We start from the raw sequence: 57,671 nt of genomic DNA on the forward strand, positions 1-57,671 counted from the left end.
ATCCTAGGGTCATCTGGTGATACAGACGGTTCACTCTTGTCGTAGTGAACAACGCTTCATACGACTTCAGGTCGCACGGGCACTTCTGTGTTACGAAGTACCAACTGTAAAGACTTTGGACATTTCCGAGTTACGACGCTCAGGACATTCTGGTTTTTCGGATAACTTCTAAAACCGAAAAGTATACCAACTATCTACATACCGCAGACCAAATTCGCGCACCCAGTACAGTAACAACATAAAGATCAGAACCGTGAACTTACAAATAGTTTAATCTGATTTGTTCAACAAAGACCATGTGATATTGTGTTTTGGGATTATGCGCATGTTTGCATCTACTCCCGTGGTGAAATTTCAATTTCAAGTGAAGGGTTTTATGGCGAAAACAATTAGATTTGCACCTAAAGATGATAACTTCAAAGATTACTTCACTAGAATCTTTCAGTCATCAAATGTCAATTTCATACTAGGGGCTGGTGCTTCTAATCCAGCCATAATCGTTGCGGGTAATATAGAAGATCAAATTCAAAACTTGTACAACGAAGGTAAGATAGAGGAAGCGAAACGCAAAGAATATGATTTTATACTTCAAGTGCAGACACCAACAAATTCACTGATTTATACTGGAGACATACCTCGCCCTCCACCGATCTCTAGTGTGCTCACCCACTATAAGAAGTTCTTTGAAAACATAGGGAAAATGCTAGATCGAAGAAGAAATAACCTTCTACCTAAGAAAGTGAACATCTTCACTACCAATTATGATCTGTTCATAGAGAAAGCAGCCCTAAGCTACAAGAACATTATTTTAAATGATGGCTTTAAAGTTAAGTCAACTCTTTCTGAGTATGAATATGACACACGTAGTTTCAGTCGCGTCAGTTATGAAACAAGCTCCCTATACGACTACAAGGTAGAGATACCTTCAATCAATTTGATTAAGATGCATGGCTCCATGTCATGGAAGATCTCAAATCCTAAGTCATCAAATGAAAAGCTTGTTTACGAGGTCGAACAAAAAAATCTTCCACAAGAAAAAGACTTATCTATAGCAGAGATTGAAAAGGAACTCGAAAAGTACCACCTTATCTTCCCTAAAAAAGAAAAGTTCAAAACAGTTCTACTTAACCACACATACTATGACTTGATGCGCATATACTCTAATGAGTTAGATAAAGAACAAACAACACTTATTGCATTCGGTTTTTCATTCCTTGATGAACATATTCAAGAGCTCACGAAGCGTGCATTAAGAAACTCTACTCTAAAGCTTGTTATCTTTGCATATAGTAATGAGGGTAAAATATCTCTAGAAAAGATATTTGATCGACACAATAACGTAGATATCGTCTATGGCTTGGGTGATGAAAGACTTGACTTCGCAAGGTTCAATGAGGCACTTGGGTGTTGCCTACCTCTAGAGGTTGCTCAATGACGATAAAAATGGAATTAGTACTAAAAGTTGGTGAGGTCTGCGAAGTTATTGGAAAGACCATTACAATTCGCGTGTATAAGAACAAGAACCTTTCCGATCTATTTTACAATGGAACCATAATTAGAAATGTCTCTGTTGGTAGCTTCATTGAGATTAAGAAAGGTTTCACCAGTTTAATTGGCAAAATTGAAGGTGAAAAACTCATTGAAGACAGGAATACAACTTTGACCTCAAACGAATCTACATCTCCTAAGTATCAAAGATTCCTTACTATTTCACTATCTGGGTACATCAATAGAAATAACAAATTTGTCGGTGGCACGGCTGAATTGCCATTGATTGGTAACGAAGCATATATTCTAACTGATGATAAAATCTCTACTGTTCATAACGTTGGCACTGCTACCAAAGAGCAATCAATTGAGATAGCCGAAACACATATTGACAAGATGCCAATATCATTACCAATTGATGGCTTGTTAAACACACATATGGCAATTTTTGGAAATACTGGTAGTGGTAAATCTAACACATTGACTGCAATTTATAAATCTGCCTACCAACGACTAGAAAACACTCTAGGAATCGAAAAGTTTAATCAGCGATGTAAGTTCATTCTTTTTGACTTCAATGGTGAATACATAGCGGAAAACTGCATCACCAATAAGAAGAAAGTTTATGACTTAACAACAAGAACGGGTGATGGCCCAAAGCTACCTTTACCAGGAGATGGCATCTTAGATATTGAAGTGATATCTATAATATGTGAAGCAACTGATAAGACTCAAAAGCCTCTACTTGAACGTGCATTGCGGATGTATAAATCAGCTAAAGATGCCTATAATCCAGATCAATATGTTAAAGGGATCTTGCAGAGTCAAGTCAAAAAGACATTATTACTAGCTGATAAGCCCAAAATTACAACCGTTATCGGCTACTTCCGTTCGATCTTCAATAATGCCGATGATCTTGAAAGTGACATCACCATTTATAACAATGATGGTAAAGTACAATTACTGTCTCCAAAACCGTTAGTCAATAGTGGGTTCATTGGCAATGAAGAGAGTCCCAATATTACCAACACAAATCTCTACTCAAAGACAAACACATTTCAATTAGAAGCCAATGAATTCAATAACTTCATTAATTTTGTTTATATACAACTAATTGAAGACTTATTATATGACAGAGTAACTAATGAACATGTAAAGCCAGTCCTTGGGAAGCTAAAACTAAAGAAGAAACACATCGAAAAAGTGCTCAATTTCAATGGTGGTAATATTTGGGATGGCAAGAATTTTGTTGTGATTTCGCTTGATAAAGTAAACATAGACATCAAAAAATTACTCCCACTCCTTGTTGCTAAGACCGTTTACGATGAAAAGAAAAAGTCTCGTGGTAATGAGTCGTTGAATATTATTATTGATGAGGCGCATAACATACTTTCTAATGAATCATTCAGGGAAACTGAAGCATGGAAAGACCACAGACTTGAAACATTCGAAGAGATAATTAAAGAAGGACGAAAGTTTGGTACGTTCTTAACGATATCGAGCCAAAGGCCAAATGATATCTCTCACACAATAACGTCTCAAGCACACAATTACTTCATACATCGGTTAGTTAATGAAAGAGATCTACATTCTATTTCTAGAGCAGTTTCATACATTGACAGTATCACAGAAGAATCAATTCCAACGCTTCCTACAGGGGTATGTATTTTTAGTGGGGTATCTACACAAATCCCACTAAAACTGAGGATTAATGAATTATCAAAAGATGAACAACCTCACAGTAGTACGTTCGAGTTTTTCAAAGAGCCACAAAATGAAGCTACAGCCCTTAAGCTTGAATCTGCTCAAAATACACTCGATATACCATTTTAGGTGTTGGCAATGAAATACTAGACTTCAGATAACATGTGGTATTGCAAAACCACTTGAATAAATTATGAAATAGCTTTTCTGCTAACGCAGAAAGGTGCAGAGTCGTGTTTGCCGAGATTGGCTTCAGAACGTCCTTGGACAACAACGCTGGTTAAGCTTTAGGTCACCACTCCATTCAGAATCTTAAAGGCAAAATGAACTTTACCGATTCGCGGTGCTCAAAAGGTGAAAATTTTAACTTTTATATTAATTTTAAGGGATTGAAATGGGCCTGATTCGGATAATTCTAGTAATACCGCTATTTATTGTTGGCGTCGCCAAAGCGTCTTCTACTATCCATAGTATCGAGCGGCAAGATGGCTCATCGTTAATTTATTACCTCACCAAAACGGCGGAAAATCCGAGTAATACCTTGTTGGTTATCATGCAAGGCTCTGATTGCAATAGCGTCTCCCACAGCACGACGATTAATGACCTATTTTCGCAAACGGCGCCAGAGGCTGATTTACTCACGGTAGAGAAATACGGGCTAAACCAAGCGATCAGGTGGAATCCCGATGGCGATAGCCCTGATTGCCCGACAGCGTACATTCAAAAGGATTCACCGACACAGCGCACGGCAGACTACCGACAAGTGATCGAAAGACTCGAGAGTAATTATGAGCACATTATTGTACTTGGCGGGAGTGAAGGGGCCGTAGTTGCCGCCATGGTCGCGTCACAAGTTCCATCGGTTGATAGCTTAGTGTCTTTGAACGCTGGTGGGCGCTTCTTCGTTGATGATGTTCTCTATAATATGGAGCAAACTATGCCATCGGAAGCCTTGATAGAAGCAAAAAATGGTTTCTTGGGTTTTCAGCAAGCCGTGGTAAGCGCTGAAACAATGGACATCAATATGAGCTCCCATGGTTTTGCTTGGTGGAAAGAGATGCTGACGTTAGACCAAAGGACGATACTTGAACGGGTCAGTGCCGACATTCTCATTTTGCAGTCGGAGCGAGACATTAACGTTTCACCTGATCAGGCGAAACGACAAGCAGAGCAACTGATGCAGTCGCGTTCGAACGTGTCGTTTGTGTTACTCGCTGGTTTAGATCACGCTTTTCAAAACCAGCGAGGAGAAAGTGAGATACCAGCCGTTATCAAACAGATTCGAGCATGGTTAGAACGAACTTAGTTAGTACAGGAAGAAAAAGAAATGGGGTAAGGTCTTGCGTTTTGCCACACATTACTTTTGCATATCAAAACTAGCTGACTATCGGAAACGTAACCGAAGTGCAACAAGCTTTGGTGCGAGTTGAACTAGCCAGAGGTAGCTAGCTCGAAGCTGGACAAAAGTGTTTTAGCTATTTTATTAACTTAGCGATTCATAGATTAGCTCAGGTATGCCAAATGGTCTGCAGTGTTAGTGCATAGCTTAGGTTCCTGACATTGTGTGTTAAAGCATGTGTTTAGTCGACGTTCTGGTGATTTCGCTTTCAGGATGGGAGGCGAAGAGTTTTAGTGGTCATATCTGGATCATCTAGTTTTGAAATCCTTGAGCTAGCGGAAAGAATTCGAAGGAATATTGAAACCATAGCTATCTCTTGTGAAATCATTGGCATCTCCCATCAAATCACAGCTTCTGTCGAAGTATACAGTTATGTTCCTCAACGTAGAGTACAATTGAGTTTTATTTAGAGCAGGTCGACTCTGCTCTGTACAAAGCAAAAAGTAGCGGTCGCAATGTTTCTGTATCACCAAGTAATTGTTTTCATTGATTTAAAAAACACTAATAACTTCAGGCACTGAACGGTCGCTCGATGATGTATCCAATCAAATTGGCACATGTCATATGCCAATTTGGTCTGATTTTAGGCGATTAAGATTAAGACTTAATCACACTCCAGCGTGTCGCTTGGTTCCTGCCATTTTCTTTCGAGTGATAAAGTGCTGTATCAGCTCTTTCTATGGCATCTTCTAGACTACTGTCATCTAATTGGAACTCAGAGATACCGATACTTACAGTTATGTTTTTAGGGCCTGAAAAAATATACTTTTCTATTAAACTTCGCAATTTTTCGGCAACTAGCATCGAGCTGTCTTCATCTGTGTTGGGAAGCAATAGAACAAACTCCTCACCGCCCCAACGAGCAAAAGAGTCACTAATTCTTATGTTTCTATGGATTAATTTACTAAACTCAACTAGATAATCATCGCCAACAGCATGACCAAACTCGTCATTGATGCTTTTAAAGTAGTCAATATCAAACATCATTACGGTATATATGGAATTATACCTTTTTGCTTTAACGTATTCCTGTGACAATAGTTCAACCATCTTATTTCTATTTAGCACTTGAGTTAGAAAGTCTATGGTTGACATTTTAAGTAGTTTATTTTGATTTCGATAACTTTGAAAAACAATTACAAAAAATGAGATTAACACTATGAATATCATAAAATTAAACAACAAATAGTTTCTTTTCATAAGCATTAATGTATCGTCTTCTGATATTGAAATTAAATAGGCCACGTGCTCTCTTTTGAAATTTTCAACTGATAAGAAAGATACAATCAGATATTTTCCATTCACATTGAACTCTTTTGAAAAAGTATTACCAGTTTTAATATGAGGATCAAGCTGTTTTTTAAATAGTTCAGTATCACCCTCAAGTTCAGTAAACTTCAGGTTTTTCAGGCTTTTATTTAGCACGTCTTTATCTACATAGTAATCACTGGCTATTTTGCTATGTATGTAGTTATTCTTCGTATCATCAAACACTTTGTAATTCACAACATCCTTATTCATCAAGAAGAAAAAATCTTGTTCAGGATATAGATTAAACAATAAATTGACGATACTACCCATTGATAGGGATACTTCTAAAGTGCCTATCTGAATGTCATTATATAATACTGGATAAACGAATCGATAACCGTTATATATTCTACCTTCTTCAACCCCCTGTACAAATCGCTTTTCTTTATTGGATATCCTTACCGATTCTCTTATAGAGAATAAATTATCACCAAATTTTTCAGGTTTATGGACACGTAAAAAACTATCACCATTTTCAAAGTGAAAATGTAACTGTCGAAAGTTAAAATCTGTAAGAGTTTTATACTTTTTTTTCCAGCATCGAGTATATTGAATTTCTATTAGATGTTCTTATGCTCTGATCACCAAAATAGGCTTCACTCATCAACCTAAAAATATCTTGGTCATCCTCAATTTCTTTAAATACGTAATTTGAAAAATCTTTATAAACGCCTAAGCTAGACTCAACTTTAGAACGTAGTTCATGAGAAGAACCAAGTAAAATTCGTTCTCTTTGAGTTTGATATTCATTAAATATGAATGTTATTGCCATCACGACTACAAAAGCTAGTAACAAGCATGAATAAAGCATCTTTTTTATATTTGATTCTCTTGTTTGAATTATCATTTTATCCACCAAGCCCACGTCTTCAACAAATCATAATTGCACAAATACTTATACGTTTACAGGATTGAATTGACTATTTATATCTCACAACCCTTTGTCTACTCACATCAAAATGATGACAAACACACAAAAAGAAATCCTAAAGCGCCAACAAGCCTGTAGACAGGGAATTGTTCATATTATGAGCTAGTCAGAACCAGATCGAATCATTAAAATTATTTGGTCAGACATTGATACCAAAAATTGTTATGAGTAAGAAATCTAAATGGGAAAGGGGCAGAAGTAAGCTTGCCACATACGGTTCTTAGTTTTAAACTAACTTAGAGAGCCTCGGACGTCCTTGCTTTTTCTTGGAGTTACGATTGACTATCTGGCCAGAAGTGATTGTATCGAATTGAACGTGGCTTAGTTGTAAAGTAGATCACCGAGGACATACAATTAGTCTAGGCGCTTTCCCTCCCATGTACTTTGGGGATTAAACACCCGACGCTGCACAAGAATGTGTTCCCTCTTCGATGTAAATCGATAAACCTTTTGTAGTTATTCACAATGAAATTTAGAATGATATATTTATATTGTATATATGGTTTAATCTTATCACTTTACAGTATAATATCATTAATAGAAACCTCAATATAACCCATCTTCTATTTCTAACTAGCGAACTTATTTTTTATTTCAACAGAGAATTAATCAAGATTATATATCACCACTAAAAACAACTCATTAAAATAAAATAGACCAAAAATAAAAACCACTTCATCGTCGCTTTTAATATCAACCCTACAGTCTATTTCAGGATTACTCGCGCTAACAATGAAAATCCATATGTTATATTAACGAGGCACTTGAAATCCTTTAATAGGAATAAAATTTATAACCGGAATAAAATATAAAAATCGATCACATCCAACTTTAAATGCAAACATATTAACAACTTAACACATGGAGATATGAAATATCGGAAGACAAGTAAGTTATAAGTTAAATATAATACTAGACGAAGAATGCACTATAGCAAATTGCACTACACTGAAACACAAATGGTGTGATCTCTTGAAGGGGCTGAAATAGAAAGAAGCTCACTTTGAACGTGAGCCAACACACCCATCTGCTCTCGTCACTTTAAGGCATTCATCTCTAGCCATGCTTGCGGTGAACAAGGCCTATGCAAGAAATACCCCTGAAGATACGATACGCCAACCTCTGTTAGTGTCTTAAACATTTCCGACGTCTCTATTCCCTCTGCGACAAGCGTTATGTTGTATGTATTCCCAAATTCGTACAAATGCGCAATAAGTTTTAAACATGCTTCACGCCTCATCGCTTCGTTAATTAATACTTTATCTAGTTTGACTTGATACAAAGGAAGTCGGAATAAACTAGTAATCGCGCTCATTCCTGCGCCAAAATCATCGAGCGATAACTTAAACCCATGAGTGTGAAGTACATCGAGAGTTTTTGTGATCATCGGATTTTCATCAAGCAAATAGGACTCGGTAACCTCGAGCACAATACGAGTTGAATCAATACCAAAGCGAGCAACAACCTCACAGACATCCTCGATAAAGCTAGTACTAAGCAATTGATGCGCCGACACATTTACATTGACTAAAGGTCTCGCATTGTGCTTGGCATCGAACATGACCAGATATTGGCAAGCGTGCTCTAGAACTAACAAACCCAATGCATGTATATGCCCTAACCGCTCGGCGATGGGTATAAATTCTGCGGGTGAAATCGAGCCCAACTCAGGATGCTCCCACCGAGCTAACGCCTCAAAACTTATCAGCTCTCCAGTCGATGCTTCGACAATAGGTTGCAGTGCTATAGTAATTTGGCGCATTTTAACAGCTGATTCTAACGCGTCATGAATTGCAAAGTATCTATCAATACTGCGCTGCGACTCTCCAGTGTAGGTAATAGGCGAACTGATAGCTCGGGAATACTCAGACAAGTCAAATATATGCTGCAAAGGAGCTGTGACGCTTAGGGCACAAACTGGGATCGCACCAAGACCCAATCTACTTGTAAGTATCGAGTCATTCTTACGAACTTGATGAAATACCGATTCAATTTTGTTCAACGCCTGAAGAGACTCCTCTGAGTTAATTTCTTGCTCCATCGTGACAACAAACACGTCCGCACTAATTCGATACAAACCGTACTTCATTTGCAGAACGTCATCTAATGTTGATACAAGTGCCGAGGAAAGGTGTTCAATTGCTTCATATCCAACTTGCCTTTGAAGCTGTTGCAGTTGAGCTAGACAACATACTAGGATCCAACTTTTTTCATTCAGACTTGGGAATTTTTCTAGGAACTTGTGCCGGTTAAACAATCCGGTTTCACTGTCGTGATTAGCCATATGAGTCAGATACTGGTTCAGCAATACCTCTTCAGATACATTTTTATGTGACCCCACCATGGCAAGTCCATCTTGGTATCTTACTCTCACACCAGTCGCTTCAACCCATAGGTAACGTCCAGATATATTTTTAACTCGATACCGCGTGGTCACTCGTGCAAACGACAGCTCTTGTTGATGACTGTCCACTTCTTGCTGTAACCTTTCCCTATCTTCAGGGTGAACCAACCCTAACCAATCATCTAACGTTGAATCTTCCATTAATAGTGGAAACTGCTGGTAGAATGAGTGGTTGTAAAACTGAACCACATTGTCATCACTCATAAACCAAAGCCCTTCGCCTGCAGTATCAAAAAGGCTGAGCAATACCTTTGGTAAAGTCTGCTTATTCATATCATTCCCTATATTGCAAAGTGTGCTCCTTCACGCCTCTAAAAAATATTCCCCAAAATTCGAGTCAACTAAGCTCAGTACTGCTTACGAACAAAAAGGAGATACAGTCTTTCTAACATCCCAAGAGCTATTTCTAATTCGCTTATATAGTTCTATTTAGATGAGGATAAAAATCAGCCACAACCGAATTTAAACATGACGTTCAATAAATTAAGTCTTCGAGTAATAATACCTTCTAATATTGAAGTAAACCCACTTAGACATATTCACAATTCAATAAATATAGAGAATTCCTAAACCTCGAACTCTCTATATTTAAAAAAACATAACAGAAAGAAATTTATATCATCTACTTTAATATATCATCACATACTGTTAGCTCTCTTAACACTGAAGAACTGATTAGGTATTTTTTCATTTCTAGCAATGTACTTGGCTGTAAGTCACGAAATAACTCTGTAGTCTCAGCCCAACGATCTCTATCAGGCCATTGAGCGTAAGCTACGTACGTATTCGCCACTCCAGTTGTATGTAGCCTTGAACCAAGGCTTCCCCTCGTTTGGTACACATACTCTGTATGCTCAATCCAAGCTTCCCTGAATTTTTTATCCGTACCTTCGTCGATCACGAACTCATAGACAACGGTAAACATACTACCTCCTAATATACTTTTTGATTCAAATAAGAAATCTAAAATTTTAAGGTTTTATTTAGTAGCATAGGAACATCACTTGTAAAGTCGATCCAAGGGTTTCCATTTAGCGTTCCCGGCCAACTGATGCTCGGTTCTTCATATCGCATGATAAACTGCTCTGGGCCATGCGCATGAGCCACTACAAGGCCATAATCAGCATCGAAAAAGCCACCATGTGATACCAGTCCAGGGTAAGAAATTCGCCAAGCTTTGCTATCCAAATCGACGTAGCCAAGGGTTAGCTTACCAACAACCCCATCATCAAGTACAAAGAACCAAGTCCAATGTCCTCCTGAAATAATTGTCATAACCTCATCAATACCCTCACCTTTCTCTGAACTATTTACATGAAGCTTTCCAAATTTATGCTGGAGATAATGCTTAATGTCTTCTGACATAGACATCATGTCGTATACTTTTGGGTAAGGGGCTACATCTGGCTCTGAGGTAGACAAGTATCCACCTCTATGAACAGCTGGTTTCCTGCCGGCCAATTCAATTTGTTCAAGTAATTGAGCTCGATTCAGTGAAAAAGCTTGAATTAGAAGTTTCTTTTCATCTGAATTGAGTTCCTTTCCCTTAGACTTTTCAATAATTGGTTGTACTTTTTTGGGAATACTCACTTGTGTGACTTTGACACCAACGCGCTCTAAGTAACTATTGACATTCTTTACTCCTTGAACAGACGGTCTCCCATCACTAAAAGATAGTTCCAGCATACCTTTTGTTTCGGGCGAGCTCGCTAGAGAACTAGTCGAAAGAATAACTAATGACAATGAAACAATGATTTTTCTAAATAGCATAATCAGCCTCCAATTTTATTTACATTTCTATCCTAACTCATCATTTCAAAAAGAATAATGACACTTTAGTAAACTATCAATTCACTATTTTTATATTGAAATAGATAAATAGCCATCAATAATAACTTGGTAAATTTTTGCTTTTAGAGGCTACCTATGTTTTCATTAATATTTACAACCGCTTTAGCTCCAATTATTTGGGGCACTACTTACTATTTAACTACCGAGTTCCTCCCACCAAACCAACCCTTTTTGGCATCGGCTATTAGGTGTTTACCTGCTGGGTTAGTGCTACTCATTTTATTTCGAGAAAAAGTCGATATGGTAACGCTAAAAAGACTATTCATACTATCAATGTTGAATATAGCTCTATTCCAGAGCATGCTTTTTATTTCAGCTTACACTCTGCCAGGAGGTGTCGCATCCCTAATTACGTCTCTACAACCTGCAATAATAATCTTTCTAGCATTTATATTTAAAGGCGAGACTCTCGAGAGCAGAAAAAAACTCATGCTCATAACTGCTTTTATAGGTATGTGCTGTATTTTCTTAACACCGCAAACGCAACTAAACACCATAGGTGTTTTAGCAGCCTTTATAGGTGCATTATCTATGTCATTTGGTACATTTTTCTCAAGAGAATGGTCAACTCAAATTAACATTTATGCATTTACAGGCTATCAGTTGACGTTTGGGGGTATTGTTCTACTTTTAGTTTCCCCATTCTTTGATATATACCCAGACAGCATTGAACTAAAAAATATATATGGGTATGGATATTTAGTAGTATTTGGGGCAATTATTTCTTATTCATTGTGGTTTAATGGAATAAAAAAACTACCCTTAGGAATTGTCACTCCATTAGGTTTGTTGAGTCCAATTACGGCAATAATTCTCGGTTGGTTGGCACTAGAACAGTCTATGAATTTAGTTCAAGGCTTTGGTATATTTTTAGTCTTAGTCTCACTTTATGGACTAGTCTCATCAGGTAAAAACAAAATCAAGATAAACGCTCAACAAGAAAATCAATAAAACTTCGAACTAATTTTGATTTTGCTCTACTACTCGGATAAACTGCATATAAATAATGTTCTTCAGGGTACCAATCAGGAAGCATCTCTATTAATTGACCATCTTTTAACATTGACCGAACATAGAGCTCTGGAGTTAGAATAATCCCTTTACCGAGCTGGCAAGCTTTTACTAAAGCTAAACTGTTGTTAACCATATAGTGTGAACTTTCCAGCTCAACTTCTTCCGTTTCATCTCCCCGACTGAATTTCCATTTGTTAACCGTAGCTAAGCTATATATTAGGCATTGGTGGCTCTTGACATCCAATGGGCTCAATATCGGTGCATGACTTTGAATATACTTAGGGGAGGCACATAAAACACGTTTCAACTTCAATAGCTTTCTTGACCTAAGTGTAGAGTCAGTTAGTGTACCACTACCTCTAATTGCAACATCTGCTCCTTGAGCGATTAGGTCTTGCTGTTGGTCATCCATGATAACCTCGATCGCCACCGATGGATAAAGCTCAGAGAACTCACATATAAGTTCATTCAACAGAACTAAACTTAAAGATAAAGGAGCGCCGATTTTTAACTTTCCTACAATGTGATCTCGATTAAAAAAAAGCGACTGTTCAGCATTAGAGATAGTGTCTAAAGCCAAACAGACCTCCTTGTAATACTCTAAGCCGGCCTCTGTAACAAACAGTTTTCTAGTCGTACGATTTATCAGTGGAGTATCTAGAAATACCTCTAACTCATTCATATTTTTCGTCACTGCTGCTTTCGAAAGCTTTAAGTCAGTAGCAGCGGCTTGAAAGCTACCAAGTTCAACTATGCGCCTAAAGACAGTAAGAGCTCTAACTTTATCCATACCCACCCCCTAAGTCATTTAATACTTATATACCAAGAACTCTCCTTTACCTACATTTAGAGTGAAAGAAAGTAACCTTTTATCTTCTTCCACCATGCAAGTAAATGGCTTAAGCTCCTCCTCATGAGATATCGCATTGTCACAAACCAACAATCCACCACACCTCAAACTCGCTATCAAGCTATCGTAGTAATCTAGATACTCCAATCTATTAGCGTCCAGAAATATCATGTCGAACAATTCATTATTGGACTCTAGATAGTTTTGGACAGTACCGACAACACTAGTTACTTTATTCTCAAATCCAACTTTTCTTATATGAGACATTGACTCTTTGGCTTTGCTAGACTGCTTTTCGATCGTTATCAACTTACCTTTTTCAGGTAAATTTTTGGCCAACCATAATGTAGAATATCCGTTAGATGTACCAATTTCTAAAACTTTACTAGGCTTAATAATACAAACCATCATATCGAGAAATACTCCTGTATCTTTAGTTATGTTAAGATACTTATTCTCTTTAACAGTTTCATAGCCATCATTCTCTAGACCTATACGCTCCAAAATTTCCATATAACTGTAGAAGTTCATAGCACCTCCAAGTCAGATAACATTTTCATTAATACAGGTAATTTAGTCGTCGATCGAATGACATGTTCATTATTTACAACCAATGTCGGGATAGACTTCACCCCGTAATTAAATGCCATTAAAGCATCTTTACTTAGTTCGTTATTTACTTGTTCAGAGTTCATCAACTCAATAAAAATTTTCTCGTCATAGCTTTGGATATTAATGGCTTCTTTTATAACATTGATATCACTTACGTTTATAGAATCTTGGAGGTGGAATTTTTGCAAGGTATCGAACATATCCCAATGGGCCGTTTGTCCACCTAATATTTCAGCAGTCTTAGTCGCTTTCGCGGCCAACATACCATTGGGATAATTGAAACTTGATTCACGCATACCATTAATATTAAACCTTTCTGGTTTTCCTTCAAATGCCATGCAGGATTCCCAATGTTGTAATACTTGTTCTTTTGCAGCTTCTAACGAACCCCATCTTGCGATCATTTCTTGATCGTTTTTTTGCAAGATAAAATTCCTATGAACCACTTCTACATTATATTTCAGGTTCAACTCTCTTAGAATTGGAGATTGTATATAACACCACCCACACACTACGTCATGGAAGAATTCAACTTTCATTTATGTTACCTCTCAAAGTTAAAACCAAAACACTATATAACAGAAATCTGTATTCATTTATGAATTGACAGTTAACTAACAGTGAACAATCTATTTGATATGCTTTAGATGCGGAATAAAGCAACTAACTTACAGGTGAAGAAAATGAAAGACGCACTAGAATTGATTGTTGAGCGTAAGACAACCGGAATATACGATCCAGATATTGTGATATCGAACTCAGACGTCAAAGAGATTGCCAACTATGCATTTCAAAGCCCATCAGCTTTCAACTTGCAAAATTGGTATATCCTTGCCGTACACTCTCAATCCGCTAAAGAGAAATTATGTGAAGCAGCATATGGGCAACCGCAAACTAAAGATGCTGCAGTAACATATGTCGTTTGTGGTGATAGCGAAGGGTATAAAAATTTAGAAAGAATTCTGCAAAGTGATGTCAATGAACAAATCATACCAGATTCTATCAAAGACGCATGGGTTGGCATGGCTGCACAAAGCCACGAAAACAGTGAAATACTACGTAGAGACGAAGCGATCCGCTCTGCATCTCTACTAGCAATGAGTTTGATTTATGCAGCTGAAGCCAAGGGGTACGATACGGGTAGTGTCGGAGGCTTCGATCCTGAAATGGTTAAGCGCTCATTCAATCTAAGTGATTCATTAATCCCAACCATTTTAATTACTGTAGGCAAAGCGGCAGAGGGTAACTGGCAGAAGAAGACCAGAAGACCCACTGAAGAAGTTCTTACAATTGCATAAACTTTGGGGGATGACTTTTCATCCCCGTTTTGGAAAAGGATATTTACATGAACACTAGGCAAAAGCAACAAACGAAGTTCGAAGCAAGTGGGGCCAACATCGAAGTAGGAACTCCTGAAAACTGTCCTCTAGCTCCTTCAGTCTTAACAAGCATTACCGAAACTTCAGCTTATGTCACAAAATCAATAGATTCAGGCCTGACCGCTGAAGTTTATCAACTCACCGTTAATGGTAAAAAATATACTTTAAAGAAAAAGAGAGCTTCGGCACTCGTTTCTAACTTGGATGGCAAATTCTCATTTTTGAATGAAGTTCAACGTAGAGCTGATTTTTACAAATTAAAATCCAACCACGATGATCATGAACTCTTACCCAATATTGTAGATACGATTTACGCTAACTATCGATTAGGTATAATATTATCCCCGTGGATCGAAGGCGAGCCGCTAGAAACTTTAAACAAAGATATTTTCAAGCAAATACTAGAAACCACGTCACTATGTGAGCAATATGGTCTAATGGAATGGGACCTTTGCGAGGGTAACATTTTAATTAATGAAGACGGTAAAGTTTTTCTATTCGACTTTGGTTATATGTATCCTTTTGACCCTCTAGTCGATATAAATAGTAATGGTATGTCTGACCCCATTTTTCATAGCGTTGAACGATTCGAAACCCGATTCTTCTTTGGATGGCTTTTAGGTAGAGATAATCTAAGTGAAGATGAAAAAATAGCTTTGTTTGCCGACCTAAAGTCTGTAGCGATAGGTGTCTTTAACAAAAAAATCTCATGGTTGAAAGCAAATAATGCATCACCTGAGGTTATTCAACACTTTCAAAATATTGTCAATAAATGGTCTGAAGCTTTGAAAAGCAGTAACGCATTAAAGAAGCTATATAGAGCTGAATCATTCAGGTCCCATGTTCTAGATATAGAAGACGACTTGCATGGAAAAAGTTGTACAAAAAAAACCTTAGCAAGAATTGATCATGTTTTGGACTCAATAGCCAATCACTACGAGTTCTTGAATTCAAACAACTGTCTTTTTTACGAAAACACTGGTAAGTCTCAGCAGAACCTGATCGAAACATACCAAAAAAAGTATCAGCTTGCACAACAGCATTTGATTATCTAGCCATATGAGTTTAAAAAACGAAACAATTAGTCAATCAGGGAGTATCAAGGATTGTAGCTCTTCAGCTAATCGCTCAAACACCCGGCGAACCCGCAAGTTTGTTCTAAGTGGCTTTGTTGCTTAAATCGATGGAACTAAATCAAGAAGCTACGATCTGATCGGCTACACCCATTAATCGTCGTAGCCTCATGCCTAAACCTCGTTACAAAACAACTAACTGGACGCAGTACAACAAAGCCTTAATAAACCGTGGTTCTCTGACCTTTTGGATTGATGAGGAAGCGATAGCCGAGTGGAAGCAAAACAAACAAGGCAAGCGCGGCAGACCTCGCCAATTCAGCGACTTAGCCATTACTACTGCACTGATGGTGAAACGCATATTCTCTATGCCGTTGAGAGCACTGTAAGGATTTCTAGACTCGGTATTTAAGCTGGCTAACATCCCGCTAGTTTGTCCCCACTACACCTGTATAAGCCGTCGAGCTAAGGAAGTTGAGGTTTCATTTAAAACTAAAACCAGAGGTGCGATACAACACCTAGCCATTGATGCCACTGGCCTCAAGGTTTATGGCGAAGGCGAATGGAAGGTCAAGAAGCATGGTACTGACGGGAAGCGTAGGGTTTGGCGTAAGCTGCATATCGCAGTAGATACTAGCACCCACGAAATAGTCGCAGCAGAGCTGAGCTTATCTAACGTAACCGATGCCGAAGTACTTCCCAACTTGCTTAAGCAGACACGCCGTAAAATCATTGAGATATCAGGCGATGGTGCTTATGACACAAGGAATTGCCATGATGCCATACGGCTCAAGCGAGCTGTTCCGCTCATTCCGCCACGAGAAGGGGCAGCCTTCTGGGAACGAGGACATCCTCGCAACTTAGCAGTGGGTTGCCAGAAGCTCTACGGCTCTAACAAGAAATGGAAAAAGCGGTATGGTTATCATAAGCGCTCGCTCTCAGAGACAGCAATGTATCGGGTAAAACAGTTGTTAGGTGGGAAATTAAGCCTGAGGGACTACAACGCTCAAGTTGGTGAGACTTACGCTATGATCAAAGCGCTGAACAAGCTTACAGGGCTAGGTATGCCTGAAACTCAGTATGTTGTTTAAGAACTGAACAACATGGGGCTACCATGTCTTCTCATCGAATTAAGCAACAAAGCCGTAAAAAGACAGCAACTATCGTGTGCACAGTTGGCTTGGCTTTATCAATGACCTTTGCAACTAACGGAGGCTTATTACTACTTGATCTGGTTGATCATTTCGTCAATAACGTGGGAATTCTATCTAGCTGTCTGGTAGAAATTATCTTGATGACCTGGTTGTGTAAGTTGGCAGATGTCCGAAGCTATGTGAACAAAATCTCCGATTTCTCGGTGGGAGTCTGGTTCGAGGTATGCCTGAGATTCATTACTCCGGTAGTACTGGCAATTATCGTTGCGACCAAGTTTATAAACCTGATTGTGGAAGGGTACGGAGGTTATGCACCGTTCGAGCTCATGGTATTAGGTTGGGGCCTTATCCTGGCTCTGCTTATTACAGGCATTTACATCAACCTGGTAGCTCCTACCAGACCATCGCTGATTGAGGAAAACTAATTATGACCACTAGCGCAACAATAATGCTACTAATTGGCTTGGGAGTAACATGGGGTGGTGCAGCTTTTTGCATTCGTTTAGCTATGAAGAGGTTAGGCTCGGCATCCTGAAGCATGTATGGCCTATCTGGTAGGCCATTTTAAATAGCGAAATTAAGGCCTGCCTGTAAAATATTTTCAGGCAGGTATGTTTGTAATTACGATGAAAGGCTCTTGGGGGGATGCTCTTTTGTGCATTTAGTACAATTACTCTGTAACGGACAACGCCGATGAATTTGTTATACCTGTAGTTATAGTAGGAACCAAAACAACGTTGCACAAAACTCCCATTTCCGCGTAAAAGAGACTTTATTCACCTGTGATTTTCGCCTGCATTGTTATGCCAGTTTGCTGACAGACATAACTCGCAACTGGACAAAAGCTACTCAGTCGCTTCAGATGAAATCTACCCTTCGGATAACTTTTGGTACTGCCAAACGCAGAACGGCACCGATACACAAGGTGCCGTCCGTGAAAGGTTTTGGACAGAAGCTATCACTTGTGAACTACATCGCTAGATTCACTGTATGCAAGATTCACCGCAAAGTATGCAGAATGTCACTCGGGTGTACATTTAAAGAACTTTTTCCATTCGAAGCAAGTCCCAGGTTTCGCCATTATAAGAAATGCTCCCGCTCTCTGTCGCAGTCACCTCAAATCCCAGTGATTTGTAACAGGCTATCGCAGCAGCATTATGAGCATATACAGCCAGGCTTAGCCTGGAACAATGAAACTCCTTTTTAGCTTTCGATATTAGGGTATTAAGCATCACCGTCGATAAGCCCCTTCCCCGAAATTCGTCAGCGATGAAAACGCGGCATATCCGAAAGTGACCTTCAGATATCCTATACAGTTCTACAAACCCTGCTTCTTTGCCATCAACAACGAGTATGTAAGGGTTGGTCTCAGGTTTAGCGCAGTGCTCAGAGATTTGTTCTCTCGTTAATGGGTAGTCAAATGTCGGCCCGCCCCATAAGTAGTTCAGCTCTTCAGAACTTATCCAACGGATGAGTAACTCGTATTCATTACGAGAAAAGGGGGTCAAGATCATGATTGAACTGAAGCTCCAATGGTTAGCCATGTTGTTTCCAGGCACTTATTCTATCTCTTCTACCACAAACAAGCTTAGTGTTAGGTGACACAGTGCTATCCATTGACGCCAGAATTTGAAGGTTAAAAAGCATAAAGCAAAACTATGGCGCCATTGGCTAGTGAACTGACGCATATTGCTTAGAATGTATTCGACGGTGGGTATAAATTTATACATTTACCCACAACAAAGCAAGGAAATAACAAATGCTAGCCAAAGACGCGTATAACCAATTAGAGCCAACTCAATGGGCAGAGACCCCGGTTGTTGAACGTTTATCACTAATCGAAGAGATTCAGGACAACCTCTTAAAGTTTATGGACGAGCTTGGCAATGTAGACTCCAGTATGAAGAACCAGTTAACAGCAGAGGGCGCAGTTTCATTTGGTGAAGGGGCCGGAACAACAGTAAACCCAATGGGAATGACGTTATTAGGTATTCGGCGACTGTATGAAAGCCTTGTTCACGGCGAACTTCCAAAGCCTGTAAATGTGACTCCTTTGGGAGATGATACTTTTGAAGTTGAAGTTTACCCTGTCCATAAAAAAGATAAGCTGATGGCTGCAAAAATGAAAGGCTATCTGCATATCAAAGGGACACCAGAACAAGTACACCCTCTGGATAAACCTGCCGGTATCATTGCTGTTTCAGGGGCTGGCAATTACAGTTCATCAATCGAAATGGTTATGGCTCTTTTCCTTGAAAACAAAGCCGTTATTCATAAACCGCATCAGCTAAACGAAGCAACTGACAAGGTTTGGGAGAAAGTTTTTGCACCATTGATAAAACGAAAAGCCCTTGTGTTTATTGATGCCGAACAGGGGCATGAAATGGCTGCTTTAAATGGGTTACATTCAATCTACTTTACTGGTTCTACTGGTGTTGCTCATGCCATTCAGGACGCTGCCAGTGCCCCTCTTGTTTCAGAGTGTGGAGGAAACAACCCATGCCTGATCGTTCCGGGTATCAAACCCTGGACTGAGAAAGAAATTGACAGATGGGCGATGCAGATCGTATCCGCAGGTAAACTTAATGGTGGCGCGGTTTGTGGTCGCCCCCAGACTATCATTACATCCAAATCCTGGCCTCAGAGAGAGCAATTTATTGCTGCCCTGCGCAATGCAATGACAAAAGTGACTTTTGCAGTAACCACCTATTATCCAGGTATCGATAAGACCAAAGCTGCATTTATTGAAAATCAACCAACAGCAGAGATATTAAAACCTGAAGACGGTAAGAATCCGTATGGCGATGTTATTTTTATTCCCGGTATTAGTAAGGATGATTTTGCTATTAAAAATGAAGCTTTCTGCCAACTGTTCAGTGAGTTGCCATTAGAGACTGAAAATGATGCTGACGACTTCCTGACTAAGGCCACAGAATTTTGTAATACCAAACTGCTTGGTTCTCTGGGCTGTATGGTTTTAGTCGATAACGACACACTGAAACAGAAAAAGGAACGTGTTCATCAGGCCGTTCAGGAGCTCAATTATGGCGGTATCGCCGTAAACAATATTCCACCTAACATCTGGTTGAACCCTTATCTGACTTGGGGTGGTTGTGGCGAGACTACCGAGAATTTTGTCTCTGGTGTGGGTAATTTTGGTAATGGCTTAAACTTTAATAATATTATTAAGTCCGTCATTATTGATGACTTTACTGCAATGACATTTGCTCTGACCAATAAAATACAATTTGAGCATCTGCTGGTGAATGCTTCCAAATTCTCTGTGCATCAGAGCTGGGGACATTTCGTTAAGCTGGCGGGACAGATGGTTATTGATGGAATATGTCCTAAGAACAACAAGAATTAAGCTCTAACCAGAATCAATTTATAAAGCCCGGTTTACTATTTACGGTGAGCCGGGCTTTTTTGGTTACTTGAAAACCGTGAAATTAATTTGGCATCAATTACTACTGTCTTGTCACCTTCTGACTATGTGCAGATTACCCTTTAGAGGTACGCTTACATGGTGGGAGATGGACAGCCCTTGTATTAAATTAACGTTTTAGATGAGTATGATGACTAATTTATCCCCCCTGTACCCAAAACAAGCCTCCTGGTTTGTCGCGTTCAGCGATATCGATCTTCAGATGAAAGATGTTCTGGACAGAGCGAACCTTTCATCCGGCTGGATGAATAAGCCCCCTGAAATGGTTTCTCTGCATGAATACTTGCAGTTCTGGAAAGGGTTGGAACTACTTGCCGGAGAAAGAGATTTGGCTCTGCTTCTGGCTGAATCTATGGCAATGGAAAGCACTGAATTTCCTTTAAATGGTGCTATATATCAAAAGAACGCTGGTGATGCATTGAAGTATATTGAAGAGGTATACCCTCGCTTGTATCCTATTTCTATCGAGTTAGAAGAGACTCCGGAACTAACCATTGTAACAATGGACTACGAATATTGCCCCCGGCGACCAAGCGCTGATTTTTCAATGAGCTTTCATATGATGCGATTGGTTCAGTTGCTACGAAAAGCAACAAGACGAAACATTACCCCTTTGTCGGTTGAGTTGAGTAAGCTATCAAACTTTACAGAAAAACATAGCGAGTTTTTAGGCGTCAATATTACCAAAGGTTCTGGTAATAAAATTACGTTCAGCTCCCACGATATAGAAGTACCTTTTTGTACCAACAACCCCAGTATGCGGGCACTATTTGATCAATGGCTACAACTGAATCTATGGTAGCATGACCCGTCCTGATATGGGTTGACACTTTTTAACTAAAACGCTCGATGTACTTCATCGGGCGTTTTGTATTTTAAAGCCGTATGAGGCCTCATTTGATTATAGATATCTACGGACTCTGCTACCATCGTCCTTGCTTCTTTCAGATCTTTCGGTTTCTTCAGCAAGAGCTCCATTTTGAGTATCCCATTTACACGCTCAGCTAAAGCATTCTGATAACAGTCATACCCGTCTGTCATTGAGCAAGTCACTCTATGTTTCTTATGGATATCTTGATATTCCTTCGAACAGTATTGTGAGCCTCTATCTGAGTGGTGTATTAGCTTTTCTTCACTCTGCCGTTGCCTGAGAGCTGAGATAAATGCCCGCTTAACTGATTGAGTTTTCATGTTGTCATCCATATAAAAACCAACAATCTTCCTTGAATAAGCGTCTGTCACCAAGCTGAGATAACTCTCTCCATTTTGAGTTGGCAAGTAAGTAATATCAGCAACCCACAGTTGTTCTGGCTTCGTTGGTGTCAGCCCATCTTTCACTTTGTTTGGGTGACAGAAAAATCGATGACGGCTGTCAGTCGTTCGGTGATAGGCTCGTCTTGCTCTCACTAACAGCCGATGCTTTCTGAGAAGTTCAAAGAGCTTGTCGCGACTATTTGAATGCCCTTTGTTGCTGCTAAGAACTTCAGTTTACGCGTGCCAATGCGTGGCTGCTTCAGCCTGACTTCACGGACAAAGCCAATGACAGCATGCTCATGATGTTCACAACGAGATTGAGTTTGGCATTGCTTATAATAAGCTTGGCGAGAGATTTGTACTAACTGACAAAACTTCGTAACGCTCAAACCTACTATGGTTTTCTCTTGGACAACGCTTCTTTGTGCTTTTTTGTCACTCTAACACCATAGTCACGTTCCATAACGTTCACGACAGCTTCAAAGAAGTCGGCTTTGAGTTGAGCATCTTCGAGCTGCTTCTCAAGCTCTTTAATACGTTGCTCTGGTGTAGGAGGTGAATTGAACTCGGCCATAGAGTCTCCTTTGGACATAAAGTTAGGTGTCCCTTTAGACCAATCTAGTCGACCATGCTTACGAAGCCAAACCAAAACCGTAGAGCAACCTTGGATGCCATACTTCTCTTGGGCTTGTTTGTAAGTGAGGCTTCCTTTTTCAACCTCATCAACTACAGTGAGTTTAAAAGCGAGGGAGTAATCGCGCTGAGTTCTTTTAGTTCTTGATTTCATAACACTCTCCAATTTTGGGGGTGGAAAGTGTCAACCTTATTTAGGACGGCACAGCATCAACAAAAAAGGAAGTGACTTATATCATCACTTCCTTTTTCCTTGCCACCGTGGGCTTTAAATTCACTTCAGGTGGTAGCTCTTTAGTTTAAAGGGCCGCAGTGAGGATCTTCTTCACAACATCCGGCGTTAAATCACCGCTTTCCGACAGCGCAGTCAAACCAAGGTTCTTCAGGTTAGCAATAACCTTGTCTGTTCCTTCGCCATCAATGCCGTAATGAGACAGATTCGTTACGATATCAAGAGAGTTAAAGAAAGCCTCTGTTTTATCGATAGCCTGACTAATTTTCTCGTCATCACTCCCTTCTGTGATATCCCAAACACGTTCTGCAAACTGAATCAGCTTCTCACGCTTATGCGTTTTACGTTCGCGCAGTAGCGATGGAAGAACGATAGCCAATGAACGGCCATGTGCAATATCAAACAGTGATGTCAGCTCGTGACCAATCATATGGGTAGACCAGTCCTGAGGAACGCCTGCTCCAATTGCGCCATTTAGTGCACTGGTAGCTGACCAAATAAAGTTCTTTCTTGCATCAATATCATCATTATTGGCGTAAGTAACCGGGCCAACTTCTATCAGTGTTTTAAGAACGCCCTCAGCAGTACGCTCCTGAACCATTGCTTTAGTCGGAACTGTCAGATACTGCTCAAGAACATGCACAAAGGCATCAGCAACACCATTTGCAATCTGAGATTGTGGCAGAGTCAGCGTTAAATCCGGGTCAAGGAATGAGAACTTAGGAAAGGTCAGCGGTGACATAAACACCAGCTTCTGACCGTTAAAGGTAACCACACCGCCCATATTCATCTCAGAGCCCGTAGCAGGAAGCGTGACGACACATCCAAGTGGCAACGCATCTTCTGCCGGCACAGGAGTCAGACCGTTAAACAAGATGTTCTGGTATTCTTCTGTTGGGTATTTTGCTGCTAGTGCAACAAACTTAGTGCCATCCATTACCGAGCCACCACCAACGGCAAGCAGAAAATCGACGCTTTCAGCTTTAGCAAGCTCCATCGCTTTTATCAGTGTTTCGAACTTAGGGTTAGGTTCAATACCACCAAACTCGATGATTTCTCGTGATTTCAACGCTTGTCTGACTTTATCAATGGTTCCGTATTTCTTTGCACTCTGACCACCAAAAGTAATCATAACTTTAGCATTTGCCGGGACAAGCTTATCCAGCTCTTCAAGGCGGTTTTGACCAAAAACAATGTGAGTCGGGTTGTAGTAATCAAAATCGAACATGATGTTACTTTCTCCAGAATTATTATGAGTTAGCGCTAATAATAATAACCGCTGTCGTTAGCATTACTGCTGTCAGATTATGCCAACCTGCTTTCAAAAGACGCCAGTCAATGAAGTTGGCCGACATGTTATCCAGGCTGAGAAACAGACAGTATGTCCTTATTCTCAAACACCTGTTGATCAGCGCCATTCATTCCGACTGTAAACATCGCATCCGACAAAGAGGTGGACTTCACACTCATGCCCGAACCTAGGCGCGAGATTAACGGATACAGAGCCCTGTATAAACGATACCAGATATTGGGCTCGTTTCTCGGTGTTACCGGATAGATATATCCAGGTCTGAGCGCATAAAACTCCGGATGCGCTTTAGCAAGGATGTTCTCTATCTCACCTTTGTCTTTGGCGAACATCATCTTAGATTTTTCCTGCCGATCTGCTCCGGCACCACTGAGCAGACAGAAACGAACCTTTTCTCCCATCGCCACCAACTTCTGTGAAAGAGCCTGAGGGTAACCCACAGTAATATCATGAAAGGTTTGCCTGTCGACCTGCCCCGTATATACACCGAGGCAATAAAACACAACATCAATGTCTTTCAGATACGCTTCCATCGGCTGAAGTTCAAAAAAGTCGTCAACCACCAACTCTTGATATTTACTATGGTTTATTTCGGTTTGTCTCCTTACCAGAGATACAACGCCTGATACTCGAGGATCATTCAGACACTTGTCCAACACTAATCCGCCAATCATTCCGGTAGAACCAGTTATCAATACCTTCATTTATCACCACCCTTCTGCTGCATAGCTAAGATTATCTGTATAGCCGTAATACGCGGTATAGAGCGAATAAATCTCTCTTTGCCGGACAAGTTGCGCTAGCTTATGAATACTTGCTGCGTTCTCCGCAGTATCCATGGTAAAGATTTCAACAAACGGCTGAAACTTCCCGGAAACCAGCTTTACGGTGTCACCAGTAAAAAAGTATTTTCCGTCAATGAGAAAGCACATACTGCCCGGAGTATGACCCGGAGTAAGAGTACACTCTACATCTCGACTCTGAGTTTTGAGAGTCTGACCATCTTCTAATGTGTGATAAGAGGCTTTTAGCTTATTGTTAAACTTTATACGGTGACGAGTAAATGTTCGCTGTCCGGAACTATCAATAAGTGGCACTTCTGCCGCTGCAATATAAATATCCGCATGATTAAAGGCACTGATCGCTCCCACATGGTCAATATCGCTGTGAGTTAACAAAACCGTATGCACTTCTTCAGGCTTAATATTAATTTTAGCCATTTGCGATATCAGCTTTTCTGGTGAATCACCGGCATCAATGGCTATATAGCCGCTTCCGTCTTTTACGAAAAAGACATTAGCATGACCATCTTTTGCTACCCAAACCTCTCCCCCTAGCTTTCCGGTCGGCAGACAGGTGTGTTTCATTTTTCGGGTGACATTTGTTGCTGTCACACCCAGATATAACAGAGGTAACACTCTATAAAAAATCAGGGTAACAAGTACGATTAGAACAATATAAAACCAATTATTCATACCAACCTCTACTTTAATTGTTATGTTTTGCAAACTCAGTGATCAGAAAGTTATCCCAGCGTTTTGGCCCGGCAAGCTGATATAACCAGGGTAAACGCTTCGCATCCGAAGTAGTTCTGTAGATAAATTTAGGACTCGTAGCCGTGACCGCAGTTTCAATAGCTAATGCTGTACTCGTGGAGTCTGGTGCTTTTTTCAAAAACTCGTTAGTTAAACCAATGTACTGCTCAACAAACGGTTGATAATCATCAAAGTGTTCTATTTTTCTCAGACGCTCAATGGAAGCTTGCTCAAATCCCGTATTTACCTGACCCGGCTCAATCATCACCACCTCAATGCCCATATCCCGAACTTCTTCACGGTAAGCAGTAACAATGCCTTTTAAAGCATGTTTAGTAGAAGCGTACCAACCGGACATCAGCATAGAGATATTAGCGACAATAGAAGAGGTAAAGATCAAACGGCCACTGCGCTGCGTCCGAAATACCGGAGAAACTGCACGGATAATTCTAGCTGCACCCATCACATTGACCTGATACAGAAGCTCGACCGTCTCTTCAGGCACACACTCAACCGTTCCGGCAACATGAAGACCTGCGTTAGAAAGAACGATGTCGATACCGCCTTGTTCTTCAACCATGGTTTCTATTGCTTTATTTACTGACTCAGTGCTGGTGACATCTATTTCTAACAAGCGGGCTCCCATGCTTTCTAATTCACGCATAGGCTCAATATCCGGTGCAGCGGCATAGACAATAACATCATGTTTTAAAATTCGTTTCGCTGCATCAAGCCCTAGGCCAGAAGAGGCGCCGATAAGAAGGACTCGTTTTTGAGACTGGCTCATGATATTTCTCCGGATAGCAGAATATTGAATAAAATCTGACCAGCATTTTAAGAGCAAAGCGCTAAATAGTAATTTCAAAAGACGCCAATATCTTTGCATTAAGTGCCAAAATCGCCCTTGTTACTATGTAAAAAATACATCGTAAAGCTACCATGAAAAACTGGCACAAAATGATAGAGCAATGGCGTTGTTTGCAATGACGGGAATGTGTTAATGCACTAGAATTTTTATTATCAGGAAAGTAATAACACGAGGTTTCAATGAAATACGCAGCAAAATACACCTTGAACAAAGGATGGTTTTTGTTATTAACCGACATTGGAGTAAACCCGACTGAAGTACTCAGGGCGGCGAATCTTCCTGCGGATCTGTTCTCAAGGGATGCTATCCAGTTCACCCATCAGGAATACTTCCGGTTTTGGCAGGCATTAGACCTTGTTGCTGCGGATATTGATCTACCCTTACTGTTTGCTGAGGCTTTTTCAGTTGAAGGTTTTGATGCTCCTTTGTTTGCCAGCATCTGCTGTCCTAATTTCAATAAAGCACTCGAATGCCTTCAGCACTTCAAACCACTGATAGCCCCTCTGTCACTGGAACTGAGCTTCACTGATAAAACGACGACCATCACCATTGGCTTTGACCGCAGTGAGCAAGTTATTCCCAAACATTTAGCCGGTATAGAGTTGGTCTTTTTTACTCAACTGTGTCGATTGGCAACCCGTCAGCATATTAAACCTCTCAAAGTGACCAGCGGTTATCTGTTTGATAATCAGGAAAAATATGATGAGTATTTTGGCGTTAAAGTTAAGCTGGGTGACAAGTTCGAATTAGTGTTCAGTACCAAAGATGCGAACCTGCCATTTATGACTGAGAATGCCGGTATGTGGAACTTTTTTGAACCTGAACTGAATAAAAGACTCTCTCAGTTAGAAGAGCACGCCAGTACAGAGCAGAGAGTGAAAAGTGTGTTACTTGAACTTATCCCAAGCGGACGCGTCTCAATAGAAAACGTTGCCAGTGCACTCGCGATGAGTAAAAGAACCTTACAACGTAAACTCAGCAGTGAAAAAGTGAAGTATCAGGCAATCCTGAATGATACCAGAAAAGAACTCGCACAGTATTACTTGTCAAACTCTTCAACCAGTCTTTCAGAAGTGTCTTACCTGCTGGGTTTTCAGGAAACAACATCGTTCTACCGGGCTTTTTCTTCCTGGACTGGTGTCTCTCCTGAAAAATTCAGAGATCAGTCTCTGGTTCAGTCCATGATGCACTAAGGCTTCTTAAGTTTTCAGACAAGGATCCTCTTCTGAAGGGGCCTTTTTTATGCCTGTCACATAACCGGATAATGGCGCAAATAGATAAGGAGTTGTCGCTTATTGAAAAGGCTATCTGTAAACCTGAAGGTAGTATGAACCCATACCAACTTAGTTCTGAACACTAAGTTTCCAGTCAAAATAATTAAGGTTACAGGTCAGGGTGAATCATATGAACACATTCAAAGATAAAGTCGTTGTTATTACCGGTGGAGCCACAGGTATTGGTTTTTCATTTGCGAAACGTTTTGGCCAGGAAGGCGCTATTATTGTCATTTCCGGTCGTCGTGAAAATCGCCTGCAAGAAGCAGTTGCTGAGCTGGAGAAATAATCCATAAACGCGGCTTACGTTGTATGTGACGTTGCAACACGTGAGGAGATGGAACAGTGTAGTGGTCAACTAAAATTGGCCACTGTTTTAGAGTTTTCCCAATATAATCGTTCTGACTCATTGGGAGTTAGGCCACCGTTATACTGATGTGGCCTGAGTTGACAGTAATATCCAATGATGTAGCGAGTGATCTCTTGTTGAGCCTCAGCAAAGCTACGATAACCCACCGTTGGCACCCATTCCGTTTTCAGACTTCTAAAGAAGCGCTCCATCGGCGCATTATCCCAGCAATTTCCTCGGCGCGATAAACTCTGCTTTATTTGAAAACGCCACAATAATTGGCGGTATTTACGACTGGTATAGTGACTACCTTGATCGCTGTGGAACATGACACCTTTAGGCTTACCACGAGACTCATAAGCCATCGAAAGAGCTTTGCCTGTTAGCCTAGAATCAGGTGATAACGACATCGACCAACCAATCACTTTGCGGGCAAAAAGATCGATAACAACCGCTAAATACATCCACCGATTACCTGTCCAAATATACGTAACATCGCCAGCCCAGACTTCATTTGGCGCAGTAACCGCAAACTGACGACCTAAGTGATTTGGAACTTCAATATGTTCTTGTGAAGCTTTTCGGTAACGATATCTTGGTACTTGGCAACTCACTAACCCAAGCGTTCTCATAAGCTTTGTCGCTCGGTATCGGCTCAGATTTACACCCTGATTTGTGACTATATCTGCAATGGTTCTCGCACCCGCAGAGCCATTGCTTGCGGCATGAGCCTCACTGACCAAGCTGCGCAGTTTTACTGTTTCAGCATTAATTACCGTTGGGCGTTTAAGCCAATAGTGATAACTACTTCGATGAACATTGAAGACTTCGCATAATGTTTTTACGCTGTAGCTCTGCTTGAGTTTCTGCTTGAGTTTCTTGATTATCAAGAATTGTTCAGTGAGTCCGACATCAACAGAGCCGTGGCTTTTTTTAATATTTCATTATGCTCTTCAAGGCGAGCCAACTTCTTTTTAATTCCCGAATTTCTATTTGTTCAGGGGTCATCGGTGAAGCTTTAGGTGTTTTTCCTTGGCGCTCTTCTCTGAGCTGGCGAACCCATTTATCCATAGTGGACTTGCCCACATTCATGGCTTGGGCTGCTTCAGTCACTGAGTAGTTTTGGTCTAGGACTAACTGCGCTGCTTCTAACTTAAATTCTGCGCTAAATAGTCGTCTTGTACGTTTTGTCATAGTGTCACCTGTTAACTTATGAGGTGATGATATCACCTCTAACTAAGTGACCAAATTCACTATGCCACTACAGGCATCAATTTAAGCCATCTACGACATAGGGGAGCTACTGCCTCCCTATGTCGTCACTACAGCAAAAGACTGACATGAATTGAGAATATCGAATGGAGGTGCGGTTCGTCATTTTGGGATGCCAAAAGTTATCGATAAGGTAGAAATCAGCCCTGCGTCGAAAACTGAAAATGTCCAATGAATCCTTCTAACCTCAAGTAAGCTTGCATTATTATTCAATCGTTGCTCTGGGCTAGAAATGTTAAAGGATGACAGAAAGTGGGAGTTTTCTTTCACCTCCTCTCGACTGGCAACCATGAGCTTAAGTACTGCGATTTTAGTGGCACGATCTGCCACTGAGTAAATGCGTTAACAAGGAAAGGGGCATTTTTGATTTTGACTGATTTGTGCAATAGTGTGATCACCAAGCGATTCTGTCGTACCTTAACTACCAACCGATTTTGTCGGTGAACTAATTACCAAGGGAAAGTGACGGATCCATTTCTATACCTAACCCTTTGAATAGGTCAACTCACCATTCAGGGGTTAGTAAGGATGATCATCATGGACTCTCGCTCCCAGCTTACTATTGATGTGATCGCTAAAGTCACTCAAGGTAAGATCAGCATTCACAGTGCTTCCAAACTCCTCAATAAGTCCCGTCGTACCATAGAGCGTTACCTCCATCGCTACCGTCGTGAAGGCATACGCTTTGTAGTCCATGGCAATAAAGGTCGTGAGCCTGTCAATAAAACCCCTGATTCACTGAAAAGACAGGTTCAGCAACTGATCCAAACTAAGTACTTCGATTTCAATTTGCAGCATCTGGCCGAGTTACTCACGGTCAACGAAGGCTTGACCATCAAGCGGGAAACTTTGCGAAAGTGGGCGCACGCTATCCACCATGTGAAGCGAGCCAAGCGTCGTCGTAGCCGAGTAAGAAAGTACAGGGAACGAATGGAGCAGCCTGGACTGATGCTGCAAATGGACGGCAGTCCGCATCAATGGTTTGGTGAACATCGCTCATGCTTGATTGCCATCATCGACGATGCGACCAGTGATATCCATGCCGAGTTCTTCCCTTCCGAAACCACGGAAGGCTGTATGAAAGTCATGAAGGCATATATCGAAAAGCGAGGCCTGTTTAAGACGCTCTACGTCGATAGAGCGGGTATATTCGGTGGTCCAAAACGCAGTAACTTCTCTCAGATGCAACGCGCTTGTGAAGAGCTAGGGATCGAAATCATCTTTGCGAATTCGCCCCAAGGCAAAGGACGGGTCGAACGGGCATTCGACACGTTCCAAGACAGGCTGGTTCCAGAGCTTCGGCTGCATCATATTACCGATATTCAAAGCGCCAACGAGTATCTTCAAAACCAATTCATTCCACTGTACTGGCAACAGAAAATCGCGGTGCAGGCGAAGAACCCGAGGTCGGCATTCAAGGTTGTACCTGAACACATCAACCTTGATACGGTCTGTGTTCACAAGGAATATCGCAAGGTTCGCCGAGATCATACCTTCAGTTATAACAATAAAATGTATCTCATCGACTCACCCATAAGGCACTCCATCGTCAATCAGAAACTGGAAATACGCTGTCAGTTCGATGGTGTATTCTCAGCCTACTTTGGTCACCGAAAACTGCATATTACCGAGTTAGAAGAGCCACCAAGAGCGAGTGAGTATGGGATGGAAGTCCAGCGCAAGTTGGATGTCATCGAGCTTGCCGACCGCCTGGGTAATGCGACGGAAGCCGCTCGGCTCACTGGTTGCTCGCGCCGAAGTATCTACAACTATCAAAAGGTATTAGCTGAGGAAGGCGCCCTTGGCCTTAAGCGCATTAACAAACCGCTGCACCGCAGCAAAAACAGCATACCTGAAGAAACCGAACACAAAATTATCGAGCTGACCTTAAACAATCCGTATCAAACCTCAGTACAGTTGAGAACCATGCTAAAGAAGGAGTACAACATCACCGTCAGCAGTTGCACGATACGAAATATCTGGAAGCGCGAGGCACTGAATACCAGATCGCTGAGAATACAACGCTCTGCGGCACTAAATAAAGAAGTCTAGCCTGTGGGCTAGACTTAGAGGTGAACGACAAAGTCGCTTGGGATTTATCCCGTCAGGCTCCCTTGGTAATCACACTGATTTGTGCAATAGGCTGTTGCACAATTGGGAAACGGCTTTTTTCAATAACAAGCGAGCCTGATTTTAGCCACCAACAGGTTGTTGACCAAATTTTTCATCGGGAAGGTCTTGCTCATCATCGAACATCACAATGCTTCTACGATGCTCCTTTAGAGCAGATAATGCAACTTGAAAACAACTTTCACACATATCGAGGTGGTGGGTAATACCGTCCATTTTTGACCCAAATCCCCAGTTAGCAGTCAGTTCACCAACCTCTTCTAACTTAACGCCATTTGAATCGACGACCATCACACTAGTACCACAGATATCACAACATCGATCAACAACGACTTCTATCGTTTTCTGTCCATAAACTTTCATTGTGAACTCCTGTCGATGATAAGATTAATCATTACTTAGTACCAAATAACAACTAAGTAGTAGCTGAAATTATAGCTGTCCTATAGGCAACTGAACAATTAACAAAGTCGCTGAATTTTCATTGTTACTCAGCGAAGTATCCTTCTTATGTAGACACGTTAAACGTATTAGTAAAAACTAAGTCATGAGGCAGAGCAAAAGGGAACAGGCTCAATTGACGCTGGCACAGAATGGGGCAAACCATTTCCAGAAACAAAGTTCCAAACTTATTCTGCTTTATCGTACCATGACCATTCAGTCTCAAGCCATCTACATGATTTTGCCAAATACGTACAGATAAGCAGTGTATCTCCATTTCAGACGATCTAACGCTGGAAATAAAGTTTGTATCAAAATGCATAAACACCTACTAACCAATCACAAGTCTCTTTCCATTATACTGATTTATTTACTAACCTACGTTAATCTCACTCCATATAATGGCATCCAGTCGATTAATTGGATGCTTTTTTATGTCTAATCAATCCATCTTAGATTTCTTTGCTGCCATGTAGCGCAACATTACATTCGACATCGAGAATGCCACAGGCACCAAGGGCGAACCTAGGCCAATTCAAGGTGTTTGATGAACATTTATAAATGGTAAGGTCGATTTTATTAGGGAACTCTACTTTAGAGTAAATGTGTCAACTCATTTTGGGGCAGAGATGGTTTTGGCTCGCTTACCTTGAAGCTTGAGTTGGGTAAGATGTTGTTGATATAAGGCGTCAAAGCGCTCTTTTTCAGACGGGGTCATAGTGTTCTCTCCAGTAACACACCACCGACATGATGGTGTTACTAAAGAGTATGATTATTGGTGCTTATTCATTTCTGCCGCGGAGCGGCTTCGTTCAACTCGGAATTGTCCAAAAACGTTTCAGAGGGTGATCAGACTATATTATAACTTCCGCGCTATTGAAGATAACAATGCGCCTCAAAAATGATCGAACTTTAGCTTGTTATAGCCCAATAATTGCTTGAAAAGGCTCGTTTCCGATCAAAGTTTATTGTCCTTCGACACCAGTTGGTGTCGGGGTCGGGAGGAGGGAGAAATTACTCGCGAAGAGCTGTTTATTACCTCTAAACTATGGAACGCTTTTCATCACCCAAATGATGTGCAGCCAGCTCTTGAGCGCACCCTTGACGATCTTCAACTGGACTACATCGATCTCTATCTTATGCATTGGCCAGTGGCTATTAAATCGCATGTTGGTTTTCCTGAGAAAGGCAGTGACTTCATTTCTCTCGATGAGCTACCTCTTGGCATCACATGGCTAGCGATGGAAAATCTAGTAAAACAAGGGCTCGCAAAAGACATTGGTGTTTCGAACTTTAGCGTCAAAAAGTTAAAGGAAATCATCGCTGCAGGTTCGACCATACCAGCAGTAAATCAAGTTGAGTCACACCCTTATCTACAGCAAAGCACTCTCGTAGAGTTTTGCCGCGATAACGAAATTTGTGTTACCGCCTACGCGCCGCTTGGCTCAGGCGATCGTCCAGATTCATTGACAAAACTCGATGAGCCATCACTTCTCGGTCATCCAACAATCAAGCGTATCGCGACTAAGCATCAAATGACCGAAGCGCAAGTGCTTATCGGCTGGCAACTGAATCGCGGGCTGACCGTCATTCCAAAATCGAGTAATCCTGATAGACAGGCACTCAACTTAGCCTCTTCGGCGCTGCAATTAAGTGAGAATGACATGGCTGACATCGCAGCGATGGATAGGCATTACCGCTATCTTCATGGTGAGTTCTGGGTAATGGAGGGGAGCCCGTATACGTTAGAAAATGTTTGGGACGAATAAGTAAGTTTACGGTAGTTCAGCGAACGCTGACTCTACCGTAACAACAAAGTTCAACTACTTCGACAGCAATAGGTCTATCTCAGACAACTGTGACTGGGTCAGTGCTCCTTTTTCCAACGCACCAATATGTCCACGCACCTGATCTACCGTTCTAAACCCCGGGATGGGAACATTATTTGGGCTTGTCGCCCAGAGCCATGCCAATGCACCTTGAGTTAACGTTCTATCGTCACTCGTCAAAATCGACTTAAGTTGTTCGAGTTTCTTCAGAAGCTCTGGCGCGGGTTTGCCATCTTTAAAATAGGTCATCCACTCCGGAGAGATCTTTCGAATGTCTGACGATGACAAGCTCGAGCCATCAGTATATTTACCCGTCAAAAGTCCCATCGCTAGAGGGCTTCTGTTCAGACCCGCTAAGTTATGTTTCTCGCAGACAGCCATCATGGCATGATTTCGATTGAACACATTACTTTCAAACTGAACAGAGGTATAAGCGTTGCGGTCAGTGAGTGACTCAGCTCGCTCCACGTCATCCGTGCTCCAACCATAACTGCGAATTTTACCTTCTTCAACTAAGACATCTAGCGTGTTAGCGACACAATCAACATGCTCGATCGGGTGGTCACCGATGTGGAAATAGAATATGTCTAGGTAATCCGTTTTTAGTCGGCGAAGGCTGTTTTCAAGCATCGCTCTAATCTCACCAGGTTGATGAAAAGCGCCCAGCACTTGCTTGGTCTCTTCGTTTGCATCAAAGCCAAATTTACTGCTAAGCACAGCCTCGTCTCGGCGACCTGCGATTGCCTTACCAATGACATACTCACTGTGCCCTGCCCCGTAAATATTCGCAGTGTCAATCAAGTTGATGCCGTTATCGAGTCCCTCATGAATAGCTCGAATAGATTCTCTGTCATCAACTTCTCCCCAGCCAAGAGGCGTATCCCCCTCCCAGAATGGACCGCCGATTGCCCAGCAGCCCATACCGAGGGCGCTTACTTCAATGTCGCCTAATTTGCGAGATTCAATCATCGTTATCTTCCTTGAAAAATGCCACCCAAGTGGGTGGCAGTAGTTTGACTTAGACTGTTTTAAAACAGACCTTTTAGTTGTTTGTACAGTGTTTGATAAGTTGCTCGTTTACTCTGATAGTAAGCTTGCTTGTCTGGGTTTGGCGTGTGGCTTTGTACGAGCTCAGGTACTGGGCACACATCAGATAGAGTTGCGCCCTCTTTCGTACCGAGTACAGCAAGTCTTGCTGCACCTAGCGCAGGACCAACTTCACCACCTTTTCTATAAACCAGCGGCATTTCAACAATATCGGCAAGCATTTGACGCCAATACTCACTTCTAGCTCCACCACCAATCAGCGACACTTCGTCTGGAATATTCTTGGTTACGTGCAAGGCATCGAATCCGTCTGCAAATGCAAAACCAACGCCTTCAAGGACCGCTTGCGCCAGCTCCAGCTTGGTCGTTGAGTGAGTCATTCCAAAAAATACGCCCTTCGCATTAGGGTTGTTATGGGGGGTTCTCTCACCCGATAGATAAGGTAAGAACACCACCCGTGACGAATCATCTGCGTTTTCAGCAACGTCCGCGATCATCTCACCAACGTCTTCAAACCCAGTCAGCTCAGCGACCCAACTTAAGCAGGACGCCGCACTAAGAATCACTGACATGGTGTGCCAGGTATTCGGCAGCGCATGACAGAAACTGTGCAGCGCTGATTCAGGATTCGAAACAAAGCCGTCACTTACCGCAAAATAGACACCAGATGTGCCCAGCGATAGCATCGCTTGTCCTGGCTGAGTAATCCCGACGCCAACCGCACCTGCAGCATTGTCTCCGCCACCAGCGATCACAGCTACCTGAGGCATTTCCCATGCATTCGCGATCTCAGGACTCAAAATACCTGTTACAGCGCTACCTTCAAAGAGCTCTGGCATCTGAGAGACAGATAAACCCGTTGCTGTTAGAAGCTTCTCACTCCACGCACGCTTTTCTACATCCAACCAACAAGTACCCGCCGAATCAGACATGTCCGACGCAAAGTCTCCTGTCATTTTGAAACGCAAGTAGTCTTTAGGCAGTAGTACCTTATCGACTTTTGCAAACACTTCAGGCTCGTGGTTTGCCACCCATTTTAGCTTCGGTGCCGTAAAGCCAGGCATCATAATATTGCCGGTAATATCACGAGAGTTTGGCACTGCCGCTTCAAGCTCTTTACATTCCGCCTCACAACGTCCATCGTTCCATAAGATCGCAGGCCTCAATACATCACCATTTGCATCAAGAAGCGTCGCACCGTGCATTTGTCCAGATAGACCAATCGCAATAACATCACTCAGATTGACTGAGGCTTTGAGACCATTAATAGATTCACATGTCGCTTCCCACCAAGCGCTAGGATCTTGCTCTGACCATAATGGCTTAGGGCGAGATACCTCCAAAGAGACGGTACAAGAAGCAATGATTTCGCCTTGCTCCGTCATCGCGATAGACTTAACTCCCGAAGTGCCTAAGTCGATACCTATATACATATTTGTTTCCTTTAATTTCTCATATTTCGTTACGCGATCAGACTTGCATTTTTCCGCATAGCCTACTGCGTCTAATCTGTATTCAGTATCTTCCTAGTAAGCCTGTCAAACAATTATGTTTTTTTACAGGTGAATTCACGGATTTCACGAGTGAGTCTGAGATCACACCACGCGCAGCGAGTCGCTGATAAACTCAATTTCGAAACTGATAACACCATTAATAAAAATCAGGGCACCATGGATAAACGTTTTCGAATTACGCTGCTATTTAATGCCAATAAGGTCTATGACCGAGAGGTCATCGAAGGTATTGGTGAATACCTACAAGCATCTCAATGCGATTGGGATATTTTTCTTGAGGAGGAATTCACAACTCACCTAGATAACTTTCATAATTGGAAAGGCGATGGCGTCATCGCTGACTTCGACAACCCCAAAATTGCTGAACTGCTAAAAGACTCAGATATACCGGTTGTCGGTGTAGGCGGATCTTATGAGAAAGATGAAGACTACCCAGACATCCCTTATGTCGCTACCGATAACCAAGCACTCGTTGAACTGGCATACCAACATTTACGAGAAAAAGGCTTAGAAAACTTCGCCTTTTACGGCAAGCCACATGACAAGTGCAACCGCTGGGCGCACGAGCGCGAGAACGCCTTCTCAAATATTGTCAAAAAAGAGGGTTACACAGGTTCAATTTATCGAGGCAGTGAGACCAACTCTAGAACCTGGACCTACGATATGAATCGGTTGGCGGATTGGCTACAACGCTTGCCCACCCCAACAGGAATCATTGCCGTTACTGATTCACGAGCGCGTCACCTGTTACAGGTATGCCAGCACCTCAACATCATGGTGCCAGACAAGGTTTCAGTTATTGGCATCGACAACGAGGAACTTGCACGATACCTTATGCGAGTATCATTGAGCTCTGTAGGGCAAGGCACCAAACAGATGGGTTATCGTGCGGCTAAGATGCTTCATCGTCTGCTTGATGCCAAAGACAAAGACGAGACAGTTAACCCAAACCAAGTATTGAAACATGCCAGAGTTATGGTTCCACCAACTCAGGTATTTGAGCGTCAAAGTACTGACTATCAAGGGCTAAAAGATACCTATGTTATTCAAGCGATGCACTTTATCCGCCACAATGCCTGTAAAGGGATTAAAGTTGATCAAGTGCTAAGTTATGTGGGTATCTCTCGCTCGAATATGGAGGTGAGATTTAAAGCGGAGCGTGGACACTCAATCCATCAAGAAATCCACAACTCCAAGCTCAAGCGTGCATGTAACCTGCTTGGTAACACCGAACTACCGATAGTCGAGATTGCCGAGTTGTGCGGTTACCCTTCATTGCAGTATATGTACACAGTATTCAAAAAGAACTTGGACCAAACCCCAAAAGAATACCGAGAGGCGTCGATCAATACGGCGGACTAACCCCGTCCATGCCTCTCATTAGTCAATAGCCCCGCATCATAGCGGGGCTTTGTTTTTACTTAATTATGAGCTAACTATTGTCCATCGCCTAATCTTCCTAATAATCCCTAACCCGCAACTATTTTCGTTAACCCGATCTCTTTTTACTCTGTTTGAACTACATTGAGGTCTATCGCCTTCACACATCACTCTGTCGTCCTATCTTCAAACCTCTAGACACTGCCTATGATGCGACTTGGAGTCAATAATGACACCATTTATTTACGAGTTAACTTTGATGGTTACCGGTATCAGTTCCGCTACTCCGAAGATACCAAACACTGGAAAAGGATAGGACCTGCGCTCAGTGCTGTTCCTATATCGGATGAAGGCGCAGACGACATTTTCCGATTTACGGGACCTATGGTAGGCATGTTTGTTAGTGACGTCTCTGGGCAAGGGAAATACGCCGACTTTGGGTACTTCGAGTACAGAGAAAATTGATGACTAGAATGGTTAAGCTAAAAAGGAGAGGCATTGCCTCTCCCATTATCCCCACCGTTTGATATCGCTAGATGACCTCAACCTCACAAATCATACGCCAATCTTTAGGTAAGATGCGTGTCCCACCATTTACTGTGATGGTTTCTTTAAACACAATATCAGTAGACGATTTTCCAACCATAATGTCAAAGTCCCCTGCTTCAACAACTCTCTGATGAAGGTGATTGGTAAAATTGAGCATGTCGACTGGTAAAGAAAATCTCACCGTTTTCTGCTCTCCGGGTTCAAGATACAGCTTCGAAAACCCTTTTAGTTCTCGAATTGGGCGCACTAGCGAGCTGACCATATCTCGTACATACAACTGGATTACCTCATGTCCCGCTAGCGGACCACTATTTCGAACACTCACGGTAACTTCTACGCTACCCTCTTGTTCCAACTTATGATCCTTGATCTTAACCTCATCATACTCAAAGGAGGTGTAGCTTAAACCATATCCAAATGGGTAGTTCGAACCAAAATGGTAGGCAATCGGGGTTCCGCCACTTTTGAGCTTGTGGTTATAGTAGTAAGGCACAGCGCCAACACTCTTCGGAATAGATACCGTCAGACGACCACTCGGATTTACCTTGCCAAGCAGCGCATCGGTAATAGCTTGCGCGCCGCATTGTCCTGGAGCCCAGCCATACAAGATAGCCGCGGCTTCACTCTCTGCCCGCCCTAAGTTGTAAGGACGACCGCCGGTAACAATCACAACAACGGGTTTGCCAGAGTCTAACGCCATATCGATAAGCCCCTGTTGTACGCCCGGTAAATCGAGGCTATCAGCATCAGACCCTTCTCCAACCGTTCCTGTTTGAAAAAGCCCTGCGAGGTCACCCACGCAAACAACAGCAACATCTGAATCTTGAATGACACCATCAGCGTCGATAAATCCTGATGTATCCATATCAATTGGAGAGTCCAAGCTCTGCGATAGCGCAAGGTCGACATCTCCTGGAAACACAGGAGCATTCGCATGTCTTTCTGTCAGGATATTGCAGCCCTTTGCAAAGCACACACTATCAAAAGCTTGCTCAAATGTTTCGCGCAAGGTTGCGGCAACTCGCGTATCACTCTCTTCACTGCTGAGAATGAGATGGACGGGAAAGCTATAACCCCCTAATAGAGCGAGTTGATCATCCGCCGTCGCCCCTAATAGGGCAACTTTTGTTTGATTAGACAGAGGAAGCAGTCCGTCGTTTTTGAGCAGTACTACAGACTCCGCCGCGACTTGGTACGCAAGTCGCTCTGATTCTTCATTATGCAAAGGCTCAGTAGGTAGCTCACAGTACGGATTTTCAAACAGACCTAGTTCAAACTTCATCGTCAGAATACGAGTCACAATTTCGTCTAACTTGGTGATTGAGAACTCTCCTCGCTCCATGGCAAGTTCCAGCTTAGTTGAGCACGCATCATCTGGCAGTTCTATATCTAGGCCAGCATTAAACGATAGTGCTGCAGCACCCGCTGAGTCCGAAGCGATACCGTGGTGAGAGTACAGCAAGTCAACACCACCATAATCAGCAACCAATAACCCATCAAACCCCCAGCGATGGCGAAGCACTTGAGTCAGTAGGTATTCAGAAGAATGACAAGGCTCACCATCAATGTCATGGTAAGCAGGCATAATCGATCCCGCGTTACCAAGCTTAACCGCCATCTCGAAAGGTAAAAGGAAGGTGTCATTTAGCTCTTTAAAACCAATGTGGACCGGCGCATGATTACGAGCGCCTTCACTAAATGAATGTCCAACGTAATGCTTGAGTGTTGCCAATACATCGCGCTTCTCACCTTGTAAACCTTTGACATAAGCGGTCGCGAGTAAGCCGACATGATAAGGGTCTTCTCCTAAGGTTTCCTCGGTTCGCCCCCATCTTACATCTCGAGATACATCCAGAACAGGCGCTAACCCCTGATGGGCACCTACGGCCCTAACTTGTCTACCAATGTCGGATGCCATTTCTTCGATGAGTGCAGGGTTCCATGTATGACCGTAGTTAAGTGAAGATGGATACAGCGTCGCATCTTTTGACATCAACCCGACCAGGCATTCTTCATGAGAAAGTGCCGGTATTCCAAGCCGGGTTTGATTGACCAAATAATCTTGCAACGCGTTAAGTGCTTTTACTCCTTCGATGGGCGAGACAGAGTGAGTACCCAGAGGACGAGTAATTTGTCCAATACCATTTTTAAGGCGTTCATGAATAGGCTGTTTTGACTCGTGAGATCCCATCTCTAAATCTCTGTCTTGATGGTCACCCTGCTCATCCAAGATAAGCCATTGAGCACCTAATTGCGCCAATTTTTCCGGCAGGGTCATTCGTGATAGAAGATCGTTGACACGCTCTGCGGTCTCAGCATTTGGATTCTTGTAAAGGTCTTTGTAAAGCATAGTCTGATACCTGTTTCGTTCTTGATATCCTTACTATGTATCAATCCTGCATTGGATTATGCGCGACTCGATCTAATTACCAAATTCGTACATTCAGTTACCAGATAATGTCCTTTCGCGCCTTGTTTACAACTCAACTACTGCATAGTTTACAACACAACCACGGCATGCTTTGCATTGTGTTGACGGTACTTCGCCGGTGACAATCCTAGTTGCTTAATGAAAACTTGAGATAAATATGACTGACTGGGGTAACCACACTGTTTTGCAATACTCTCCATACGGTCATTTGTGGTCTCTAGCAGATGCTTAGCACGCTCTATACGGAGATTGGTAAGATATTGATGTGCAGTGACACCGTGAACGATTAGAAACCGAGTATCCAATGTCTTACGAGAGATTCGGCAGAAATCTGTGACCTGTTTGATCTTTATATTAGAGTGGAAATGATTTCGCATATAAAGCTCGGCTTTTACCACAACCTTATCTTCATCCCCTTCACTTGCAGTAGTTTTCGCATGAATGACTGTGTTTGATGAGAACAGCTTAGACACTGACCGCTTGTAACGAATTACTTGTTCTAGCGTCTCCATGCAGCTACGTCCAAGTTCAAACGGATCAAGCTCTACAGAACTTAGTGGCATAGGTGACAACAATCGCTCTGTGTCATCATAGTCAGTACCAATAATCGCGACTTGCTCTGGCACATTGATGTTTTCTAACTCGCATACCTCTGCTATGCGACGAGCTGACCTGTCTGACGAACAGTAAACACCCAAAGGAAACATTCGACTTTTAATGGCATCATGTACATTGTCACAATAGTTAAGAGAGTGTTTAGGGGCCGCTCTTTGAAACGCTTTGTTTCGCTCTTGACTCCATGGTGTGACAAGATCTTGCTGGTTTGCGAAGTAGCCGACATGCATAAGACCGCTTTTTGCAAATGTACGGATCGCTAAGCGAGCAAGCCCTTCATTATCGAGAATGACAGAAGACAAAGTATCAGGGAGATCAACCGGCGAATGATTGGCATACACCACACGCTTTGCGCCCAATGTATCAACGAGGTGTTTTACTGCTGGTTTATTGTAATCCGCAATAACGTAGTCCCAGTTTTCGCTGAGTATGTAGTCTAAGTTACTCGCACATTCTAAATAAAGACTGAGCTTGAGATCGGACTCATCAGAACGAGCTTTGATACCCTTAAGCACTTGGCGGTCAAAATAGACCATGCTGTCGAGAAGAATAAGCAGCTTTTTCATAACTTACTTCCTAAGATTAGTGCTAAAAAAAGCCCTACTGGTGAGTAGGGCTTATAACGGCTTATCAGGAGCGACAAGACGTTTTAGGGGTTCTCATTAGCCGAGCTCTGCATTGTGAGCAACAGGTTTACGTTGTTCGTTCTCTTTCGCATCAAGAACAAGGAGTGCTTTGATCTTCTCTAGATGCTCGTTGTCCAATTTGTAGAACATCATAAATACCGCGATAGAAGCGAAGAATACGCCTGGTATTACCGTGTAAAGTAAATTGATAGCCGTCACTGCCTCTGCAGTTTGCGTCTCTGCACCACCCACGTAACCTGACCAAGCGAGAATCCAACCTACTGCTGCACCACCAATCGCAATACCGAGTTTAATAGCAAATAGATTGGTCGAGAAAACCATACCGCTTAATGAGCGATTGCTGCGCGTTTTCTCGTAATCAACAACATCCGACATCATGCTCCATAGAATTGGCGTTGTACTCATTTGAACCACACCTAGAATAATCACTAGGGCAAACACCATAAAGACATTCTGAGGGTCGACTAAGAACAGAACCGCTGATAAGAAACCTGAAGCAACAATCAGTGCACGGTATACCTTTGGCTTGTCGTATTTGCCAAGCACTGGCGCAGAGAATATCGCACCAACGATGTTAGCTAGCATCCCGGTAACCATAAAGGCAGTAGCAAGATCCGCTCGTCCCATAACCGTGTTCACGTAGTACATGGTGGAAGCACCCTTAAGAACGATGCCGGTCAGAAGGACAACATTGACGATAAACAATACGCGCCACTGGTTATTCTTCATTAGAAGCTTAAGGTCTAACCATACAGACTGCTTCTCTTCGATTTCTGGAACGCAACGCTCCTTTGTATTCGCAAAGCTAAAGAAGAATAAACCAATCGCACCGAGCCCCATTATTGCCATGGCGCCCATATAGCCTTTCTGTACATCGCCTTGGCCGATAACGTCAACAAGTGGTAGTGCGACCATAGCAACGACCAAACCACCAGCCGTACTTAACGCAAAGCGGTAAGACTGCAATGAGGTACGTTCTTCAGAATCGTTGGTCATGGCGTTTGCCATTGCACAATACGGCACGTTAATTGCCGTGTACATTAGCGTCAAAAAGATATAAGAAACATAGGCATAGACGATTTTACCTGTCTCGCCAAAGTCCGGTGTAAAGAAGGCAGCCATACAAGCCCCACCAAACGGAATGGCTATCCATAATAGGTAAGGACGATAACGGCCATGCTTCGATTTTGTTCTATCTACAATCGAGCCCATGATTGGGTCAGTTACCGCATCAATGAAGCGGACTAACAAAAACATGGTTCCCATATGTGCAGGCGACAAACCGTAAATATCGGTATAAAAATATGCAAGAAATAGCATTACTGTCTGCCATACAAAGTTGCAGCCAGTATCGCCTAACCCATAAGCTATCTTCTCTTTAACGGATAACTTGATAGTAATCATTTTAATTCTCCGGGTACCTAATGTGTCTGTCCCACATTCTTGTCGCTGCGATAAATTAATTCAATTTATCCAATCTGGTTACTAATTTACGATATTTTCCATATGTGATTCAAATCGCCTAATCGCATATATAAAAAATCTCAAACCAATACAAATCAATAACTTAGAAGGCAACAAACCTCATAAAATTGAAAAGCAAACATTATTTATGAGAACTAGAGCACATTTAGCAAATAGGTGAAATTTGGTATCAAAAATCATAATTGATGGCGTGGTCGAAAAGGTTGAATATTGAATACGAACGAAGTCCACAACCAAAAAATTGGAAATTAGGCTATGACTGAATTTTTTAAAAACATCAATAAAATCAGATTTGAAGGAAAGGAGTCGACTAATCCTTTAGCGTTTCGTCATTACGATGCGGATCGCATGATTCTCGGTAAGTCGATGAAAGAGCACCTTCGCTTTGCAGCTTGTTACTGGCATAACTTCCGCTGGCCTGGTTCAGACGTGTTTGGTGACGGTACTTTCGACCACGAGTGGTTAAAAGTAACAGACCCAATGGAACATGCACGCGTTAAAGCGGATGCAGCGTTTGAGTTTTTCTCAAAACTGGATGTTCCTTACTACTGTTTCCACGATACAGATGTTGCACCAGAAGGCAATTCTATTAAAGAGTATGTGAACAACTTCCAAACTATGGTTGACGTACTAGAGCAGAAGCAAGAAGAAACAGGTCTTAAACTGCTTTGGGGTACGGCTAACGCGTTCTCTCACCCACGTTATTTGTCAGGTGCGGGCACAAACCCAGATCCAAAAGTATTTGCTTATGCAGCTACTCAGATTTTCAACGCAATAGGTGCTACAAAACGCCTTGGTGGTGAAAACTACGTATTGTGGGGTGGTCGTGAAGGCTATGAAACACTGCTAAACACAGACCTACGTCAAGAGCGTGAGCAGCTAGGTCGCTTGATGCAGATGGTTGTTGAGCACAAACACAAGATTGGCTTTAAAGGCGCAATCCTAATTGAACCTAAGCCACAAGAGCCAACTAAGCACCAATACGACTACGACACAGCAACGGTTTACGGTTTCTTGAAGCAGTTTGGTCTTGAGAACGAAATCAAGGTGAACATCGAAGCTAACCACGCAACGTTAGCGGGTCACAGCTTCCACCACGAAGTGGCAACAGCGACATCTCTAGGTCTATTCGGCTCTATCGATGCTAACCGTGGTGACGCTCAGCTTGGATGGGATACTGACCAATTCCCTAACAGCGTTGAAGAAAACACACTAATTATGTACGAAATCCTAAAAGCGGGTGGTTTCACTACTGGTGGCTTTAACTTCGATGCACGTGTTCGTCGCCCTTCAATCGACCTAGAAGATCTGTTCCACGGTCACATTGGTGGTATGGACGTGATGGCTCTGTCTCTAGAGCGTGCCGCTGACATGATTGAGAACGACGTTCTATCTAAGAATATTGCACAGCGTTATTCAGGTTGGAACGAAGATCTTGGCAAGAAGATCCTAACGGGTGATTTCAATCTAGAACAGGTGGCTAAGTACGCTATAGATAAGAACCTATCTCCAGTTAAAGAGTCTGGCCGTCAAGAACATCTAGAAAACATTGTGAACGGGTTCATCTACAAGTAATCCTTGTGTGAACATTTGCTTCAAGCCCAAGTATAATCGGGGGATGTGCTTGGGCTTTTTTATTGCGTGCGTGTTGAGCTTTTTCAACACCTTTCTTGATGCCCTCTCTTTAAGAGTATTTTCCAATGACGCAAACTATTCAAAATCCTGTTCTTAGAGGCTTTAATCCTGACCCATCCATCGTCCGTGTTGACGACGACTACTATATAGCAACGTCAACGTTCGAATGGTTTCCTGGTATTCAAATCCATCACTCTAAAGACATGGTCAACTGGCGCTTAGTCGGTCATGTACTAACTCGTACCTCTCAACTCGATATGACTGGTATGGACAACTCAGAGGGTGTGTACGCTCCCGCACTAACCTATGCGGATGGTAAATTCTGGGTGTGTTTTTCGAATGTACACTCTTGCCGTGGTGGTAACTGGATGGCAACACCAAGCTTTGTGGTGACCGCAGACAATATTGAGGGTCCTTGGAGTGAGCCAACACCGATCGGTAACTACGGTTTTGACCCATCGCTATTTCATGATGACGATGGCAAAAAATACATGCTAAACATGATCTGGGATGGCCGAGCAAAAACCAACTTCTTCGGCGGCATCGTCATGCAAGAGTTCGATGCCGAGCGTGGTGAGCTCGTGGGTGAACTTCGAAACATCTTTGAAGGGACGTATCTGGGCTGTACAGAAGGTCCACAGATGCTCAAGAAAGATGGTTACTATTATCTCATCACTGCAGAGGGTGGCACTGAACGCAACCATGCAGTGACAGTTTGCCGTTCAAAGAATGTTTGGGGACCTTACGAGGTGCATCCAGATAATCCAATTCTAACAAGTCGTTTCCAAGAAGACGCTGAACTATCTCGCGCTGGTCACGGATTTTTAGTCGAAACTCAACAAGGCGAATGGTACTTAAGCCACCTCTGTGGTCGACGTATTCCAAATCCTGAGGGCTATCAGTTTATTCCTAAGTATGACAATGGCTTCTCTATCCTTGGACGCGAGAGCGCGATCCAAAAAGCACATTGGGAAAATGGATGGCTATATGTAACTACAGGTAAAACGCCAGTCGTTGAGGTTATAGCGCCTGAACTCGAACCTTGCCCTTGGCCAGAACTGCCAGAGATCGACAACTTTGATTCACCAGAGCTTGATATCAACTTCCAGACATTAAGAGAGCCGTTAGATGAATCTTGGGCTTCACTTACTGAAAAGCCAGGTTACCTTAGACTAAAAGGACGTCACTATTTAAGTTCTCGTTATCAAAATAGCTTGGTTGCACGCCGATTCCAAAGCCACTACGCAACAGTAGAAACTAAGTTGGAGTTTAATCCAACAACGCCTTACGAAATGGCGGGGCTAAGTGCTTATTATGCTCGAAATGGTCACTATTTCTTGAAGATGACTGCTAACGATGCCGGCGAGAAAGTGCTACAGATTGCGGGAAATATTAACGATGTTTATAGCGAGTATAGTGAAGAGGTCCGTATTGGTGATAGCGATGCGGTCTATCTTCGCCTAGAGCTTAAGTGCCAGTGGTATCAGTTCTGTTATTCACTTGATGGTGAAAACTGGCTAACTATTGGTCCTGCGCTCAACAGTACCCCTTTATCTGACGAAGGTGGACCGGATATCTTTAGATTCACAGGTAGCTTTGCAGCGCTGTTTGCTTGCGACATTACAGGCAGAATGCAGCCCGCGGATTTTGACTACTTCAGCTATGAGGAACACGAAGCGTAAGCCTTAGTTCACTGATTATTGCGATCGATTGAAATACCAATAGCATCTCATTACTAAACCATGGCTATCGAGCTTCTGTTCGATAGCCATTTTTTATGTTGCACGTTCGTAAACCAAGCTCTTATTCTGATCTATTAATTACGATCATTAAAATTTTATGAAATTTAATTACGGACATTGATCACATTTTTATTTCATTGTATAGTTATTACACCAACTTTGGTAACAAACTTACAAGAAATGCTAGTATGCTATCAGTAATTAAGAATCTATTCGTACCAACAAAAGACTACGCAGGCCGTAACATTGACGCAGTGATCGAACGACTAGCAGCGCAAACTAACACAGATGTCCACGCTTGGTCGTACCTAAACGAATCAGCCGTGTATGAAAATACAAAGACGGGAATGCGCGTTTATCGTCACGAGGTATCAAAACGTGCTGCATAATAATCTATCAATTCTAAATCAATCAGGGTGGACGGTGTCGTCCACCTTAGATCAGCTCTAATCCTCCCCAAGCCTCAACCTTACTGCGAAAAAACAAAAAAGCGCCACGTAAACGCAGCGCCTTTAAACATCAGAGTTTCCGCGACCTTTCGACAATTATCGTCTGTCAAAAACCACATAGTCTGTGTTTAATGCCGTATCACCAGTTTCCCACTGGATGGCTACATCAGCCCCTTCTGGGATATCAACTCGCATCTCTACTTTGTTGTATGTTCCAACCCAAGAGCCTGTCGAATCGAACTCTATGTCATACGCTCGTTGACCGTTGACAAACAGGCCAATCTTACCTGACCGTTCCGACGCATAACGAATCACAAAATAGTTAGACTGAGGGACCCCACTAAAGGTCAAAGAGTCACCCTGCTGATACATATATGCCATCCCTTTGCCGCCAGTCGCAGCGCCATCTGGGTAGATGCGTACATTACCGGTAGGCGTCGCATCTTCAGCCTGCCATTGGTTTTCTTGAGGTACTGTATCCTCAGCGGCTTTATTTCGTGCTTGCTTCAACTCATCGTAGTCATCTGGAAGCAAAAAGATTGGTGGAATGGCAACCGTTGAAGTGACCAACCACTCTTTTCTCTTGATGGTTCTGCGCCATTTATTCGCGATATATAAATTCGATTGAAGGCGTGTGTCACCCCAACCTTGACCTTTCCACATCGGCTGTACATCCCAGTCGGCATTGATGTACGCGATGATTTTGATAACGTCTTGGTTTTCTTTTAGATGATTCAAAAAAGGCTTGAACCAGCTATCCCATGTTTTCTTACCATCATCCAGCATCAGGTTATAACCGCGCGGAGTAAGCTCTGCAATCATTACCGGTTTGCCACGTTCACGAGCAATGCGTAGCATCTCTTGGCCCGCCAGTTTTGGGTCGTGATTGAAGTATGAGTAGGCTATCCAGTCTACATAAGCATCGCCTGGATAGTAGCTCAATAGTTCCTCTCTATCCTCTTCATAACCACTGGATTGCCACACGTATTCAACGTTATCAACATTAAGTTTGTTTAGACCATCCACAATACGTCGGTATGCCTCTTTATAATCATCAGAAGCGTAACCATTCCAACTACCCTCAAACTCATAGCCGATTCGCAGGTACACCGTTCTTTCTGATTGACTGATCCAGTTAGCCAATTTGGATATGTTACTGTCTAACTTACCCGCGTTGATATCATCAAGTTGGTCTACCAAGTAGAGTCCCATAGCGATATCAACGCCTTTAAACGCGTCACTTTCTAAGTATAGGTTTGCATGGTTATCACCCGCGCCGTAGTTCACCTTATGCTCTAGACCTTCAAGATCTTTTAGACTGGTATAAACCGTTACACCGCTTGGGATACCAAAATAGTCAACATAACCTTGGTCGTAGTCTTCTAATCCGCCGACCGCGCCGAGGTCTTGACCCACAAATAGCTCGATGGGTTTCTCTGCGATATCCGAAGGTAAAGCTTTCGGTGCCGTGTCCACAGTCACTGTGCTTGGCTGACTGCTACACCCCGCAATAATGACCACGCTGGCCACAGAGGCAATAACAGGAGTAATGAGTTTTCTCATATAAAATCCTTTCTTTGAGGTAAAAAAAAGGCCCCGGAGGGCCTTTGGTATCCGATGAGTGTTTGCTTATCAAGTCTTGAGATTTAATGTCTGCTTAATGGCAATTAATGTGCGACATACACTGATTTTTCTTTGCTTGTGTCAAACACATGCAACTGTGCCCCATCTAGGTATAGATCAATTTGATCCCCCTCTTTCACCGCTTGTGTCGAAGGTGCTTCAACTACCAGACTATGGTCTCCAAATCGGTTCATTACCTGAATGGTTGAACCCAATAACTCATAGCTTTCCACTGTTGCTGTCACTTTTATTGGGTGCTCAAGAAGCTCTGGTGTTAAATGAACATCGCTTGGGCGAATCCCCATAGTGACTTTCTCTCTCTCTACTTGTGCATCAACATCGCCTGCTAGAGATAACTTCTGACCTGCTAGCTCTAGGTGCCAGCCACTATCGTCATTCGCAAGTTCAGCTGGCAATAGATTCATTGTTGGGCTGCCGATAAAACCAGCGACAAATTTATTCGCAGGGTTTTGGTAAATCTCTTTCGGTGTACCGACTTGCTCTATACGACCATCACGAAGAATGACAATGCGATCCGCTAAGGTCATCGCCTCTACTTGGTCGTGCGTCACATAGATGGTGGTCTTCTGGTGTTTCTTGTGAAGTGCCTTAATTTCGCTTCGCATCGCGTTTCGCAGTTTTGCATCCAAGTTTGATAGTGGTTCATCAAACAAGAATACCTCTGGCGTACGAACCATTGCACGGCCCATTGCCACACGTTGGCGTTGACCACCGGATAACGCTTTAGGCTTACGATCGAGTAGCGGCGTGAGCTGAAGCATGTCTGCTACAGGACGAACCTTATTCGCTATTTCCTCTTTGCTAACGCCTGCAAGTTTGAGTGCAAAGGCTATGTTTTCATACACTGTCATGTGCGGATAAAGCGCGTAGCTTTGGAATACCATTGCGATATTACGATCCTTTGGCTCTAGGTTGTTTACTACCTGACCACCAATCGAAATCTCACCACCGGTGATGTCCTCGAGTCCTGCAAGCATTCTCAATGTTGTGGACTTACCACAGCCTGATGGACCAAGAAATACGATGAATTCACCATCTTTAATATCTAGGTTGAAGTTCTTTACTATACGAACGTCGCCAGAATACACTTTCTCTAAATTCTTAAATGAAACTGAAGCCATTTTTGATAATTCCTTTCCTAATTAACCTTTCACCGCGCCGCCGGTCAAACCCGCAACTATGTATTTTTGTGCCAGCAAGAAGAATACGATCGCTGGGGTAATCGTTACCGATACATACGCAAGGATCTTGTTCCATGCAATACCGTACTCTCCGCGATACTTCATGATACCGAGGGTCCATGGATACATATCTTCAGTATTCAAAACGAGCAGTGGAAGTAGATAGTTGTTCCAACTGCCCACCAAGACAAATACCCCAACGGTTGCAAGTATTGGCGTCGATAGCGGAAGAATGATGTGTAGGTAGAACTTGGCATAACTACAACCATCAACACGTGCCGCATCAAATAACTCAGCTGGAAGCTGTTCAAAGAAGGTTCTAAATAAAAGGATGCTAAACCCAAGTCCAAACGCGACTTGCGGAATGACGATACCTGGTAAAGTATCAAGCAGCGCTAAGTCTCGAATACGCAGGAACAGGGGTAATATTGCCGCTGCCGCTGGGAACATCATCCCCATTAGAAAGTAGCTATAGACGTACTTGTAACCAGCAAATTTAATATGCGAGAACGTAAACGCCGTCATTGTTCCAACGAGTAGCGTGAGAATGACCGATAATGCAGCGATGATGAGAGAGTTCTTCATCAAAATCCAAATGCTACCATCAGCAAATACTGTCGCGTAGTGTTCGAGTTCCCACACTTCAGGGATACCAAATGGGTTAGTACGAAGCTCGCCGAGGCTTTTAAAGCCACCAAATAGCGTTGCCACCATCGGCAAAAGTACAAACCCGGCTACCAGCATCAAGAAGGACATTCTGAACCACTGAATATTCTTAATCTTTTCCATGATGAGCCCCTACTTCTTGTCTTCTTTCATGATTGTGTTCTGATAAGTGAATGCGAACACGACACAGGCTATAAACAATACGACACCAACAGCACTACCAAAGCCAACATTCATTCGTGTAATACCAAAGGTATATAGATAACTCACCAATGAGTGACTGCTATGCGATGGACCACCACCTGTTAATGGCATAATGAGATCGAAGGTTTGCAGTGCACCCAAGATACTGAAGAATATGGAAACCTTTATCCCCGACATAATAAGTGGGATCTTTACATGCCAAATAGCTTGCAGTTTTGAGGCTCCATCGAGCTTGGAGGCTTCGATCAGATCTTTAGGCACACCTTGAAGTGCAGCGATATAGATCATCATGTGGAAACCAAAATACTTCCAGACAATGACCACCAAAATAGCAGTAAATGCCCAATCTCTGTCAGCGAGAATGTACCAAGGGTCTGTGCCCAATGATTCGGCAATACCTGCCATCATTCCGTAGTCACCGTCGAAAACGAAACGCCAGATCAGACCCGCGACAACTTCTGCAAGAATGTAAGGCAAAAAGAAGATCAAGCGAAAGACGCTGTTTGACCAGCTTTGTTTGTAAATACTCAAGGCGACAATCAATGCCAAAGGCAACTGAATGACCAATGAAACTAAAATGATTTTTACTGTGTTCCACGCAGCGGTTTCAAACGCACTGTGCTTAAGAATTCGTGCATAGTTTTTAAACTCGACGAACTGTGTTGGTTCACCATAACCGTTCCACTTGAAGAAACTGTAATAGGCAGCTTCTCCGAGCGGTAACATGACAAAAACAGTAAACAGCAATAGTGCGGGCGGCAGGAAAAACACTAGGGTTAACAATCGATTTCCGTGATTTCTTTCTTTGAGCCAGTGGCCAAAACCAGCGGATTTACTTTCTTGAGGATCGTCAACCATGGCTGCTAACTTCTCACTCATACATACTCCTTAAATTGTGAGGTAAAGCTGGCTAATAGGTGAACGAAGTCCGACAAGGTCGGTATAGCCAGCTTTTACGAACACTAAATAACGTTAAACGTCATCCATTACGTTGAATTAACGCATCTCCCACGCTTCTTGCACTTGCTCAGCAGCCTCTTTCGGGGTTACATCGCCGTTAACGATGCCAACAGAGATGTCATTAACAACACCGCCAACATCTGCCCCTAGAGCTTGGTCAAAGAACACTTGGTGCCATTGCGCGCTTGAAATCGTTTGGGAAATTTTTTGCTTGAATGGGTTTTTCAGACCTTTGTCTGCACCTTTTGCAACTGGAATGATCTGGTCAATCTCCGCAAGCTTGGTCTGGCTGTTTTCGTTAAGGAAGAATTCCAACCATTTCGCAGCTTCTGGTTTAGCGCCCTTAGCAAAAGCGAAACCATTGATGCCACCTAGCGTATCACTACCCGCACCGGCACCACCTTTAAGTACAGGGAAGTTCATAAAGCCAAGGTCTGAGTCAACCACACCTTTCTTATCAACGGCTTGTTGTGCTTGGAAGTTATAATCCCAGTCACCCATTAGGTGGATAGCGGCTTTGTAGTCACCAAATAGACCTGCAGACTCACCATAACCCGCTGCCATAAAGCCAGGCTGGAAAGGTTCTAGCGCAGCCAGGCGTTTAAGTTCTTCACCTGCACGAACAAAGGCTTCACCAGCAAATCCGTCGCCTTGGTCTTGCATTGCTGCGGCAAACGCTTCTTGACCACCCGCTCGCATTGCTAGATAACTCCAGTAAAAGTGCATTGGCCACTTGTCTGCGCCACCCACTGCGATAGGAGTAATACCCGCTGCTTTTAGTTTCTCAATAGCGGTTAGGAACTCATCCCATGTTTGGATGCTTTCGCCATCGATCCCCGCTTGCTTGAACAATTTCTTGTTGTACCAAAAACCCACTTGGCTAACCATGTATGGCGCGCCGTACTGCTTGCCGTCAATTTTGAAGGCATTCATGCCCGCAGCAGACAGCTCTTGATTAAGAGTTGCAGAGTAACCTTCCATGTCTTCCAACAAACCAGACTCGGCGCGAACTTGGAAGTTACCACCGCCCCAGCTATAGAAAAGGTCAGGTTTTTGTTGTGACTGAAGTAGCGTTGGCAGTTTTGCTTTGAACGCTTCGTTCTCTAGAAACTCGAGGTTAACCTTGATGTCTGGGTTCTTTGCTTCAAAGTCTTTGGCAATCTCTTCCCATACACCAAGCACGTTCGGGTCCGTTTCGATGTGCATCATTCGAACCGTGGTGTCAGCGAATGCTGTAGAAGAAAGAAATAGGGAAATCGCTGTAGCACTAAACACTTTACTAAGTTTGTGGTTTCTTAGCATGGTATTACTCCATTTTTTAATTTTTATACAATATGACTCTCGAACTGGGTAAGCTTCACGTGAGAGTTACATATTATTTTTGTTGTTATGGAAACTTTGGCAAGCTTTGAAATGTGACCAGCGTAACACCAGATAATAAATAGCACTTTTCATAATGACATTACTAAATATTGTTACTCACTGGAAATAAATAGAATAAATGTGGTGAGAGATATAATAATACTTGCCATAGTTTTTGTTTCAATCCTTGAAAATATATTCAGAATTTAGACTGGTCGAATATGAGACATCCATCAATATCATTATCAATTAATCATACTTCACATCACACTTGGTATTATCGAACCAAAACTACAATTAAAGGACAATAATAGGAAGGAATCAGATGCTAAATTCTATAATAAAACAAATTATATTTGTCTTCGCGCTTATCTCTCTCAGTGTATTCTTATTGTCTGCCAGCGCATACCGAAATACACAACACATGACCGAGCAAATCGACAGTGTTGAATCTCAAGTTATCGACCCTCTCAATCAGTTTAACCAATTAAGGAATCGTCTTTTAGAAGCATCTAACTTAGTCGCGCTATACAACCCAGACACCTCGCGCCGAGATGAAAGCGTACGACAAAATGAAACCACGGCATTAGACAGCAGTGAACTCATTAATGAACTGGAGGCACTTGCTATTTGGCTATCAGCGCTCGATATCGTAAGTTGGTTGCCAACTCTCGAGCAAGTTAAACTCGACACGCTATCGACCACCCTAGCCGACTTCGTACCTCTGATGGAGGCACAGCTCGCAAGTAAGGATATCTCGGCGCAGGCCTCTATCGGTGCTCAGCTTAGTGCGGTTTTATACAGTCAATCGGCAGACACCATAGGAAACAACCTTAATAAACTGCAAGCAACAGAAGGGGTAAGAGAACGAGACATCCAATTTTTGCAGTTTCATTTTAATTCCGCCGATAAACTGATCCGTCAGATACTGTTACTTACTACAGCAGATGAAGTCTGGGTGGTTAAATCCGGGCTAGACCGACACAACCGTATGCTTGAAAAGAAAATCGACTTCATCGCCAAGAAAAACCCGGCATTTTCTCTAGAAGCAGCATCCATACTTGAACCGCTTTTTACAGCCATAAACTCCGCTGATGGTGTGCTGACACTGCACCTAAATAACTTAGAACAACAAAACGTGACTGTGGAGCAACAAACACTCTTAATGCAAGCCAACAGCTCCCTTAAGAGCCAGCTTAATGAAGTGGAAGCTCATCTCGTTTTAATGACACAGAACAAGATAAATAGCTCACGCCAATCCGCCATGACGGCGACACAGATGACATTAGGTCTGCTAGCGATGGCTTTGCTCATTGCCATAGGCGCGAGCTCACTGCTTACGCTTCGTATTCGCTCTGCTATGTCCAAACTCATCACCTCTTTAACTCGTATCGCTAATGGGCGTTTAACTAGCGAAGATATTCCCGTCAGTAAAGATGAGTTTGGGCAACTTAGTTCGGCAACGAACCAAGTGCAGAGCCACTTACTTGATATCGTGTCTCAGCTCCAATCCGGTTCTGAATCTTTATTGTCAGCGAGTCATACTATTGCGACTCGCACAGAACACACTGCGCAAGTCACTAACAAGCAGAATCTAAACATCGAAGCTATGTCTGTTTCTCTAGAGCAAATGAATCTCGCCATTCAAGAAGTTGCTTCGGCCGCAACCTCTACTCAAGATGCCATTGCTCGAGCGAAACTTAACGGTGATGAGTGCGCGGGAGTCACTAACAACAGCATCAACTCCATATTGTCGCTTGCCGAACAGCTTGGCCAATGTGATAAGAAAATGGACAGCTTGCTGGAGCGCAGTCAATCGGTTGAGTCCGTCTTACATGTTATTCAAAACATTGCAGAGCAAACTAACCTTCTTGCACTGAACGCGGCAATCGAGTCAGCTCGTGCTGGTGATCACGGCAGAGGGTTCTCTGTAGTCGCAAATGAAATTCGACAATTAGCAGAGAAGACTCAAAACTCAACCTTGACGATTCAATCTATTTTGGGTGACTTAAACGCTGAGATTGCTGATATCGCTACAGAAGTGCGTGAATGTGTGAGTCATTCACTACAAAACGCTGACGATGCTACCTTAGTTGGAAACAGTTATTCCAAGGTACTTGAAGACATTAATATTGTTAACGGCATGAGCATTCAAGTCAGCGCATCCGCCGAAGAACAAAGCATAGTGGCACGACAACTCGTTGAAAGCATGAATGAACTAAAAGACGAATCTGTGCAAATCAGCGACATGTGTCAGAAGACAGAGGCGCAGTGCCAAGAGCTAGAGAACGTCGTACAGATTAATACTCACATTATTCAAAGGTTCGATATCAGCACGAGTACAGACATCAAACCCACCTAACTTGAGCATTTATTATTGACCACAAAAAGGACAGTTTATTGACTGTCCTTTTTATTTATTGTCTTAAAACAGAATGTTACGCGTGACCCTCCACGCTCGCTTTAAACACCGTCGTAGAGTTAAAAGGACGATTAGGTGTTACTAGTACTTGATCAGCGATATCTGGCATATTGACTTGATTTGGGTAACTTTGGGTCTCGAAACAAAATCCCATATGTGTACCAAACGGTTTGCCGAATGAATTTTTATGGTCACCTAAGTGATTTCCAGTGTAGAACTGCATTGCGGGTCTATCTGACATCACCTCGAGGACAATCCCACCTGATTGCTCAAATGCCCACCCTACGGGTCTCAACCCCTCACCATTCAGAATAAAACAATGATCGTAGCCACCAGCGGAGACAAGCGCCGCTTCTTCTGTGGCAAAGCCCAAAGCAATTCGTTTCGGCTGAAGGAAGTCCATCGCAGTGCCCATCACGGAACGTGATTGCGTAGGGATTTGTTCAGCATTAGTATCCCAGTACTCGTCAGCATCAATAGCCACTATATGCCCCTGAACATCGTGCTTGCCTCCACTTAGATTGAAGTAAGCGTGATGCGTCAGATTAACGGGACAATCATCGTCCGATTCAACCCAATAGTGAACCGTCAGTTCATTAGCATCACTTAAACGATAGGTTACGCAAATCCTCAAATTGGCAGGATAACCACCCTCTCCTTTGTTTACCTGCGTCTCAAGCGTAACCCCCTGAGCCGCCAGGATAGTAACGTCCCAGCGACGTTTGTGAAGTTCACAGTCACCACCATGTAAATGGTTACTCTCTTCGTTCTGGCACAACTGAATAGTATTTCCAGCGTGATCATAGCGACCATTTTCAATACGATTACCCCAAGGTCCAACAACACCGCCCACGTACGCTTGTCCCGCTAGGTAATGCTCTGGACGGTTGTAACCAAGAACTATGTTTCTTTCTCTATGGTATCTATCTTTGAGTTTGAAGCTCACTATGGATGCGCCTAAGTCACTAATTTCGACGCGGACACCGTTACTGTTTTCTAAACAATACAGTGAGTAGTCGCCCCAGGCAGAAGGCTCGACTAATGTTGTTTTATGGTCCATATCCACTCCTTTTTTATTGCGATTTTAGAAAGCGGATGGCATTGCGCTATTATGATATTTAGCTCTAGGTTGATGTAAAATGATAACGATGTGCGAGATCACATCGTGAATGAAGAGTATGAAATGTTGTAAGGTAGAATTAAGAACTGACAACAAAAAGTATTACTACAAATAAGCTGTGCCTCATAACACATCATATGAAACCATGCCAGTAAAATTATATTGTCTTATTTAAATAAAAATAGAGAGGTTATTAACCCCCTCTATTTATAGTGGTAATTTATTGAGCGCAGCTAGTATTTCCGAACGTGATATTTTTCTCAGTAATAAACTGAGAGGCGCTGTCCTCTACTTTAAATGTAATCTTATAGTCACTACCTAAAGTTGCATTAAAACTACGGCTATAGCTATCTCCAGACTTATCACCTGGTACACAATAGTCATCTAAGCAGATATAGTTCCAACTTGCAGACCAACCAAGATCTTTATGAAATACCTCAATCTCTGTGTCCGAGCGATAATTGTAACCAAAATCAGCGCTACATTGACTGGGGTCGGTGCCGCCACCTGAACCATTGTCGCCATCACTTCCATTGTCACCGCCAGAGCCGTTATCGCCACCGCCTGGTGTGCCAGTAGAGCCACATTGTTTATTTTCAAAAGTGACAGACTTGTCGGTTATGAACTGCGATCCTCCATCTGCCACTTTAAACTCGATACCGTATGTCGATCCTAGCTGCGCATCAAACTGTTTGACGTACTCGTCATTCTTGAGTTCTCCATGCAAGCAGAGTCCGTTCAAACAGACGTAGTTCCATTCCGCTGACCAGCCATTATTTTTATGGAAAACTTCTATGGTTGAATCACTCACGTATCGGTACCCGAACTCTTCATTGCAAGGCTCTGGTGGATTCGTTCCTCCATTATCGCCACCACC

General features: G+C 42.5%; 46 protein-coding genes and 4 pseudogenes (1 of these 50 running past the window's edge). 21 read left to right on the forward strand and 29 right to left on the reverse strand.

Going from position 1 to position 57,671, the window contains the following annotated elements:
• The first annotated feature begins 325 nt into the window (after positions 1-325).
• The 3 genes from RXX31_RS20935 to RXX31_RS20945 all read left to right on the forward strand — a co-directional run bounded on the left by RXX31_RS20935 (position 326) and on the right by RXX31_RS20945 (position 4,498).
• Complete coding sequence (locus RXX31_RS20935) at positions 326-1,435, forward strand: SIR2 family protein (RefSeq protein WP_053307031.1); 1,110 nt, start codon at positions 326-328, stop codon at positions 1,433-1,435.
• Between the two features lie 8 nt (positions 1,436-1,443).
• On the forward strand, positions 1,444-3,321 hold the full coding sequence (locus RXX31_RS20940; protein WP_317591629.1) for an ATP-binding protein: 1,878 nt from the start codon (positions 1,444-1,446) through the stop codon (positions 3,319-3,321).
• Positions 3,322-3,586: 265 nt separating this feature from the next.
• Positions 3,587-4,498 carry an alpha/beta hydrolase gene (locus RXX31_RS20945; protein ID WP_317591630.1) on the forward strand — a complete coding sequence of 304 codons (912 nt, stop codon included), beginning with the start codon at positions 3,587-3,589 and terminating at the stop codon, positions 4,496-4,498.
• 690 nt (positions 4,499-5,188) lie between these two features.
• On the opposite strand, the gene RXX31_RS20950 is transcribed toward RXX31_RS20945, so the two are convergent.
• The 6 genes and pseudogenes from RXX31_RS20950 to RXX31_RS20970 all read right to left on the reverse strand — a co-directional run bounded on the left by RXX31_RS20950 (position 5,189) and on the right by RXX31_RS20970 (position 11,007).
• A complete protein-coding gene (locus RXX31_RS20950) occupies positions 5,189-6,172 on the reverse strand; it encodes a GGDEF domain-containing protein (RefSeq protein ID WP_317591631.1) in 984 nt (327 codons plus the stop codon).
• Between the two features lie 27 nt (positions 6,173-6,199).
• A pseudogene (locus tag RXX31_RS24870) lies at positions 6,200-6,463 on the reverse strand (hypothetical protein); the annotation flags it as partial.
• A complete protein-coding gene (locus RXX31_RS20955; RefSeq protein ID WP_317591632.1) occupies positions 6,423-6,749 on the reverse strand; it encodes a hypothetical protein in 327 nt (108 codons plus the stop codon). The gene RXX31_RS20955 and the pseudogene RXX31_RS24870, both read right to left, overlap by 41 nt.
• Positions 6,750-7,869: 1,120 nt before the next feature.
• Positions 7,870-9,510 carry a GGDEF domain-containing phosphodiesterase gene (locus RXX31_RS20960; protein WP_317591633.1) on the reverse strand — a complete coding sequence of 547 codons (1,641 nt, stop codon included), beginning with the start codon at positions 9,508-9,510 and terminating at the stop codon, positions 7,870-7,872.
• Positions 9,511-9,859: 349 nt separating this feature from the next.
• Entirely contained in the window at positions 9,860-10,162 is a 303-nt protein-coding gene (locus RXX31_RS20965) for an antibiotic biosynthesis monooxygenase family protein (protein WP_258661146.1), read from the reverse strand.
• A 38-nt stretch (positions 10,163-10,200) separates the two neighbouring features.
• Complete coding sequence (locus RXX31_RS20970; protein WP_317591634.1) at positions 10,201-11,007, reverse strand: hypothetical protein; 807 nt, start codon at positions 11,005-11,007, stop codon at positions 10,201-10,203.
• A gap of 156 nt (positions 11,008-11,163) precedes the next feature.
• Between RXX31_RS20970 and RXX31_RS20975 the strand changes: the two genes are divergently transcribed.
• The gene (locus tag RXX31_RS20975; protein ID WP_317591635.1) at positions 11,164-12,039 is read left to right on the forward strand and encodes an EamA family transporter; all 876 of its coding nucleotides are present in this window, start codon (positions 11,164-11,166) and stop codon (positions 12,037-12,039) included.
• Here RXX31_RS20975 and RXX31_RS20980 read toward each other — a convergent pair.
• Genes RXX31_RS20980 through RXX31_RS20990 form a run of 3 tightly spaced genes read right to left on the reverse strand, consistent with a single transcriptional unit; the run spans position 12,008 to position 14,103 of the window.
• Positions 12,008-12,892, reverse strand: a complete 885-nt coding sequence (locus RXX31_RS20980; RefSeq protein WP_258661152.1) for a LysR family transcriptional regulator — start codon at positions 12,890-12,892, stop codon at positions 12,008-12,010. The genes RXX31_RS20975 and RXX31_RS20980 overlap by 32 nt on opposite strands.
• An 18-nt stretch (positions 12,893-12,910) precedes the next feature.
• The gene (locus RXX31_RS20985; protein WP_258661154.1) at positions 12,911-13,483 is read right to left on the reverse strand and encodes an O-methyltransferase; all 573 of its coding nucleotides are present in this window, start codon (positions 13,481-13,483) and stop codon (positions 12,911-12,913) included.
• Positions 13,480-14,103: a DsbA family protein gene (locus tag RXX31_RS20990; protein WP_317591636.1), complete on the reverse strand. Its 624-nt coding sequence runs from the start codon at positions 14,101-14,103 to the stop codon at positions 13,480-13,482. The genes RXX31_RS20985 and RXX31_RS20990 overlap by 4 nt, the downstream gene beginning before the upstream one ends.
• Before the next feature lie 144 nt (positions 14,104-14,247).
• Between RXX31_RS20990 and RXX31_RS20995 the strand changes: the two genes are divergently transcribed.
• The 5 genes and pseudogenes from RXX31_RS20995 (at position 14,248) to RXX31_RS21015 (ending at position 17,705) form a co-directional block, all read left to right on the forward strand.
• Positions 14,248-14,862 carry a nitroreductase family protein gene (locus RXX31_RS20995; protein WP_317591637.1) on the forward strand — a complete coding sequence of 205 codons (615 nt, stop codon included), beginning with the start codon at positions 14,248-14,250 and terminating at the stop codon, positions 14,860-14,862.
• A gap of 47 nt (positions 14,863-14,909) precedes the next feature.
• Positions 14,910-15,998, forward strand: coding sequence for a phosphotransferase (locus RXX31_RS21000; protein WP_258661160.1), 1,089 nt, complete (start codon positions 14,910-14,912; stop codon positions 15,996-15,998).
• A gap of 188 nt (positions 15,999-16,186) precedes the next feature.
• A pseudogene (locus tag RXX31_RS21005) lies at positions 16,187-17,107 on the forward strand (IS5 family transposase).
• A gap of 38 nt (positions 17,108-17,145) precedes the next feature.
• Positions 17,146-17,595 (forward strand): hypothetical protein, encoded by a 450-nt coding sequence (locus RXX31_RS21010; protein ID WP_411197995.1) that lies wholly within the window; start codon positions 17,146-17,148, stop codon positions 17,593-17,595.
• Between the two features lie 2 nt (positions 17,596-17,597).
• The gene (locus tag RXX31_RS21015; RefSeq protein WP_317591638.1) at positions 17,598-17,705 is read left to right on the forward strand and encodes a MetS family NSS transporter small subunit; all 108 of its coding nucleotides are present in this window, start codon (positions 17,598-17,600) and stop codon (positions 17,703-17,705) included.
• A gap of 502 nt (positions 17,706-18,207) precedes the next feature.
• On the opposite strand, the gene RXX31_RS21020 is transcribed toward RXX31_RS21015, so the two are convergent.
• Complete coding sequence (locus RXX31_RS21020) at positions 18,208-18,684, reverse strand: GNAT family protein (RefSeq protein ID WP_317591672.1); 477 nt, start codon at positions 18,682-18,684, stop codon at positions 18,208-18,210.
• Positions 18,685-18,929: 245 nt separating this feature from the next.
• On the opposite strand from RXX31_RS21020, the gene RXX31_RS21025 reads away from it, so the two are divergent.
• Positions 18,930-20,537: an aldehyde dehydrogenase family protein gene (locus tag RXX31_RS21025; protein WP_317591639.1), complete on the forward strand. Its 1,608-nt coding sequence runs from the start codon at positions 18,930-18,932 to the stop codon at positions 20,535-20,537.
• Positions 20,538-20,745: 208 nt separating this feature from the next.
• A complete protein-coding gene (locus tag RXX31_RS21030; protein ID WP_317591640.1) occupies positions 20,746-21,417 on the forward strand; it encodes an AraC family transcriptional regulator ligand-binding domain-containing protein in 672 nt (223 codons plus the stop codon).
• Between the two features lie 35 nt (positions 21,418-21,452).
• On the opposite strand, the pseudogene RXX31_RS21035 reads toward RXX31_RS21030, so the two are convergent.
• The 5 genes and pseudogenes from RXX31_RS21035 to RXX31_RS21055 form a co-directional block, all read right to left on the reverse strand.
• Positions 21,453-22,656: pseudogene (locus RXX31_RS21035) on the reverse strand (IS3 family transposase).
• Positions 22,657-22,801: 145 nt separating this feature from the next.
• Positions 22,802-23,962: an iron-containing alcohol dehydrogenase gene (locus RXX31_RS21040; RefSeq protein ID WP_317591641.1), complete on the reverse strand. Its 1,161-nt coding sequence runs from the start codon at positions 23,960-23,962 to the stop codon at positions 22,802-22,804.
• A 128-nt stretch (positions 23,963-24,090) separates the two neighbouring features.
• Positions 24,091-24,747, reverse strand: coding sequence for an NAD(P)H-binding protein (locus RXX31_RS21045; protein WP_317591642.1), 657 nt, complete (start codon positions 24,745-24,747; stop codon positions 24,091-24,093).
• Positions 24,748-24,750: 3 nt separating this feature from the next.
• Entirely contained in the window at positions 24,751-25,518 is a 768-nt protein-coding gene (locus RXX31_RS21050) for an MBL fold metallo-hydrolase (protein WP_317591643.1), read from the reverse strand.
• A 13-nt stretch (positions 25,519-25,531) separates the two neighbouring features.
• Entirely contained in the window at positions 25,532-26,365 is an 834-nt protein-coding gene (locus RXX31_RS21055) for an SDR family NAD(P)-dependent oxidoreductase (protein WP_317591644.1), read from the reverse strand.
• Positions 26,366-26,625: 260 nt separating this feature from the next.
• On the opposite strand from RXX31_RS21055, the gene RXX31_RS21060 reads away from it, so the two are divergent.
• Together RXX31_RS21060 and RXX31_RS21065 are read left to right on the forward strand one after the other, a co-directional pair.
• Complete coding sequence (locus RXX31_RS21060) at positions 26,626-27,639, forward strand: AraC family transcriptional regulator (RefSeq protein WP_317591645.1); 1,014 nt, start codon at positions 26,626-26,628, stop codon at positions 27,637-27,639.
• A gap of 211 nt (positions 27,640-27,850) precedes the next feature.
• Positions 27,851-28,009: an SDR family NAD(P)-dependent oxidoreductase gene (locus RXX31_RS21065; protein ID WP_317591646.1), complete on the forward strand. Its 159-nt coding sequence runs from the start codon at positions 27,851-27,853 to the stop codon at positions 28,007-28,009.
• Positions 28,010-28,074: 65 nt separating this feature from the next.
• Here the strand turns inward: RXX31_RS21065 and RXX31_RS21070 are convergent.
• Positions 28,075-29,263: pseudogene (locus RXX31_RS21070) on the reverse strand (IS3 family transposase).
• A gap of 606 nt (positions 29,264-29,869) precedes the next feature.
• On the opposite strand from RXX31_RS21070, the gene RXX31_RS21075 reads away from it, so the two are divergent.
• A complete protein-coding gene (locus tag RXX31_RS21075; protein ID WP_317591647.1) occupies positions 29,870-31,393 on the forward strand; it encodes an ISNCY family transposase in 1,524 nt (507 codons plus the stop codon).
• A 141-nt stretch (positions 31,394-31,534) separates the two neighbouring features.
• Here the strand turns inward: RXX31_RS21075 and RXX31_RS21080 are convergent, their stop codons facing one another.
• Positions 31,535-31,834 (reverse strand): hypothetical protein, encoded by a 300-nt coding sequence (locus RXX31_RS21080; protein WP_031858044.1) that lies wholly within the window; start codon positions 31,832-31,834, stop codon positions 31,535-31,537.
• Positions 31,835-32,880: 1,046 nt separating this feature from the next.
• On the opposite strand from RXX31_RS21080, the gene RXX31_RS21085 reads away from it, so the two are divergent.
• The gene (locus RXX31_RS21085; protein WP_317591648.1) at positions 32,881-33,681 is read left to right on the forward strand and encodes an aldo/keto reductase; all 801 of its coding nucleotides are present in this window, start codon (positions 32,881-32,883) and stop codon (positions 33,679-33,681) included.
• Positions 33,682-33,735: 54 nt separating this feature from the next.
• On the opposite strand, the gene RXX31_RS21090 is transcribed toward RXX31_RS21085, so the two are convergent.
• Positions 33,736-34,710 (reverse strand): aldo/keto reductase, encoded by a 975-nt coding sequence (locus tag RXX31_RS21090; protein WP_317591649.1) that lies wholly within the window; start codon positions 34,708-34,710, stop codon positions 33,736-33,738.
• 59 nt (positions 34,711-34,769) lie between these two features.
• Positions 34,770-36,221: a xylulokinase gene (gene xylB / locus RXX31_RS21095; protein WP_317591650.1), complete on the reverse strand. Its 1,452-nt coding sequence runs from the start codon at positions 36,219-36,221 to the stop codon at positions 34,770-34,772.
• A gap of 150 nt (positions 36,222-36,371) precedes the next feature.
• On the opposite strand from xylB, the gene RXX31_RS21100 reads away from it, so the two are divergent.
• Together RXX31_RS21100 and RXX31_RS21105 are read left to right on the forward strand one after the other, a co-directional pair.
• On the forward strand, positions 36,372-37,664 hold the full coding sequence (locus RXX31_RS21100; protein WP_317591651.1) for a DNA-binding transcriptional regulator: 1,293 nt from the start codon (positions 36,372-36,374) through the stop codon (positions 37,662-37,664).
• 225 nt (positions 37,665-37,889) lie between these two features.
• Positions 37,890-38,147: a hypothetical protein gene (locus tag RXX31_RS21105; protein WP_317591652.1), complete on the forward strand. Its 258-nt coding sequence runs from the start codon at positions 37,890-37,892 to the stop codon at positions 38,145-38,147.
• 67 nt (positions 38,148-38,214) lie between these two features.
• Here the strand turns inward: RXX31_RS21105 and RXX31_RS21110 are convergent, their stop codons facing one another.
• The 3 genes from RXX31_RS21110 to RXX31_RS21120 all read right to left on the reverse strand — a co-directional run bounded on the left by RXX31_RS21110 (position 38,215) and on the right by RXX31_RS21120 (position 43,328).
• On the reverse strand, positions 38,215-40,581 hold the full coding sequence (locus RXX31_RS21110; RefSeq protein WP_317591653.1) for a glycoside hydrolase family 3 N-terminal domain-containing protein: 2,367 nt from the start codon (positions 40,579-40,581) through the stop codon (positions 38,215-38,217).
• 149 nt (positions 40,582-40,730) lie between these two features.
• Complete coding sequence (locus tag RXX31_RS21115; protein WP_317591654.1) at positions 40,731-41,843, reverse strand: helix-turn-helix domain-containing protein; 1,113 nt, start codon at positions 41,841-41,843, stop codon at positions 40,731-40,733.
• A 96-nt stretch (positions 41,844-41,939) separates the two neighbouring features.
• On the reverse strand, positions 41,940-43,328 hold the full coding sequence (locus tag RXX31_RS21120) for a glycoside-pentoside-hexuronide (GPH):cation symporter (protein WP_317591655.1): 1,389 nt from the start codon (positions 43,326-43,328) through the stop codon (positions 41,940-41,942).
• Between the two features lie 336 nt (positions 43,329-43,664).
• Between RXX31_RS21120 and xylA the strand changes: the two genes are divergently transcribed.
• The 3 genes from xylA to RXX31_RS21135 all read left to right on the forward strand — a co-directional run bounded on the left by xylA (position 43,665) and on the right by RXX31_RS21135 (position 47,175).
• The gene (xylA, locus tag RXX31_RS21125; RefSeq protein WP_317591656.1) at positions 43,665-44,984 is read left to right on the forward strand and encodes a xylose isomerase; all 1,320 of its coding nucleotides are present in this window, start codon (positions 43,665-43,667) and stop codon (positions 44,982-44,984) included.
• Positions 44,985-45,109: 125 nt separating this feature from the next.
• Positions 45,110-46,726 (forward strand): glycoside hydrolase family 43 protein, encoded by a 1,617-nt coding sequence (locus tag RXX31_RS21130; RefSeq protein ID WP_317591657.1) that lies wholly within the window; start codon positions 45,110-45,112, stop codon positions 46,724-46,726.
• A 248-nt stretch (positions 46,727-46,974) separates the two neighbouring features.
• Positions 46,975-47,175 (forward strand): hypothetical protein, encoded by a 201-nt coding sequence (locus RXX31_RS21135; protein WP_234495797.1) that lies wholly within the window; start codon positions 46,975-46,977, stop codon positions 47,173-47,175.
• Between the two features lie 156 nt (positions 47,176-47,331).
• Here the strand turns inward: RXX31_RS21135 and RXX31_RS21140 are convergent, their stop codons facing one another.
• The 5 genes from RXX31_RS21140 to RXX31_RS21160 all read right to left on the reverse strand — a co-directional run bounded on the left by RXX31_RS21140 (position 47,332) and on the right by RXX31_RS21160 (position 53,192).
• Entirely contained in the window at positions 47,332-48,798 is a 1,467-nt protein-coding gene (locus RXX31_RS21140) for a glycosyl hydrolase (protein ID WP_317591658.1), read from the reverse strand.
• Between the two features lie 104 nt (positions 48,799-48,902).
• Positions 48,903-50,000, reverse strand: coding sequence for a sn-glycerol-3-phosphate ABC transporter ATP-binding protein UgpC (locus RXX31_RS21145; RefSeq protein ID WP_317591659.1), 1,098 nt, complete (start codon positions 49,998-50,000; stop codon positions 48,903-48,905).
• A 21-nt stretch (positions 50,001-50,021) separates the two neighbouring features.
• Entirely contained in the window at positions 50,022-50,849 is an 828-nt protein-coding gene (locus RXX31_RS21150) for a carbohydrate ABC transporter permease (RefSeq protein ID WP_317591660.1), read from the reverse strand.
• A 9-nt stretch (positions 50,850-50,858) separates the two neighbouring features.
• On the reverse strand, positions 50,859-51,809 hold the full coding sequence (locus RXX31_RS21155) for a carbohydrate ABC transporter permease (protein WP_234495794.1): 951 nt from the start codon (positions 51,807-51,809) through the stop codon (positions 50,859-50,861).
• A 117-nt stretch (positions 51,810-51,926) separates the two neighbouring features.
• Positions 51,927-53,192: an ABC transporter substrate-binding protein gene (locus RXX31_RS21160; protein WP_317591661.1), complete on the reverse strand. Its 1,266-nt coding sequence runs from the start codon at positions 53,190-53,192 to the stop codon at positions 51,927-51,929.
• A 385-nt stretch (positions 53,193-53,577) separates the two neighbouring features.
• On the opposite strand from RXX31_RS21160, the gene RXX31_RS21165 reads away from it, so the two are divergent.
• Positions 53,578-55,614 (forward strand): methyl-accepting chemotaxis protein, encoded by a 2,037-nt coding sequence (locus RXX31_RS21165; protein WP_317591662.1) that lies wholly within the window; start codon positions 53,578-53,580, stop codon positions 55,612-55,614.
• Positions 55,615-55,690: 76 nt separating this feature from the next.
• Here the strand turns inward: RXX31_RS21165 and RXX31_RS21170 are convergent, their stop codons facing one another.
• Positions 55,691-56,734, reverse strand: a complete 1,044-nt coding sequence (locus RXX31_RS21170) for an aldose epimerase family protein (RefSeq protein ID WP_317591663.1) — start codon at positions 56,732-56,734, stop codon at positions 55,691-55,693.
• 280 nt (positions 56,735-57,014) lie between these two features.
• Positions 57,015-57,671: the 3' portion of a family 31 carbohydrate-binding protein gene (locus tag RXX31_RS21175; protein WP_317591664.1), read on the reverse strand. The gene runs 1,092 nt beyond the window's last position; 657 of the gene's 1,749 nt are visible here — the last part of the coding sequence; its start codon lies beyond the right edge, outside the window; it ends in the stop codon at positions 57,015-57,017.

This window comes from Vibrio sp. EA2 (genome assembly GCF_033042495.1).
Taxonomy (GTDB): domain Bacteria; phylum Pseudomonadota; class Gammaproteobacteria; order Enterobacterales; family Vibrionaceae; genus Vibrio.

Coding starts and splice junctions, on each gene's coding strand:
- RXX31_RS20935 (WP_053307031.1), top strand. CDS start 326: ATGTTTGCATCTACTCCCGTGGTGAAATTTCAATTTCAAGTGAAGGGT.
- RXX31_RS20940 (WP_317591629.1), top strand. CDS start 1,444: ATGGAATTAGTACTAAAAGTTGGTGAGGTCTGCGAAGTTATTGGAAAG.
- RXX31_RS20945 (WP_317591630.1), top strand. CDS start 3,587: ATGGGCCTGATTCGGATAATTCTAGTAATACCGCTATTTATTGTTGGC.
- RXX31_RS20950 (WP_317591631.1), bottom strand. CDS start 6,172: ATGGGTAGTATCGTCAATTTATTGTTTAATCTATATCCTGAACAAGAT.
- RXX31_RS20955 (WP_317591632.1), bottom strand. CDS start 6,749: ATGATAATTCAAACAAGAGAATCAAATATAAAAAAGATGCTTTATTCA.
- RXX31_RS20960 (WP_317591633.1), bottom strand. CDS start 9,510: ATGAATAAGCAGACTTTACCAAAGGTATTGCTCAGCCTTTTTGATACT.
- RXX31_RS20965 (WP_258661146.1), bottom strand. CDS start 10,162: ATGTTTACCGTTGTCTATGAGTTCGTGATCGACGAAGGTACGGATAAA.
- RXX31_RS20970 (WP_317591634.1), bottom strand. CDS start 11,007: ATGCTATTTAGAAAAATCATTGTTTCATTGTCATTAGTTATTCTTTCG.
- RXX31_RS20975 (WP_317591635.1), top strand. CDS start 11,164: ATGTTTTCATTAATATTTACAACCGCTTTAGCTCCAATTATTTGGGGC.
- RXX31_RS20980 (WP_258661152.1), bottom strand. CDS start 12,892: ATGGATAAAGTTAGAGCTCTTACTGTCTTTAGGCGCATAGTTGAACTT.
- RXX31_RS20985 (WP_258661154.1), bottom strand. CDS start 13,483: ATGAACTTCTACAGTTATATGGAAATTTTGGAGCGTATAGGTCTAGAG.
- RXX31_RS20990 (WP_317591636.1), bottom strand. CDS start 14,103: ATGAAAGTTGAATTCTTCCATGACGTAGTGTGTGGGTGGTGTTATATA.
- RXX31_RS20995 (WP_317591637.1), top strand. CDS start 14,248: ATGAAAGACGCACTAGAATTGATTGTTGAGCGTAAGACAACCGGAATA.
- RXX31_RS21000 (WP_258661160.1), top strand. CDS start 14,910: ATGAACACTAGGCAAAAGCAACAAACGAAGTTCGAAGCAAGTGGGGCC.
- RXX31_RS21015 (WP_317591638.1), top strand. CDS start 17,598: ATGACCACTAGCGCAACAATAATGCTACTAATTGGCTTGGGAGTAACA.
- RXX31_RS21020 (WP_317591672.1), bottom strand. CDS start 18,684: ATGATCTTGACCCCCTTTTCTCGTAATGAATACGAGTTACTCATCCGT.
- RXX31_RS21025 (WP_317591639.1), top strand. CDS start 18,930: ATGCTAGCCAAAGACGCGTATAACCAATTAGAGCCAACTCAATGGGCA.
- RXX31_RS21030 (WP_317591640.1), top strand. CDS start 20,746: ATGACTAATTTATCCCCCCTGTACCCAAAACAAGCCTCCTGGTTTGTC.
- RXX31_RS21040 (WP_317591641.1), bottom strand. CDS start 23,962: ATGTTCGATTTTGATTACTACAACCCGACTCACATTGTTTTTGGTCAA.
- RXX31_RS21045 (WP_317591642.1), bottom strand. CDS start 24,747: ATGAAGGTATTGATAACTGGTTCTACCGGAATGATTGGCGGATTAGTG.
- RXX31_RS21050 (WP_317591643.1), bottom strand. CDS start 25,518: ATGAATAATTGGTTTTATATTGTTCTAATCGTACTTGTTACCCTGATT.
- RXX31_RS21055 (WP_317591644.1), bottom strand. CDS start 26,365: ATGAGCCAGTCTCAAAAACGAGTCCTTCTTATCGGCGCCTCTTCTGGC.
- RXX31_RS21060 (WP_317591645.1), top strand. CDS start 26,626: ATGAAATACGCAGCAAAATACACCTTGAACAAAGGATGGTTTTTGTTA.
- RXX31_RS21065 (WP_317591646.1), top strand. CDS start 27,851: ATGAACACATTCAAAGATAAAGTCGTTGTTATTACCGGTGGAGCCACA.
- RXX31_RS21075 (WP_317591647.1), top strand. CDS start 29,870: ATGATCATCATGGACTCTCGCTCCCAGCTTACTATTGATGTGATCGCT.
- RXX31_RS21080 (WP_031858044.1), bottom strand. CDS start 31,834: ATGAAAGTTTATGGACAGAAAACGATAGAAGTCGTTGTTGATCGATGT.
- RXX31_RS21090 (WP_317591649.1), bottom strand. CDS start 34,710: ATGATTGAATCTCGCAAATTAGGCGACATTGAAGTAAGCGCCCTCGGT.
- xylB (WP_317591650.1), bottom strand. CDS start 36,221: ATGTATATAGGTATCGACTTAGGCACTTCGGGAGTTAAGTCTATCGCG.
- RXX31_RS21105 (WP_317591652.1), top strand. CDS start 37,890: ATGATGCGACTTGGAGTCAATAATGACACCATTTATTTACGAGTTAAC.
- RXX31_RS21110 (WP_317591653.1), bottom strand. CDS start 40,581: ATGCTTTACAAAGACCTTTACAAGAATCCAAATGCTGAGACCGCAGAG.
- RXX31_RS21115 (WP_317591654.1), bottom strand. CDS start 41,843: ATGAAAAAGCTGCTTATTCTTCTCGACAGCATGGTCTATTTTGACCGC.
- RXX31_RS21120 (WP_317591655.1), bottom strand. CDS start 43,328: ATGATTACTATCAAGTTATCCGTTAAAGAGAAGATAGCTTATGGGTTA.
- xylA (WP_317591656.1), top strand. CDS start 43,665: ATGACTGAATTTTTTAAAAACATCAATAAAATCAGATTTGAAGGAAAG.
- RXX31_RS21130 (WP_317591657.1), top strand. CDS start 45,110: ATGACGCAAACTATTCAAAATCCTGTTCTTAGAGGCTTTAATCCTGAC.
- RXX31_RS21135 (WP_234495797.1), top strand. CDS start 46,975: ATGCTATCAGTAATTAAGAATCTATTCGTACCAACAAAAGACTACGCA.
- RXX31_RS21140 (WP_317591658.1), bottom strand. CDS start 48,798: ATGAGAAAACTCATTACTCCTGTTATTGCCTCTGTGGCCAGCGTGGTC.
- RXX31_RS21145 (WP_317591659.1), bottom strand. CDS start 50,000: ATGGCTTCAGTTTCATTTAAGAATTTAGAGAAAGTGTATTCTGGCGAC.
- RXX31_RS21150 (WP_317591660.1), bottom strand. CDS start 50,849: ATGGAAAAGATTAAGAATATTCAGTGGTTCAGAATGTCCTTCTTGATG.
- RXX31_RS21155 (WP_234495794.1), bottom strand. CDS start 51,809: ATGAGTGAGAAGTTAGCAGCCATGGTTGACGATCCTCAAGAAAGTAAA.
- RXX31_RS21160 (WP_317591661.1), bottom strand. CDS start 53,192: ATGCTAAGAAACCACAAACTTAGTAAAGTGTTTAGTGCTACAGCGATT.
- RXX31_RS21165 (WP_317591662.1), top strand. CDS start 53,578: ATGCTAAATTCTATAATAAAACAAATTATATTTGTCTTCGCGCTTATC.
- RXX31_RS21170 (WP_317591663.1), bottom strand. CDS start 56,734: ATGGACCATAAAACAACATTAGTCGAGCCTTCTGCCTGGGGCGACTAC.